Raw genomic sequence first — 44,145 nt, forward strand, 5'->3', positions numbered from 1 at the left:
GAAATTCTGCCGCAGCTGTTCGTATTCCGGCGGGAAGGGGGTGTCGATGGGCTGCGAGAAGTCGCCCTCCGCCAGGCACATCAGGCCGTTGCTGAGGTTGTCGACCACCTGCTGCTGCTGGCGCTGCATCTCGGCGCGCTCTTCCTCGGCGGCGCGGGCCAGTTTCAGGTCGTCCTGCATCGACAGGAGCGTCTTGCCGATCTTGCCGATCTCGTCGCGGCGCTGCGCGGCCTCGACCTCGGTGTCGAGATTGCCACCGGCGACCGCTTCCATGTTGTCGCAGATGCGGTTGATCGGCTTGGTGATCGAACGCGCGAACAGCCAGCCCAGGAGGGACATGCCGGCGGCGAAGATGGCAGAGACCAATAGCAGCTTGTTGCGCTTGGCCACGGCCGGGGCCATCAGCTCTTGCCAATCCAGTTCGGCAACGATCGCCCAATCTGCAAATGCCAGCGGCAGCGGTTCGGAATAGGCCAGCACCGACTGACCGTTCAGACCTTCGACCTCCGGCAGCACGTGAATTTTACCGTCAAAGGCTTCGCGCATCTGCATGGTGTCGGGCAGGTCGGACAGAACCTGATAACCGCCTGCAAAGCGGGAAGAGGACCGCGCCTTTCCGTCCGCCCCTGCCAGGTAGACCTGGGTGGTTTCGCCCATGCCCTGTTCATTGTTGACGATGGCGCTCAGCAGGTCCACCGGGATCTGCACCGCTAGCACCCCCACGGTGAGGTTTGCATCATTCACGACCGGTGCGGCGGCAAAGGCCGCGGCTGCGCCGTTGCTGGGCGCATAGGGCTCCATGTCGGCATAGAAGACGTCGCCGCGGTTGCCTGCGACAGCCTTGCGATACACCTTCGCCAGCCCGCTGTCGCTCAGCGGGCCATTCAGCATATTGGTGCCGAAGTCGCTTTCCTTGAACACCGAATAGACCACGTCACCTGCGAGATTGATCAGGAAGGCATCGTAATAGCCCTTGCTTTCGATCAGGGTCCGATAGGCCGGATGAAAGCTTTCATGGTGCATGTGATAGGGGGAGTCGCCGTCGCCTCGGGCCAGCAGATGCTTCTTGCCCGTCGGGTTGGGGTTATTCTCGATATAAGCCTTGCGCAGGATCTCACCCGGGTTCCCCTCGAGGTCGTTCCAGGTCATCGTCAGCCATTCGATCGCGGTCGCGGTCGACGGCACCGCCGCCAGGGTTCGCACATCCGCCTGGATGGCATCAAACAGGGTGGTCACCGAGTATTTTCGGTCCGCTACCATGGATCGGAACTGGTCCTCCGCGCTTTGCTTTACGCTGTTTTGAAAAGAGACCGTACTGATCGTCACAAGAGCAGCGGTCATGGCCAGGCCAAAACCGACAACAAAAAGTGGCAGCCGGTAGGCTAGCTTGAGCGATTGCAACGCTTTCATTCTGTTCTCCAAGATCGAGCGGTTCGGGCCACCGCAGATGTCGTTCGAAACAGACTGGTCGCCAGTTCTTAATTTGCGGCTTACGCAAGTGCGATTTGCGCGGTTTCGGGGCTGTTTGAGCGAGCCTCTGCCGCCCGGAAACGGGGTTTGATCGCGCCCTGGCAACCATCACGTGCAATGCCCTGACAGCGGCACGACCAGCGGTGAACTGATTCGCCGTGCGTCGGATTCGCCGCCCGTTTCGCCACCGTGAGACCCCCATAAAAATTGATCTGATTTCGCGGAATAGATCGCGCGGATTGTCCTTATGAATCCCCGCGAGCGGGCCTCGGGCGGCAATCAAATGTTAAGGCCCGCTGCCTATGACTGGCAGCACAGAAAACGAACTGATCGCCGACAACGGGGGTGCGAATCGCCGAAAATGACAACGGAAACGCAAAAGCATAAATTGGATCTGCCGAACGCCTTTGCAGAGCTCGACCCGCTGGTCTCCTTCCTGCAGGGGGCACGCTCCAAGGCGGTCGAAATCGACTGTAGCGGCGTCGCCCTGATGCCGTCGCGCTGCCTGCAGCTCCTGCTTGGCGCCGAACAGCAGTGGCGCTCCGAGGGCGTCGGTTTCTCGGTCACCAATATCACCGAATCCTGCCGCAAGTCCCTGACGTTGCTGGGATTGGAGCCCAACCGTTTTGAAGACGAGGAAACAGCATGAAAACCAAAGTCCTGGCAATCGACGATTCCCGCACCATTCGGAATCTTCTGGCCGCAACCCTGGAAGAGGCCGGATTTGAATACCACTGCGCTGTCGACGGCCGCGAGGGCGTGGACATGTATTCGGACGTCGATCCTGACGTCGTGATTACTGACATCAACATGCCCAACCTCGACGGTTTCGGCGTGATCGAGGAATTGCGCGGTACCGAGATCAACTCCAAGGTGCCGATCCTGGTGCTGACCACCGAAAGCGCGCCCGAGCTGAAGGCTCGCGCCCGTGGCGCCGGCGCCACGGGCTGGATCACGAAACCGTTTGACGACGCGTCGCTGATCTTCGCCCTGAAGCGCGTAACCGGAGCCGCGGCCTGAGATGTCGGGGTCGATTCAGGATACGTTCTTTGAGGAGTGCGAAGAGCTCCTCGAAGCAACGGATGAGGGGCTGACCGCTATCGAAGGAGGCGATCACAACCCTGAGGTGGTCAATGCGATCTTCCGCGCCGTGCACTCGATCAAGGGTGGCGCCGGGGCCTTTGGCCTGGATGATCTGGTGGCTTTTGCCCACCGGTTCGAGACCGTTTTCGACGAGGTGCGTTCCAACCGACTGGACCTCGATGAAAAGCTGATCCAGCTGCTGCTGCGTTCCAGCGACCATCTGTCGGCGCTGGTCGAGGTGGCCCGCGATGGCGGCCAGGTGGACGAGGCGCACCACGATACCCTGCTGGCGGCATTGGATGAATACATTCCGGAAGAAGAGGAAGACCTGTCCTTCGAGCCGATGGGACTGGGCGGGCCGACGCCGGTCGGCGATCTCGGCGGGTTTGCCGCTGCACCGGTGGTGCCGCAGGAGGAAACCTACCGGATTCGCTTCCATCCCCTGAAGGAGATGTATGGCACCGGCAATGAGCCGTTCTTCCTGTTCCAGGCGCTGCGGGACATGGGTGAGCTGACCGTGACGCTGGACGAGAACGAGCTGCCCGGCTTTGACGCGATGGACGTCAACGACAGCTACCTGGCCTGGGACCTGGTTTTGGTGACCAAAGAGCCGCGCTCGGTCGTGGAAGCGGTCTTCGAGTTTGTCGAAGGTCTGTGCGAGCTCTCCATCGTCGGAGATCACGACGCCGAGGCGGAAGCCAATGCGCTTGCGGCTCTGGACGCAATGTTCAGCGCTCCGCCTGCCGATGGCGCTGCCCTGCCTGACCCGTCGCCCGAAGTGGATAGCGGGACCGCTGCTGCCCCTTTTGAACCGCCGGTCCCCGCACCCGAACCCGAAGCCACACCGGCAAACGCCGTGGAAAAGGCATCGGCCCCGAAAGCCGAGAGCGGCAAACAGGAGCAGCGCGGTGGTCCCAAGCCGACGCTCCGTGTCGAGCTTGAGCGGGTGGACCGGCTGATCAACGCTGTCGGGGAGCTCATCATCAACCATTCGATGCTGGCGCAGCAGATTGCCAATCTGAATGTGGCCGATCTGCGCGATGTCGAGACCGAGCTGGAAGGCTTCAAGAACCTGGCCCGCGACATTCAGGAAGGCGTCATGGCCATCCGTGCGCAGCCGGTGAAGCCGCTGTTCCAGCGCATGGCCCGCATCGTTCGTGAGGCTTCGGCCGCCACCGGCAAGACCTGTAAACTGGTCAACGAGGGCGAAAACACCGAAGTCGACAAGACGGTGATCGAACGGCTGTCCGACCCGCTGACGCATATCCTGCGCAACGCGGTCGACCACGGCATCGAAAAGCCCGAGGACCGCGAGGCGGCGGGCAAGCCCGCCACCGGCGAGATCCGCCTGTCGGCCTCGCACCGGTCGGGGTCGGTCTGCATCGAGATCAAGGACGATGGCGCCGGTGTGAACCGCCCGCGCGTCAAGCAGATCGCGATCGAAAAGGGGCTGATCCCGGAAAACGCCGAACTGACCGACAGCGAAATCGACAACCTGCTGTTCATGCCCGGCTTTTCCACCGCCAAGGAGATCTCGAACCTCTCCGGCCGCGGCGTCGGCATGGATGTGGTGAAGAATGCGGTCACCGGTCTCGGCGGACGCATCAACATCTCCTCCGCGCCCGGCAAGGGCTCGACCTTCACCATCATCCTGCCGCTGACCCTGGCGGTGATGGATGGCATGGTGGTGTCGGTCGCGGACCAGACCATGGTGGTGCCGATCACCTCGATCGTCGAGACCATGCGCGGCAGCGATGACATGATCAACAACCTGGGCGCCGACGGCACCCTCCTGTCGATCCGCGGCAACTTCGTCCCGATCTGCGATGTCGCCGGCGCCCTTGGTCTGTACCGCGAGAGCGAACAGCAGGCTGGCGTCTATCTGCTGGTGGAAACCGAAACCGGCCAACGCTGCGCCCTGGCGGTGGATGACATCCACGACCAGCGCCAGGTGGTCATCAAGAGCCTGGACGGCGTCTGCGGGGAAATTCCCGGTGTCGCCGCCGCAACCATCCTCGGAGACGGCAAGATCGCCATGATCCTGGACCCTGAAAGCATCATTGCGGCCTCGCCCACGGCAGCCGCCTTTGACACCGAGCGGAGACTGAGCAATGCAAGCTGAAGTTAAGCAAACCGACCAGGAAGTGAAACACGCCGAACACAGCGAGTTTGTCAGCTTTACCGTGGCGGGCCAGGCGTTCTGCCTGAAGATCACCCAGATCCGCGAGATCCGCCGCTGGTCGCCGGTGACCATCCTGCCGCATGCGCCCGCCGACGTGCTGGGGGTGATGAACCTGCGCGGCGCGGTGATCCCGATCTACGACCTGTCCGCCCGCTTCGGCTTGCAGCAGACCGAAGCCAGCGAGCGCAACGTGGTGATCGTTGTCTCGGTGCACGGCAAGCCCGTGGGCCTGCTGGCGGAATCGGTGTCCGAGATCATCTCGATCAATCCCGACGATATCCAGGACACGCCGCCGGTCGATAGCCGCAACACGATGGAGTACATCCAGGGCATCATCTCGCATGATGATACCATGGTGCGCATCATCAACCTCGACGCGGTGATCTCGGCTCCGGAGCAGGTACTGCCGTGAGCGCGGAGGGTTCCATCTCCCCTGCGGCCGAAGGGTTTACGCTGTCGGACAAGGACTTCGAAGCGATTGCGCAGTTCGCGCACAAGCACTTCGGTCTGGCGATGGCCAAGAGCAAGAAGCCGCTGGTGTCGTCGCGCCTCGCCCGCAAGCTGCGGCAGCGCAACATCACCAACTTCAAGGACTATCTTGCCAGCCTGGATGGCCCCAACGCCGATCAGGAGCGCAGCGGCTTGCTGTCGCTTCTGACCACGAACGTGACGCACTTCTTCCGGGAGCCGCATCACTTCGAGACCCTGCGCAACGACGTGTTGCCGGGGCTGGTCGAGCGTGCCCGCAATGGCGGACGCGTGCGGATCTGGTCCGCGGGCTGCTCGAACGGGCAGGAACCCTACTCCATCGCCATGACGGTGCTGGAGCAATGTCCCGAAGCGGCCCGTTTGGATTTCAAGATCCTCGGCACGGATATTGACCCGGTGGTGGTGCGTACCGCCCAGGCGGCCAAATACCCCGAGGACGAGCTGGCCCAGATCGACTCCAAATATCGCGCGCTGTTGCCGGCCCGCGATGCCGACGGTCGGTTGCCGGACAGCCTGCGCCAGATGATCACCTTCGGGGTGCTGAACCTGATCGAGCCCTTCCCGTTCCGCGGCAAGTTCGATGTGATCTTCTGCCGGAACGTGGCGATCTATTTCGACAACCCGACCCAGCAAAAAGTCTGGAGCGCCTTTCAAAATGTCCTCAACCCGGGCGGTTACCTCTTCATCGGTCACTCCGAGCGCATGTCAGGCCCGGCAGCGCAGCACCTGAAGACGGCCGGGATCACAACCTACCTAAACTCACCCGCAGGCAGGACAAACTGACCGCGGCTGCAAGCAGAGCAGAAGGAAAGATAAATGAGCTTGAAAGACTCACTTCGCGTCATGGTGGTGGATGATATGTCGACCAGCCGGGGGATCATCACGCAGAGCCTCGACGAGATCGGCATCAAGAACTACATGGTCGAAAATTCCGGCCAGGGCGCCTATCAGAAGCTGGTTCAGACACCGGTCCACATGGTGCTGTCGGACTACAACATGCCGGGCATGGACGGCCTGGGCCTGCTGAAGGCCCTGCGCAGCCACCAGGTGACCCAGCGGGTCGGTTTCATCCTGGTGACCGGCAAGCCGACGCCTGAGATGATCCAGGTCGGTAAACAGCTTGGCCTGAACAACATCATCCGCAAGCCGTTCACGGTGGCGACGATGAAGCAGGCCATCGAACAGGTCGTCGGGCGGCTGTAAAGATGGAGCGTCCCGGCAAAGCCCTGAGCGAACTTTGCGCCGCCTCGGCGTGGGAAATGGAACAGCTGGGGCGCCAGATGCAGGCCTTGGAAGACGTTGTTCTGGACATTCTGGAACGGGGCACCGCCCCAACCAGCCAGGAACTTCGATCCTTGCAGGATTTCGATCTGGTGATTCAGACCTTGGCCGGGCTCTCAGGGTTCTACAAACGCGTGCAGGCGCAGGTGGATGACGCCGGCCCTGCCGATCTGCCCGCCGCCGCCGCTGGCGTCACGCTGGAGAAACTCCGCGATCGACTGCGTGCGGCCAGCGAAATGGCCAATACCTGAGCATCGCGGTCCCGCCCCGGTTCGCCGGGGAGGGACAAGTCCTGCCGCTCGGCGGCAGCGCGTCACTTAGCACATAGCTCACAGCAGTGATGCTGCCTGCGGTACCAGATGCGACCGAGCGAAGTGACCATATTTTCCTTTGGCAGACACCGCCAGACGCCGGACCGCGTGCCGCCGGACAAGCAACCGTTCCCGGAACCTATTGCCGCCAGAGGTCTGCTGAAGCGCGCAGTCCCCACACGCTGCCGCAACGGATAGCCGCGCTTGCCGCGATCCGACCAGCGGGAACCACTTTGGGCGTCCGCGACTTATCTCCTTGCACCTGCAGCCCACTGTGACCCAAGGTGGCGAAAGCGCGCAGAGGAGAGGATGGCATCATGACGCAAGCCCGGCGCCGCGTGGCGATTGTCGGCTTCGGGCCGCGTGGACTTGGCGCGCTTGAGGCGCTGGTGCGACATGCGTTGGTCACCGGAACTTCGGTCGCTATCGATGTGTTTGATCCCTCCCGTTGGCCGGGGGCCGGCCCCAGCTTCAGCCCCGACGAGAGCGAGATCTGCCTGCTGAACCTGCCCCTGCGCAGCATCTCATTGCCACCCCCGCCACCGTGCTCGGGGGTGCAGCAGGATTTTTCGACCTGGCTGAAAGACCGCCTGCAAGACGGCGCGCAGGATGGGGACGCCTATCTGCCGCGCGCGCTGCTCGGCACCTATTTGCATGAGCGGTACAAAGCCCTTTGGGCACAGTTGCCAGAAGCCGTGTCAGTGGAACATCACCAGGCGCGGGTCAACGCGGCGCATCAGGATCAGACCGGCTGGCGGCTGCAGTGCGCGGACCACTCCCACGGCCCTTATGAACATGTGCTGATGTCGCTTGGTCAGCCACAGACAAACCCGGATCCGCAGCTCGAACGCTGGCGCAGACATGCGCATCGCCATGGCTTGCCGCTGTGCGCGGCCTACCCCGGCCATGCGTTGATCGAAGCGGCCGACGCATGGGCCGGGCGTATCGTCGGCATTCGCGGACTCGCCCTGTCGTCGCTCGATGTGATCCGCATGCTGACGCTGGGTCTGGGCGGTCGGTTTGAAGGCAAACGCTACATTGCCTCGGGACGGGAGCCTGCCCGGATCATCCCCTTTTCGCTGGATGGACAACCGCCAGCGCCGAAACCACTGAATGCCGCGCTGGATGCACGGTTTGACCCGCTGCCGGACGAAGATGCGGCCTTTGAGGCGGCTCTGCACGCAGCGCTTTCGGGGGCCGCAGATGCAGGGCCATCCGCGCTTTTCGGGGCCCTTGGCGCTGCCGTGGCTCGTGTGATCCATTCTGTCGGCGGGGCAGTGGAGCAGGACGACATCCAAGACTGGCTGCAACAGGAAGTGGCAACCGCGGGCAGCCAGGAACAGCTCGCGACGTCCGATGCGTTGCGCTGTGGCATCCGGCAGGCGGAGGGGCAGGATCTGCCGACGATCGGCTACACGGTCGGGCAGCTGTGGCGCAAATGGCAACCGCTGCTCCGCTGTGTCTATGACAGCAGGCCGATCCCCCCGAACACCGCCCGCACCTTTACCGCGTTTGACGAGGGGCTGAAGCGGTATTCCTACGGGGCCCCGATCGAGACGGCGCGCCAGCTGCTGACGCTGATCGAAACCGGACTGGTAGACCCGCGGGCCGCAGACGATCCGGACATCAGGCTGCGCCCGGAAGGCTGGGAGATACAGGCCGAGGACACGGCTGTGATCGCGGATGTCATGATCGACAGCGTGTTGCCGTCCCCGGCACTTGGCCAAGTGACGGAACCGCTGGTATCGGGCCTGCTGGAGACAAGGGTTCTCTCGGCTCCCGATGACGGATTGGGCGCACGTTGCGGAGCGGATGCGGTTCTGGTCCGTGAAGACGGCACCCCGGTACAGGGGCTCGGGCTGGCCGGAAGACTGTCGAACGGCAGCAGCATCGCCAGCGACTCGATCCACGACTGCTTTGGCGACATCGGGGATCGCTGGGCTGCTACGGTGTTGCAACCGACATGACGCGCCATTGCTACAAGGCGTTCACCGTCAGCCCCGCGACACCTCTGAGCCAGCGAAAGAACTGCACCGAACGCCGCTTGGCTTGCTGCCCTTCAGAGATTTCCAGCCAGTAGCCATTTGGCCCAACCACGGTTGTCGGGGAAATCTGGACAAGGCTGCCCGCGCTGAGCTCGTATTCGATCATGTTCCGGTCGACCACGGCGACACCGACAGAGTTCTTGGCGGCCTGAATGGCAAGCTCCAGCGTCGCAAATTCCATGGACGTGCCGCTGGGAAGATCCGGGTTGTCCGGTTCAAGCGCTTGCCAGTCCTCCCACAGGGGAAACCGCACCCCCTTGTCAAAAACATGCAAAAGGCAGCTTGCCCGCATCGCTTCACGGTCTTCAAAGAGCGCGGGTGAGCAGACCGCGATGTGCTGCTCAACCAGCAGTTGCACATGTTCCGATCCCGCCGTGGGATGGGCGCCGAAATGGACGACGCAGTCCATACGGATATCCGGCCGTGCCACGGTGTGAATCGCCAGTTCGACACCCGGAAACCGTTGTGGATAGGAGGACAGGCGCCGCGTCAGCCAGCGGGACGCCAAGGTCGGCGGGGCGAGCAAGTTGATCTTCTGTCGCTTCAGAGAGCCGGCAGCTTCGCCCACGGCGTCTTCGAGCAGGCCGAAGGTTTCATACACCCTCTCATGCAGGGCCCGGCCCTCGTCCGTCAGGGAAATACTGTTGCCGACCCGATCAAACAGCTTGAGGTCCAGCGCGTCCTCCAACGCCTTGATCTGCCGGCTGACGGCGCTTTGGGTGACACCCAGCTGCTGGGCCGCTCCCGTTACGCTGAGGCAATTGCCGACAACTGAAAACGCCCGGAGCGAAGTGAGACTTGGAAGTGATTTCATGGGGTCTATGCGCAGGCCGTTGTAATAGGTTGTTTCTGACCTAAGGGTTTTTGGCGCCAAGGTCATTACAAAAAGGAATGACCATTCCTTTTTGTAATTTGCCTGAATCCCTGAATTTCCCCAAAGACACGCCATGGCAGCTCGACATGAGGGAGGCGTGGGGCCAGTGGATCATTTCAGGACAGAGCATGATACGCTTGGCGCGGTCTTCGTCCCCGCGGCTGCCTGCTATGGGGCGCAAACACAGCGATCTGTTGGGATATTCCCCGTTTCTGGCGCACAAAAGCTGTCGGCATATCCGCAGCTGATCGAAGCGATGCTGCACGTCAAACGCGCGGCGGCGCGCACCAACGTGGCCATCGGCGCGTTGCCGAAAGACGCCGAAGCGGCGATCAGCGCGGCCATTGACCATCTGCTGTCCCGCCCCTTCGAGTCCGATTTTCCCATACATTCATTTCATGGGGGTGGCGGCATTGGCATCAACATGAACGTCAATGAGGTGCTCGCCAATCTGGCAAATCACCGCGGGTTTGGTGCGCCGCTTGGCAGTTATGCGCCGCTGCACCCGAACGACCACATCAACCTCAACCATTCCACCAGCGACTGCCTGTCGACGGCATGCCATATCGCGGCGCGTGCCGCATGGGCCGGGCTGGAGGCAGAGCTGTGCGGGCTGGTGGATGATCTGGAGCGGTTCGCGGACCGGTCGGGGGATCAGCCCAAGCTGGCGCGCACCTGTCTGCAGGATGCAGTGGATATTCGCGCGGCTGATTATTTTGGCGGGGTTGCACACAACCTGCGGCAGCTGACACAGCGCGCCCAATCCGATGCGAGCGAGCTGGCGGCGGTAAACCTGGGCGGCAACATCATCGGCCGCACCGATGACTGCGATCCGGGCTTCTTCGCCCAGATCATGGACCAGTTGAACGCGGTTCTGGAGCAAGCCGGGCTGGAGCATGATCTTCGCCGCGCCGACAATCTCTTTGCCGCTTCGCAAGCCCATGATCCGCTGCAGGCTCTGGCCTCGTCGCTGGAACTAATCGCCCGGACGCTTGTCCGTTTCGGCGGCGATCTGCGCCTGATGGCGTCGGGGCCGCATGCAGGCTTTGGCGAGATCCGCTTGCCGGAGAAACAGCCCGGCTCATCGGCCATTCCCGGCAAGATCAACCCGACGATCCCGGAATACACCATGCAATGCGCAATGATGGCCTGTGGCCGCGCGGCGACCGTGCGCATGACCCAGGATCACGGCGAGCTGGACTACAACCCCTGGCAGATGCTGGTGGTGATCGCCCTGCTCGACATGCTCGCGCTGTTGCAGGGCGGTGTCGCCTCGCTGCGCCGCAACTGCGTGCAGGGGCTGGAACTGAACATCCAGCGCAACACGGAAAATGCGCAGGGCCTGGGGCCGAGCCTCATGCAGCTCAAACGTAAATTTGGCTACAGCCGTGCCTCGGCCGTGGCGAAACAGGCCGCGGGCGATGTGTCCATCGTGCGCGCAGCTCTCTCCGAAATAGAGGAAGTACAATGACACTCGATGCAGATCTGAGCTGGGCCAAAACTTGGCTGAAGGCGGAAAAGAAGCAGTATATCGACGGCCAGTGGGTGACCGGCGCCGGTCAGACCTGGGACGTGAAAAATCCCGCCACAGGCGAAACGCTGAGCACCATTGCGCTGGCCGATGCGGGCCAGGCGGATGCCGCCGCCGCCGCTGCCCACCGCTGCCACCAAAGTGATGTCTGGAGCCGCAAGACCACCCGCAAACAGCGCGCCGACGTGCTCAACGCCATTGCGCGACTGATCCGGGAGAACACGCAGAAACTGGCCATTCTGGAAAGCCTGCCGAATGGCAAACTGCTCTCCGAAGCCATGGTGGACGATATCCCGACTTGCGCCGAGATCTTCGAATACTACGCTGGCTGGACCGACAAGTTCTACGGTGAGGTCTCCCCGGTCGAAGACGGCTTCCTGAACTTCACCAACAAGGAGCCGGTCGGCGTCTGCGCCCTGATCGCGCCGTGGAACTTCCCGCTCTACCAGGCGAGCCTGAAAATCGCCCCGGCGCTGGCCATGGGCAACACGGTGGTGATGAAGCCCTCCGAATACACGCCGCTGGCCACGCAATTCCTGTTCGAGCTGATCGACCGCGAGCTGGACCTGCCTGCCGGGCTGCTGAACCTGCTGGTCTGTGACGGGCCGGTGGCCAACCACCTGACGGTCAGCCGAGACGTCCACAAGGTTTCCTTCACCGGGAGCACCAACGTGGGCCGTCAGATCGTGCAGAACTCGGGCCAGTCGAACCTCAAGGCGGTGACGCTGGAGCTGGGCGGCAAGTCGCCGTGCATCTTCTTTGACGACACGCCGGATCTGGATGCTGCTATCGACCGCGCCTTTACCGTTATGTTCTCGCACAAGGGCGAGAAATGCTCCGAGCCGACCCGCTTCCTGATCCAGAAAGGCAGCTATGACTATGTCATGAGCCGCCTGATCGAGAAGGCCGAGGCGGTGCGCTGTGGCGACCCGCTCTCGCCAGATGCGCAGCAAGGCCCGCAGTGCAACCCGGCGCAGTTCAAGCGGATCATGGACTACATCGAGATCGGCAAGGGCGAAGCTGAACTCGTCGCCGGCGGCTACGCGGATCAGCAGGGTGACAATGCCAACGGCCTGTTCATCCGTCCGACGATCTTCGCGAATGTGCCGGGCTCCGCGCGCATCGCCCAGGAGGAAATCTTCGGGCCGGTTCTGTCCTGCACACCGTTCGACACCGCCGAAGACGCGCTGAAACTGGCCAATGACACCACCTATGGTCTGGCCGCCGGCGTCTACACCGGCAACATCAATGTCGCTCACCGGATGGCCGACCGTCTGGATGCGGGCATGATCTTTGTGAACCGCTATGGCTGCTACGGCCTGTCCAGCCCGTTTGGCGGTTTCAAGGAAAGCGGCTGGGGCAAGGAAATGGCCATCCACTCGCTCAGCTCCTACACCAAAACCAAAGGGATCTGGATCGCCTACGGGTGATCCTCCCCTATCCTCTTCACCATCCATTCATTCACTAGGAAAGACTGTCGAATGAAATACACACGCCTTGGAAACTCCGGCCTGCGCGTCTCTCGGCTGTGCCTTGGTACGATGAACATGGGATCCAAAGACTGGAAGCCCTGGATCTTTGACGAAAGTGAAAGCGAGCCGCTGATCGGCCATGCGCTGGACAACGGCATCAACTTCATCGATCTGGCCGACTTCTACTCGGCTGGCGAAGGCGAAGCCGTGGTCGGCAACATCCTGCGCCGCCTGGCGCGCCGGGATGAGCTGATCCTGACCACCAAGCTGGGTTACCAGATCGGTCAGGACGTGAATTCCTACGGCACCTCGCGCAAGCATATCCTGGACGCGATCAATGGTTCGTTGCAGCGTCTGAAGATGGACTACATCGACATCTACATGCTGCATTACTTCGACACCGAAACCCCGGTCGAAGAAACCATGGAAGCGCTGAACGACGTCGTGCGCAGCGGCAAGGCGCGGTATATCGGCGTGTCGACCATGTACACTTGGCAATTCGCCAAGATCCTGAATGTCTGCGAACGGCATGGCTGGTCCAAGCCGATCAACATGCAGCTTCAGCTCAACTGCGCCTACCGCGAGGAAGAGCGCGAGATGATCCCCTTCTGCATGGACCAGGGTATTGGGGTGTCCGCGTTCAGTCCGCTGGCCCGGGGCATCCTGGCCAATGAGCCGCACTCGCTGCGCAACAAGACCGATTTCTTCACCGCGCAGATGTACAATGACCAGGCCTCTTACGACATTGCCTGTTCCGTGCAGCGCGTGGCGGAGGCCAAGGGCATCACCGCGCCGCAGGTGGCGCAGGCCTGGGTTCTGCGCAAGCCTGAAATCTCGTCGATGCTGGTTGGCGCGGACAGTGTTGCACAGCTCGACACCGCATTTGCGGCGCTTGAAACCGAGCTCGATGCAGAAGATCTGCACGAGATCGAACGCAACTATACGCCCTGTGACCTGATCAACGATTACACCGCGGAAAAGCGCACCCCGCGCACCCCGCGCGCTGCCATCGGCAAATATGCAGATCAGACCTCGGAACAACACGACCTGAGCATCCCGAATTCGGAGATCGGCCAATACGTGGACCAGGCCGCGAACATAGCTTGATCAACGGCCCGCGCACCGATGGTGCGCGGGCATTTTTGCATGCAATCAGACCTTAGAAAGGGGATCACGTCATGAATTCTCATCACAGAGATGTCCGAAAGATCGATCCCAGCCGCGGCGCAACGCTGGGCGACAACACGCCCAATGACAATGACCGGGTCGAGATCGGCCCGACCCAGCTGGCCTTCCGCGAATGGGAAGCCGCCGGGCTGCAGCTGCCCGACCTGCAGGCCATGCGCAAGTTCCGCTGGGAGCGGCTGACGCGTTTCATCAACGATCGCGGCTACGGCGGTATCCTGCTGTTCGACCCGCTGAACATCCGGTACATCACCGACAGCACCAACATGCAGCTGTGGAACACCCACAACCCCTTCCGGGCGGTGCTGCTGTGCGCCGATGGCTACCTCGTCATCTGGGATTACAAGCAGTCGCCGTTCCTCAGCGAGTTCAACCCGCTGGTGCGGGAACAGCGCGCCGGAGCGGATCTCTTCTACTTCGACCGGGGTGACAAGATCGATGTGGCGGCGGACAAGTTCTCGAACGAAGTCCGCATCCTTCTGCAGGAACACGCAGGTGGCAACAAACGCCTGGCGGTCGACAAGGTCATGCTGCACGGGCTGCACGCGCTGCAGGCGCAAGGGCTTGAAATCATGCCAGGCGAGGAAGTCACCGAGAAGTGCCGCGCGGTCAAGGGGCCGGACGAGATCCTGGCCATGCGCTGCGCCCATCACGCCTGCGAACAGGCGGTGGCAATCATGGAACAGGCCGCGCGCGAAGGTGTGCCGCAGGGCAACATGAGCGAAGATGACATCTGGGCGGTCCTGCACGCCGAGAACATCCGTCGCGGCGGCGAGTGGATCGAGACCCGGCTGCTCACCTCTGGCCCGCGGACCAACCCGTGGTTCCAGGAATGCGGTCCCCGGATCGTCCAGAACAACGAGATCGTCAGTTTCGATACCGACCTGGTCGGCGCCTACGGCATCTGCATCGACATTTCACGCAGCTGGTGGATCGGCGATCAACCGCCCCGCCCCGACATGGTCTACGCCATGCAGCACGGATACGAGCATATCCAGGCCAACATGGAACTGCTGAAACCCGGCGCGAATATCGAAGACATCAGCCGCGCCTGCCACAAACTGGATGATCAGTTCCAGGCGCAGAAATACGGCTGCATGATGCACGGTGTCGGACTGTGCGATGAATGGCCGCTGGTCGCCTATCCGGATCAGATGGTCGAAGGCGCCTTCGACTACGAGCTGGAGCCGGGAATGGTGCTGTGTGTTGAGGCACTGGTCAGCCCCGAGGGCGGCGATTTCTCCATCAAGCTCGAAGATCAGGTGCTGATCACCGAGGACGGTTACGAAAACCTGACCCGCTACCCCTTCGATGAGCGCCTGATGGGCCAAACCACCTGAGCTGACATTCCAGCTCACCAATTTCTCGTCAACAGCCCCCAAGGCCGGGGGCTGCTGGCGGACTTGTTTCACCAACCAGGGAGGAAAGCGTGAAACCACCTTTAGACCAATTGGAGATTCCAGTTTCAGAGAGCGGCTTTTACGCCGGCTTCTCTAAAAACGTGGCCGTCGGAGCCAAGCTGCTCGTTTCGGCGCTGATCGTCTGGGCCGTGGCCTTCCCCGAAAGCGCATCGACCGCTCTGGGCTCGTTCAACACGCTCATTCTTGGCGTGTTCAATTACTGGTACATCTACGCCGTCGCGTTTTTCCTCATCCTCTGCCTGATTCTGGCGATCTTGCCTGTCTCCGGCCGCTTGCGGTTGGGCCGCGATGATGAAAAGCCGGAGTTCTCTAATTTTTCCTGGTTCTCCATGATGTTCAGTGCGGGGATCGGGATCGGCATGCTGACCTTCGCCACCGCAGAACCGATCTATCATTTCCAGAACAACCCCAACGTGATCCTCGGTGAAGTGGTCGGCATGTCGGCCGAGACGGTGCGATCGGCCTATGTCTGGTCCTTCGCGCACTGGGGCCTGTCGGCCTGGGGCGCCTATGCGATCGCCGGGTTGGCCTTTGCCTATTTCTCTTACCGGCGCAATCTACCGTTGACGGTGCGCACGGCGTTGATCCCGCTGTTCGGAAAATCGCTGTCCGGGCCGCTGGGTCACGTGGTGGACATCGTATCGGTGGTTGCCATCGTTCTGGGGATCGCGCAGACGCTTGGGTTCGGCGTGGAGCAATTCGTGGCCGGTCTTGCACGCATTGGTGTCGGCGACTGGCTGCTGGTTGACGATGGCAACGGCGGCCAGAAGGCTTCCTTTGCCGCGATCCTGTTCGCCCTTCTGGTCATCGTCGGTGCTTCCACGGCGTCCGCCCTGTCCGGCGTTGGACGCGGGATCAAGTGGCTGTCGAACCTGAACATGGGCCTGAGCTTCTTCCTGCTGGCCTTCTTCCTGGTGTTCGGATCGACGCTGTTCGCTCTTGAGGTGTTCTTTATCGGCATCTGGGACTACTTGCGCGCCCTGCCCGGGATCAGCTTTACCGTATGGTCCGATGACGGCACCGAACAGGGCGCCGCGCTGGCCGGATGGCAAGGCGGCTGGACCGTGTTCTACTGGGCTTGGTGGATCGCGGTGACGCCATTCGTCGGCCTGTTCCTCGCCCGGATCTCGCGGGGGCGCACGGTGCGCGAATTCATCCTCGGCGCTATGATCATTCCGTCGATCATGTGCTTCATCTGGTTCGCATTCATCGGCGGCACCGCCATTGATCTGGAACTCAACGGCGCGGCGGATAACGCGATCCTCGGCGTCGGGATTTCGGATCAGCTCTATGCCACGCTTTCGGTCTTGCTCAGCGACGGGTTGACCTGGGTGTTTTCTGTCGTCGTGGTGATCCTGCTGCTGACCTACCTGGTGACGTCGGCAGACTCGGCCGTGTTGATCATCAACACCATCAATGCAGCCGGAGACGATGGCCCCAAGGCACGCCCCCATATCATCTTCTGGGGATTTGCGCTGGCATTGGTCGTCGGAGCCTTGCTCGTCGTCGGCGGTCTCAAGGCCATTCAGACCGCGATGGTCATCGCCGCATTGCCGTTCAGCTTCGCGATGGTGCTGATGGGCTTTGCCCTGATCAAGGCAATCATCAACGACAGCCGCCGGAGCATGGCCGGAATCGCGTCGACCGTGGAAGACGACGAACCCTTCCCGGCCGAATAAAACTGCTTCAAAAGACCCGAGCGCCCGCAGGCAATTCCCGCGGGCGCTCTTTCAGAAATCCGTTCCTGGCTGGTCCACGGCCTAGTTGGCCGGAACCACAAGCAGGGGGACAGGCGTGTCTTTCCGGGGGCTGTCATCAGGGGTGGCATTCGTCGCGGTTGCCCGCCCTGCCGGGGTAATTCGCACCCCGACCAGCATCTCTTCCGGCGCTGATCCGGCTGGGATCGACACCCGGAGGAATACCGGTGCATCAGCAACCCAGCCAGCATAGGACGCGCGCTCCATGAGGCTCGCACTGGCGACCACTTGCCCCCCAAAGCGCCGCACCAGTTCAATCGTGGCCGGGATGCGGCGGCCGTCCTCCGTGGCACCGATAATGTCGACCCTATCCCCGGCCTGCGGCGGCGGATCGATCCGGTAGCCATCGGCCAGATCGTCGCCCCCGAGGGAGATCAACCAGAACCCCTCGCGTCCGCCGTCGGGGCCGCCCGCGATGGGCTGGGTAATCGCCACCGGCTCGGCCGCGGCGTAGTCGCCGTCATTGACCGGCGCGGCGGCGGCGGGCAGTGCGGCTGCCACCAGTAATCCTGCTACCAACCGCTTCATTGTGCTTCGCCTTTCAGACTCAGGGCAAAACGGATCTTCGCGATCTGGTAGCTATGTTCCGCGAGGGCCAGAAAGGTCGTCTGGCCAAGGTGCTGCTGCTCACAGGTGCCAATGACGGTCAACGAGTCCCGCATGACCTCAAGCGCGTTGGCCTGCGCTTTCCCCAGGTTCTCGAAAAAAGTGCGCTTGGCCGGTTCGATATCGCGGATCTGCTGCAGCGCATAGGCGGCCTTTCCTGCCGGATGCTGCGCCGCCGCCCCTTCGGCAAGGGTGTGGAGGATCTTCGCCTTGCGCAGGGTGCGCGCCAGCAGCCTTTCGTTGTTGACCAGCACCTCAAACGCGCGGTTCGCCCGGTCGGCGGCGCCATCGGTGCAGGTCATGCAGGCCTGATGGGTCAGGCATTGTGAGCCAAGCGTCATGTCCTCCGGTTCCGGCGGCGCGGCATCATCGCTCCACTGATCCGGCATCTGCTGCCCGGCATCCCAGGCGTTCATGAAATCGGTGACCTGATCAAAGGTGTTCGCGCCGGGATCAAGGAAACCCGACGCCGCAAAGACATCGGTGAGCTTGGTCGCCTGGGCGGCAGCCGGGATGGTCAGGGCGGCGGCGCAGATCAGCGCACAACGGCGTATGGCGTTCATTCTATCAGGACCTCTCTGATCTTCGGACCGTCATCGGTAGAGATGAGGGAGAACAGCAGGCTCCGCCCATTTCCCCGGTCATCGGCATAGTGCACCCTGACGCGGTCCGATCCTTCCGCCGCAATTGTCCGGCGGCTTGCGTCTCCCCCCAGCGCCGATAGCAGAAGGGGCAGGTTCATGGTCTGCGCTGCAGCCTTTCGACCGTCGCGGCTGTCGGCAAAATGGCGGGTGAACGTGCCGGGATCAGCAAGCAGGTCGGCCTGTGATGGCGCCCCGGGACCGGTGATCGCATCAAGCAGCGAAGCAACGAGAGAAAGGCCGCTACTGGTCTCGACCTCAAGGCTGACCGCCGCCGGGGCTGTCCCGTCCTGGCGGCGCGCCAGGGACGTAAGCTGCCATCCGTGCCGCTTGTCCCTTTCGAGGGTGGCATCGAAGATCTCCACCGCCGTGTAGGTTCGCCGCACGGTGGTGACGGTCAGTGCCCCGGAGGGCTGTTCGGGGTCAAGCCGGAAATCCGTGATCCGGACGTCAACCTCGCGCTCCCGCGCCAAGGCGGTCCACAGGCCCGCGCCCTGCAGCGGCGCAGCCATGCAATCCGCTCGCTGCTCGCGCGGGCAGTCGACTGCGCGCCGCCAATATCCTCCTCCCCCCGCAACCCAGCGCGACTGCAGCGCTTGCGCGAGCCAGCTGTCCCGCGGCAGGTGGGCATGCCGTTCGACCGCGATCTTCAGCTCGGAAAGATAGGCCACGAGAACATCATCCGGCGCGGCATCGATCGGCAAGGCACGCCGCCGCGTCGGTGCCACCTCGCGGATTTTCCATTCCCCTCCAAGCCACAGGAAATCCAGCGTCACGGGCCACTTCACATCGGGCAGCGCGGCATAGGAAACCGCCGCCGTCACCCGCGCGGCTTCACCCGCCAGCTGTACGTCCGAAATCTGCGCGGCTTCGGCGCCGTGAATGGCAAAGTGACCTATCAGAGGACCAATGCCGGGCTGCGCCTGCGGTGCCACCCACCTCGGATCTCTGGCGAGCAGCTTCGGGACCTCCTGCGCACCTGCCGTGCTCTCCGCCGCGGACTGAACCCGCGCCGCATCTATCACCTCGGACAGATAGGACGCGGCGAGCTGCGGCAATGGCGCAGTATCCTGTGCCGCCGTCTGGCCAGCCAAAGTCAGGATCAGGCCCGTCAGGGCTGTCACGCGCTTACTCATCTGACACCCGAATGGTATAGGCCCCCAGTTCCGGCCGCAGTTTCGGCGCCCGGTTCTCGACCACGATCCGGACCGCGCCGGTCGCCTCGAACTGAACCGGGCCATTGTTGCCGCGCCCGATCCGCTTGCCGCTGGCCGCGTCATAGACCGTCAGGCGGTACTTCGGCGCCCCCTCGCGGTAGGAGTGAGAGGCCGTCATCGGCCCGAGGGCCTCTGGCTCATAGTGCCAGACATCCTTCGTGTCTTCGTATCCGAAATGTCCGTCGGCAGTCCCGTTCGGGCCGATGCGGGCGACGTCCTCGCCGTCAGCCACAACACCAGCGTCTCCGGGGCCGCCATCACCGAAAGGCACGATGCTAACCTCGAACAAGCTTTCTGGCGGCAGTCGGCGATAGGCGTCCCCCAGCCCAAAGACCACCCCACCACCGGTCGTGTCCACAAACGTTGTCTCCACCGGGGTTCCCGGAATGCCCACCTCGCGCGCGGATTGCGCGGCGGTAGGACGACCATCCGGGTAGCGGGTTTCGATGGTCAGCGCGGCCGGTGCCGCGCCGGACTCCCTTGGCCCATCGGCGGTGTCGACATATTGCCAGGACTGGAGCAACCCGCGGATCACCGCGCGATGTCCTTCTTGCATGGAGGTGCGATAATATCGGAACTCGCCGGGCTCCAGCAGCTCACCTACGGTGTAAATACCGGGCGGGATCTCGGTGGCGGTCTCCGGCGTCAAGCCGCCCTGCACCGGGTTCGTGCAGCTTGGGGCGATGCGCTCGGTCTTCTCGATGACCACCGAAACCAGCTCCTTGAGCGCACGCCGCAAGCCCGGTCCGTCCTTTGCGTCCAGATAGGCGGTACCGCCTGCCTCTGCCACGGCCTGCAATTCCCGGCGCTGGTCCGGGTCCAGGTCGTAGCCCACGACATAGGTGTTCACGCCAATCCCCGCGTCCGCCAGCGCCGCGGCCTCACTCACCGGGTCGCCGCCGCAAGTCTCCTCTCCGTCCGAGATCAACACCGCAACCCGGCGGCTGGCCTCGACAGTTTGCAAGCGCTCGCCTGCCGCGCGCAGCGAGGCTGCCAGCGGGGTGTAGCCATAGGGCCGCAGCCCTTCGGAGACGCGGGCGATCCGCCGCCCGTTGTTGGGGCCAAAGGGTACGATTTCCGCGGTGTTGGGGCAGCTTGCTTCCGGCGTTTTGGGCAGGCTGTCATCAAAGCCATAGGCCCGCAGGGAGGCCACCGCATTCACACCATCCAACGCCTGCACCGCCTCGCCGAGGGCGTCTTTGGCGATCGCCATCTTGCTACGCCCCCCCTGACGTCCCGCCATCGAGCCGCTGGCGTCCAGCACGAAGGCGATGGCAACGGGGTCGTCCCGAGCAACCGGCGTGTCGCTGGCGACCCCATTTGCGTAGTCAAGCAGATTGCGCGACAGCGCGTCGAAGGCCGGACATTGGTCGATCCCCGTATCAATGCGCGTGAGGCTGCCCCCTGCTCCGGGGGCACGGAGCCGGAGCGCAGCAACATCGATACCCACATCGGCCCCTTCCGTTGCATCGGGCAGCGGAATGTTTCGCGGGGGCCGAGATCCGATGCGGCTGTCATCACCGCCTTGGGCCAGCGGCAACACCTCGTCGATCATCGGTCCGCCCGGCTCGACCCCGCCGTCGGGACCGGACCAGAGGTGAAATTCACCGCCCGAAGCCAAGGCCAGCTCCGACAGTTCGTGAAGATCCTTCGCTGCGCCAATCGCGACGACGTCGATCCGGACGCTGTCCGGGGCGGTCTCGGCGATCCACAGCGGGTCATCGTCGCAGCTTGACAGCGTGTCGGCAAAATAGATCACCCGCCCGCCGCCAAGCGCCGCGAGGTCAGCCACCGCTTGCCGCAGCGCGACGGCAGGTGCGGTCTGGTGCCCCTCGGCTGACAGCCGTTTCGTATAACGTTCAAGGGTGTCCGGGCCAAATTCCTGCCCGAAGGGCACGATGATCTCGTGCGTCGCACAGTCGGTCGCGGCGTTACCGGCGGTGCCGGATGAGGCCAAGCGCAGCGAGACGTCTGTTCTGCCTGACAGGGACGACGCATGCGCCATCAGCGCGTTGGACAACAGCCCGACTTTCGGGGCCTCGGAAAACGCCCATTTCCCCGGTCGCCCTTCCTGATCGTACAGGATCACCACCGGTTCATCCGCAGTGATCTCGAACGCGAACGCCGCAGGGGCAGCCAGACTGCCGAGGCAAAGCCCCGCACAAGCGGACATAAACCGTCTCGGAAGGCGAAAATGGGAAACGATCCAAACCATGAGAACAATTCCTAGCCACGTTCTTGGCAAGATTGTGGCCCGGGCACGGCAAGTTCAGCGGGGATGCGGCCAATTTTATCGGCTCGCACTGTCGCTCTGCGCGCTGACTGTCGCGCGCTGAACCACCGATGGCAACTGCGACGCCCCTCACGATGCATGGCTGCGCTGGTATCTCCCTAGCAACTGTGCGATCTCGCCCAGATGCTGGTGGATGCTCGCTTGGGCACGGGTAGAGGCGCCCCGATGCAACACTGCGAAGGACCAATCTGGTTCGGTATCTGGTGAAATGCGCCAGACCACACTGGACCTGTGGAATGCAGTCAACCTGCTGTAAGGAGATGAATTTAATGAAGGCCGAAGATATTCTGCCACGCAGTGAACGACGCCGCATCGGATTGATTGCGGGGTCCGGGCCCGAAGCCGGGGTTGACCTGTGGCAGAAGGTGATCGAGGAAACCAAGGCGCTGTTGGGCGAGCGTTATACCGGCGATCTCGACGGACCGCGCGTGCGGATCATTTCATCGCCCGTGCTGGGATTGTCGATGGAGCTCGAGGCCAACGACCTCGCGGTCTGGCCCGAGCTGGAACGGGTGTTCGACGACCTTGCGGCGCAAAGCGACGTCATCGGCATCGCCTGCAACACGCTGAATTACTACGAGCGCCAGATCAAGGCCACGCCGCGCGCCGCCCAGCTGATCTCGGTTGGCGACGTGGTCGAGGACTATCTGAAGCGCCGGGGCCTGACCTCGGTCGCGCTGCTCGGGGCGGCACCGGTGACCAAGATGGACCGCTGGTCTGCCTATCACCGGCTTGCCGAGGCCTTCGAGGTCGAGACGCCAAAAGATCCCGGCCAGCTGCACCAGATCATCTATGACGTCAAACGCCTTGGTGGCACTGATCCCGCCGTGGCGGCGCAGTTCCAAGAGCTGATCGGCACGCTGGAAAGCGAAACCGTGCTGCTGGCCTGCACCGAACTGCCGCTCATTCCCTGTGACGGGACGGGCAAGGACCTGGTGGATGTCACCCGGCTTTTGGCGCGCGGCCTCGTTGACCGCGCGGTGCTGGCGCAGAACTAGGGCGCGCCTCGTTCAGCCCGGCGTCGCCATCAACAGATGCGATGCCGGGCTGCTGTGGCCGGAAATCATCCGCTCCACCGCGTCGGGCACCTCTGAGCTGCCCGGATCAAACAGCCCGCACAGCGCCAGTGACCGGCGCAGATCGATACGCCTGCCCAAAAACTCCATCGCGATCCGCGTGGCCGCCGGGGCGCGGGTGGCATGGGCCGAGACCCCCGACATGATACCGCCGAGGTAGCGGATGCGGTTGGTATAGCTGGGGTAGAGGATAATCTGGATCGCCTCGTTGCGGGTCAGCGTCTCCAGCGCGGTGATGAACAGCCGGTCCCCGAGCATGTAGCAGCTACCCTGATACTTGCAGGTAAAGCCGCCATGGCCCCGCCGCCCGATCACCTCCAGCGTCTTGATGTTCATGCTGTAAGGGGTGCGGTAGATCTTGGTCAGGCCCTTCAGGATCTTTCCCGGGTTCGACATCGAGTTGTAATAGGTGAAGTAGAACCCCGCATAGGCTTCGAGCTGGGGAATGGACGCCTGCAGGATACCCTCGGCTTCATTGCGCAGCTGGTTGCGTTCGATTTCCGCCCCGCCGCTCTGCGGTTTCAGCCGGATCAGCTCCTTGAACTGCGCATGCGGCATCAGCAGCTCGGCCTCTTCGACACCGAAGAAATCGCAGATCTTGCGCATCAGCCGCAGCGAAGGCTGGGTCTGGCCGCTAAGGTAACGGTTGAACTGCGAACGGTTCGCCCCGAGCTTGCGACACACCTCGGCGATCGAGGGGTAATAGCTGCACAGCAGGCGCAGGTTTTCCGGAAGTTCTCTCGACAATCGCCCGCCTGCCTAGCCGGTTTGTTTGAAGCGTTGCGGCAAATTGTACTGCAAAAGCCCTGCTTTGCAAATGGCGCCCGGCCCCGGACATGGAACAGGCCGCAGCATCGCGCCGCGGCCTGTTCGGGAGGTATTCATGCTGCGCTTTAAGGCGCGGCAGCTGTCACGACGCCGGAACCTTCCACGCTTCGCGGTCGATATCAAGGTCGGCAAAGTCGTCGGGGTTCAGCACCGGACGCTCGACCCCGGCTTTCAGCTGGCGGCGGAAGTCGCGCAGGAGGCGCATCGCCACCGGGAACAGCATCATGATTGCCAGCAGGTTGACCAACGCAAGGATGCCCATCATCGGATCAGAGAAGAAGAACACCGCGGTGGCGCCCGGCGCCGTGGCACCCAGGAAGACGATGCCGATGATGGCGATCCGCAGCACCAGGATACCCGCCGGGTTCTTGGTCAGCACTGTCATCGCGTTTTCGCCGAGGTAGTAGTTGTAGATGATCGACGAGAAGGCGAACAGCAGGATGGCGCCGGTGAGGAAGTACTGCGCCCATTCGCCAAGATGCGAAACCATGCTTTGCTGGGTCAGCGCGACACCGTCGATACCTTCGGCCCCGGGCACGTAGACATCGCCCAGCAGGATGACGAAAGCGGTGCAGGAGCAGATGACGATGGTGTCGATGAAGACCGAGAAGGACTGCGTGATGCCCTGGCTGATCGGGTGGCGCACCTCGGCTGTCGCTGCAACGTTGGGCGCCGAGCCCAAGCCCGCTTCGTTCGAGAACAGGCCGCGGCGCAGACCCTGCGCGATTGCCGCGCCCATGCCGCCGCCGACAGCTTCCTGCAGGCCGAAGGCATTGGTCACGATGTCATATAGCACGCCCGGCAGGCTGGTGATGTTGATGACAATCACCACCAGCGCCATCAGCAGATAGCCAATTGCCATGATCGGGACCACCACATCGGAGGCCTTGGCAATGCGGTGGATGCCGCCGAAGATGATGACGCCGGAAATGACTGCAAGGCAGATCCCGGTCCACAGCCGGTCAATACCGAGGCTGTCCTGAACCGCGCCCGCGACGGTGTTGCCCTGGAAGGCGTTGAAGCCGAGGCCGAAAGCCGCGATCAGGCAGACCGCGTAGACCACCGCCAGCCAGCGGTACTCCTGGCCGAGACCATGGATGATGGCCCGGGCGGGGCCGCCACGGTAGGTCTTTTCGCCAGTCTTGCGCTTGAACAGCTGCGCAAGCGAGCATTCGACGAGGCTGGTCGCCATGCCCACCAGCGCAATTGCCCACATCCAGAACACCGCGCCCGGCCCACCAAGCGTGATGGCCACAGCGACCCCGGCGATATTGCCGCCGCCGACGCGTCCGCCGACCGAAACCAGCAGCGCCTCACGCGCGGAGATACGGCTGGAGTCGTCGGTATTGTTCTTGTTCGAAAGCACCCGGAACATGCGTCCGAAGAACTCCACCTGGACAAAGCCGGTTGCGATTGTGATGAAGCAGCCGAAGATCACCAGGATCGGGATCAGCGACCAGCCCCATGTCAGGTCTCCGATCTTGCCGAAGATTAACTCCAGAAATTCCATGATACTTGTCCCTCAGTTGTGCGGATTCTCCGCAATTGATGCACAGACGCTAGGCGGATGCCCGGCCTGGCCTTGATTTGCCCCACACCGGTCGAGCGGACCGGCGCCGTATCAGCGTCAGGTAGCGGGGGCAGGGTTTGTTTCAACTCAGTCCGGAGTGCCGAGCATTTCACCGCATTGGTTGCTGCCGAGGAAGTCGCGGCGACTGTCAAAGTCACCGGACAGACTCAGCGCGAACTGCATCTTGGCAAAGGCCATTTCCGGGCTCATGTCACGCCCGTCGACCACGCCGGTATCCTGCAGCACCTTGCCCGCGGCATAGGTGCCCAGCCGCATGCCGCCTTCGGGGCACTGGCTGACCGCCAGCACCGGCACGCCGCGGTCATGGGCCGCCTGCAGCGCCCTGCGCATCGCGGGCGTGTCGGGGGCGGTGCCGGACCCGTAGCATCGCAGTACCAGCCCGTCGCAGGCCGCCGCCGCATGCGCAAACAATTCCGCGCAGCAGCCGGGGGCGACCGAAAGGATGCCGACCTTATGGGCGCGCACGTCGTTCAATGCGGATTGGCGTGACGGCAGCAGCGGCGGCACGTCGCTGGGCGCGGCCTCAAAGGCGTCAAAGGCCGTGGAATGGGATTTGCGCACCCGTGCGCCATGCAGAAGCTGCCCACCGAACTGCACCCACACCCCCGGCGGCGCCGTCCGCGCCGCCGACAGCGCCGCGGTCAGGTTGTCCAGCCCGTCGCTGCCCGCAACCGTCAGCGGCAGCATCGCGCCGGTCACGATCACCGGTTTGCGCAGGCCCGCCAGCGACAGGCACAGCGCCGCGGCGGTATAGGCGAGCGTATCGGTTCCGTGGGTGACCACAAAGGCATCATGTACCTCTGCTGCCTGATGGATGCTGCGCGCCACCCGCCGCCAGTCGTCCGGCGTGGCCTGCGCGGAATCGATCAACGGATCCAGCCGCAGCACCTCAACTGGCCCTTCGGCCTGTCCGCTTGCAGTCAGGTCGGCCACCGCATCCTCGACGATGCCGATCCGGGGCGCAAAGCCGTGTTCGGTCTGCTCCATGCCAATGGTGCCGCCGGTGTGGATCAAGAGGATGGACATCATGCTGCCTTGGGTCTGCTGCGGCGCCCCGGGCGCCTGTTGCGGCACTATTGCCCCGGAAAAGACGGGAGGAACCAGATGCTGCAGCGTCTCCGGCAGTTGCAGGTTTTGCCTAAAAGAGCGTCAACCAGCACCATCTCTTGACGATGAATTCCTGTTCGGCCTGCGCGAGGGTCAAGTCCGGATCAAAGAATGGAAGCAGCCCTGCGTCAGTCAGCGCTCCCTGCGCAGCCTGCGCCATCGCCCTTCGGCGCCGAAACCTGTCCTCCCGATAGACCTGAGACTGGCCATGCTCTACCAATCAAGCCAGACCACTGCGCTGGCGCAGATCTTCTGCAGCGTGACCCGATTGCGTTTATCAAGGGGGCTTGGATGGCCGACACATGTATCTTCTGCCAGATTGCCAACGCCGAATTGCCCGCGCACAAGCTCTTCGAGGACGATCTGGTGATTGCGTTTCTCGATCTCCATCCGATCCGTGAAGGGCATGCGCTGATCATTCCCAAGCAGCACTGTCCCTGGTTCGAAGATTTGCCAGAACTCACCGCGGCGCGGATCATGGCCGTCGGACAACGGCTGGCGCGGGCGATGAAACGGGAATGGGAGGTCGAGCGGGTTTCGTTTTTCTACACCGGTATCCATGTGCCGCACGCGCATGCCCATGTGGTGCCGATGTTTCACCGCCACGATGTGTCTTCGGCACGGTATCTCGAAGAGGGGATCGAAGCATTTTCCCTGCCCCCGAACCCCGGTGACACCGCGCTCGCCCAAACGGCGGACCGCATCCGCGCGCAACTGTCGGAAGTTGGCTGACCGGATGTGCCCGCCGGAGGATTGGCGGTCGTGCGTAGCCTCGGCAACAGTTGGCAACAGGGTGCCGGTCTGGTGTCCGATACCAGGTGCCTTGCGCCCGCTTCTTGCAACAAGTTTTCGTCCCTGCAGGTCACAGAGTGTCTGCGAAACGGCGTAAGGCTGGCTGCGCCGATGTCGGCGCAGCCCTGAAGGTTCAGTCGGTTTACTTGTCGAAGTGGATGACCGTGCGGATGCTCTTGCCTTCGTGCATCAAATCAAACGCCGTGTTGATGTCATCAAGACCCATGGTGTGGGTGATGAAATCATTCAGCTGGAATTCACCCTGCAGGTAACGTTCGACGTAGTCGGGCAGCTCCGACCGGCCCTTGACACCGCCAAAGGCCGATCCGCGCCAAACCCGGCCGGTGACCAGCTGGAATGGACGGGTGGAAATCTCCTGACCGGCACCAGCGACACCAATCACCACGGATTCGCCCCAGCCTTTGTGGCAGCATTCCAGCGCCGAGCGCATGACGTTCACATTGCCGATGCATTCAAAGGAATAGTCGACGCCACCGTCCGTCAACTCGACGATCACATCCTGGATCGGCTTGTCATAGTCGTTGGGATTGATGAAATCGGTCGCGCCCAGCTTGCGGGCGAGGTCGAATTTGCTTTCATTGATGTCGATCACGATGATCCGGCTGGCCTTGGCCATCGTTGCGCCAATCACCGCCGACAGGCCGATGCCACCCATGCCAAAGATCGCCACGGTCGCGCCTTCTTCGACCTTGGCGGTGTTCATCACCGCCCCCATGCCGGTGGTCACGCCGCAGCCCAGCAGGCAGACCTCCTCCAGCGGCGCTGCGGGGTTCACCTTGGCGAGCGATATTTCCGGCAGCACGGTGTATTCCGAGAAAGTCGAACAGCCCATGTAGTGGAAAATCGGCTCACCATCCTTGTAAAAGCGGGTGGTACCGTCCGGCATCAGACCCTTGCCCTGGGTCTCGCGGATCTTCTGGCACAGGTTGGTCTTGCCAGACTTGCAGAATTTGCACTCGCCGCATTCCGGCGTGTAGAGCGGGATGACGTGGTCGCCGACGGCAACGCTGGTCACGCCTTCGCCGATGGATTCAACAATGCCGCCGCCTTCGTGGCCGAGCACGGCGGGAAAGATGCCTTCCGGGTCGTCACCCGACAAGGTGAAGGCGTCGGTGTGGCAGACGCCAGTTGCGATGATGCGCACGCGGACCTCTCCGGCCTGCGGCGGCATCACGTCGATTTCTTCAATGGAGAGCGGCTGTTTCGGGCCCCAGGCAACGGCAGCCTTGGATTTGATGATGTCGGTCATAGGGGTTCGCCTTGCAATTGGAACGATTGGTTTCCCGGCTTGCCGCCGGGTTCGGTTGCGATGGCGGCGATGTAATCTATTTCGCCAGGAGGTTAATTGTCTCGTTTTGCAAATGACTATTACAGTATGGTAATAGTGTGCGCAGGCATATGGCACAGGTTGTGAAAGGAACCGGGATGTTCAGCTGGGAAGGGGTCACTGAATTCGTGGCGGTGGCCGAGGCCGGCAGCTTCACCGCAGCCGCGGACCGGTTGGGGATCTCCACCGCGCAGGTCAGCCGTCAGGTCGGCGCGCTGGAAGCCCGGCTGGCGGTCAAGCTGTTCTACCGCACGACACGCAAGGTATCGATCACCGAGACCGGGCAGATCTACTACAACCACTGTCGACAGGTGCTTGACGGGCTGGCCGAGGCCGAGCGCGCGGTCACCGACTTGCACCAGACCCCGAGGGGCCGCCTCAAGCTGACCGCGCCGGTGACCTACGGGGAAAATCGGATCGCACCGTTGATCAACGACTTTGCCGTCCAATACCCCGATCTGGAAGTGAACCTGACACTGACCAACCGAAGGCTCGATCTGGTGGCCGAGCGCTTTGACCTGGCGATCCGTCTCGGGGAGCTTGAAGACAGCACGATGATGGCCAAACGGCTGGCGTCGCGCGCGCATTACGTCTGCGCCTCACCCGGCTATTTCTCACGGCGGGGCACGCCCCAAACGCTGTCCGAGCTGGACCAGCACAACTGCCTCCAGGGAACGCTGGATTTCTGGCGCTTTCACGAGCAAGGCAAACCCCGCCACATCCGTGTCACTGGCAGCCTCCGCTGCAACAGCGGCTGGGCGCTGGTCGATGCGGCGCTGAAGGGGATCGGTATCATCCAGTTGCCGGACTACTACGTGCAAGACCGGATCAAGGCGGCCGAATTGGTCCCGGTGCTGGAACGATACCGCGCTCCCGATGACGGCATATGGGCGATCTACCCTCACAACCGTCACCTGTCGCCAAAAGTTCGGCTGTTGCTGGATCACCTCAGCCAGGGATTAAGCTCCTGAGCCGAAGCAGTCTTCACGGTTGGCAGACGGCGCCAGAAGGCCCCATACGCGCCCCGGTCTTTTCAGAACCGTCGCTGGCTTCAACCATCCGGACCTCGCGAAGATGCACGCCAAGGAGGATCAGACTAGGCCAGAGCATGTAAGCTTCGATTTCGATGTTTTCGCCGAAGGAGAGCAGCACCATGGTCATGAGGATGCCCAGCGGCAGACGGCCACGCGCGTGCTTTGCCGCATCCGTCATGACAAATGCGATGTGCCAGACCAGAGGCACCAGAAAGGCTGCAAAGCCGACAACGCCCTTCACGAACAGCAATCCGAACCAGGTGTGGTGGCTGCCGATAGGCATGTATTCCACCGCATGGGAGCCCGGCTGGACTGTGCCATGGCCAAACCAGAAGGCATCGGTCTGCCAGCGCTCGCTGGCGATGCGCTGAAGCGTTTCGCGGACCCGGGTACTGTCGGCGCGGGCGCCCTTGAACGCGGCCACGGCATCTGTTGCCAGCGCCGCCAAGGTTCCGCCGGTGATCGCCAAGGATGCGGTCAGCGCTGCCGTCACATGCCAGGCCCAGCCACGCAGGATCAGCGGCAGCATGCGCGGGGCCACGGTACAGGCCACCAGCCCCACCAGCCCCATGCGCGACTTGGACGCGAGGATCATCAATATGCCTGCCGCGACGCCCGCCAGCATCCATTTGCGGTTCTTCTCCTCCAGCGCAAACAACACCATGATGACGCCCAAGAGAGCCGCAAAGGGCGACCAGGGCGCGTAGAATTGCCAGCGCGGTGTCCAGCTGGCCGGGTCATAGGTGAAGAGGTAAACGCTGAAATACTCCGGCCCCGGTCCGCCAACCGCCTTCAGCGGTGAGGTGAATATGCGTTCCGGCAGCCCAAGGTAAGGCGCTGCCAGCAGAAGCGGCGCCAGTGCCAGCGTCCAGGCTCCGATCACGCATTGCCCCCGGATCAGGACCTCGCGGCGGACCGGCAGCACTGCGCCGACCAGCGGGAACAGTGCCAGCAGCGCCCAGCCCTTGGCCCAGCCGATCGAGGACTTGATGGTCTTCTTGAGGCCAAGCCCCCAATCGAGATGCCCGATCCACAGTGCAACCAGCATGACCGCCATGCCGATGATCCAGGCCCAGACCAGCACCGGAACCGGACCGGCTGCACGCAGGTCGGACCGAAACGCCGGGCCGAGGTACAATGCCAGCACAGCCAGCGCACCCAGGACCCAGGCCAGAACCGGGCCGACAACGTAGAGCGCGCCAACAGCGTAGAAGGGCCAGGTCAGCGCCATGGTGCGGTAGATCATCCGCTCTGCCGGGTTCTGCGGGGTCATGCTGCGGCCGCCTCGGGTGTGGCCAGCAGACGGCCGATCACCGCGGACCGGATCCAGCCCAGCACCAGCGCGATCAGCAGCATGAAGGTCGCTGCCGCCCCGGCGGCAATGGCGAGCTTGCGGTCGGGCGACGACGGGCGCTCGGGAAGCGACGGGTTTTCAAGCACCTGAACCAGCGGGTAGGAGGCGTAGACATCCGATTTCGTCGATTGGGCACGCGCGATGGCCGAGGCAAACACTGCTTCGGCAACGGAAAAGTCGCGTTGCAGATCCTTCAGCCGCGCCGCGCTGGCGGAAAGCTGCTGCAGGCGCTCCCGCTCCGTCATCAGCCGCTGTACCAGGGTCTGATGCTGCCGGGCGGTGCCGAGGCGCTCTGCATCCATGCGCACAAGCTCGGCCAGCAGTTCCGCGCGCGCGCCGTCCGGAGCCAGATCGAGCAAGGCCAGCTTCTGTCGACCAATACCGGTGACGGCCACGGCCCGTGCCATCGCGCCGCGTTCAGCCGCGGCCTGGGCGGCGCGCGCGGTTTGAACTTTCGGGTGCCCCTCTCCATAGGAGGCGCGGGCCTCGGCCAGTTTTGCCGCATGGGCACCGCTTTCCTCGATCAGCGCGAGGAAATCAGCATCGGCATAGAGCTTCAGGGTCGCAGCCGCCGCGGCGGCAGGAATGCCGAGCGTCCGTTCGAGTGCGGCGACGCTTTGCGTTTTTTCCCCGAGAACGCCGGATAGATCCTCGACCCGGCCCTCCAGTTCACGGGTATCTTCGACCATCGCGTCAAATTCATCGCCTGACAGCAGCCCCGAGGACATCTGCAGTTTCTCGATGTCGAACCGCGTGAGTGCCACGGAACGCTGGTAGTCCTCGATGGCGGCCAGACCGCTGTCCTCGCGGGTGGCCTGTTCATCCTTGCGCAGCGCGTCCAGCTCATCAAAGAAGGCCTGCAGCAGGGCATCCGCGCGCTGCTGCGCATTTTCGGCGCTGGGGCCCGTCATTTCGACGTGAATGAGACTGGTCTGATCCACCAGCCGGATCCGCGGCTTGCCGAAATCCCGGCGGTTCAGTCCCATGGCCTCGGCAGCCGCCGCAAGGATGCGGTCGGCGCCGATCAGGCGCTTGTAGGTTTCGGTGGGGCTGACGGAGTTGCTGGCAAAGGCGGAATTGGCGTAGGAGGACGCCTGGCCGATGCCGTTGAGGTTCATCGAGGCCGAAGCTCCGGATCCGGGAAGGATCAGCGAGGCATGAGATTTGAAGGCAAGCGGTGCGGTCCGAAGATAGCCGTTGATCGGCGCCCAGATCAGCGCCAGCCCCAGCAGGAAGAATGCAAGGTATCGGCGCAGGCGGCTGGTGTCGCCAAGCCGTCCACCGACGATGATGCGCCGCAGGGACAGGCGGCGCCAGAACCGGCGCGGCGCTTCAAGTTTTCCGGCAATTTTCTGCAGCATGTCAGTCTCCTTCAATCGGAGACTACCGCGGCGGCGCGTCCACTGCGCCTGCGCGCCCGGCTAACCCGCTGCACATCCGTAGTCGCCGCTACCCAATGGAGTAGGACCACTGCTGCCGACGCGGAGGAAACGCCCTCTGTTCCGCTCGGCTTGGCAGGCCTTCGGGTATTTTCCGATCCGGGCGGGTAACTTTGAAAGCCGCAAGGCAAGCCGGGGATACCAAAGAGGCCCGAACCTGTCCGCCCGCTCGGTTGAGAGGCGCCAGCATCTGCAACAGCCTGAGAGCAACCAACGACAGCTCAAGGACTTAGCAGATGACACTTGCATATTCTTCCTCGAAGTTCGGTGCGGGCCTGGCAGTCAAATCCCGCCGCCTGCAGACGGTTTACCTCCCCGCGCTCGGCCTCGAATTGGTTGACGCCAGCGCAAGCAAGGCTGCGGCCAAACTGCTGTCACCGGGGCGGCGGCGGGTGTTTTTCATGAATGCGCATTGCTGCAACATCCACCGCCGCAATCCGCACTATGCAGAGGCGGTTGCCGGGGCGGATCTCCTGCTGCCCGACGGCATCGGCGTAGAGCTGGCGGCAAAGTTTACCGGCCACGCGCTGACGGCAAATCTGAATGGAACCGACTTCGTGCCGCAGCTGTTGCAGCGGGCGGCGGCCATGGGCAAATCGGTCTACCTGTTCGGCGGGCGGCCCGGTGTTGCGGATGCCGCGGCGGCACGGCTGCTCCGTGATATCCCGGGTCTGTGCATCGCTGGCACCCGCGACGGGTACAAGGGCGCGCAGGACAGCGGTGCGGCAATTGCCGCAATCAACGCGAGCGGCGCCGACATCGTGCTGGTCGCGCTTGGCGTCCCGATGCAGGAGCTGTGGCTGCACCGCAATGCCGATCGCCTGCAGGCCGATCTGACCCTTGGCGTCGGCGCGCTGTTCGACTTCCTGTCCGGCTCCGTTGCGCGGGCTCCGAAGGTCGTCAGGGCCGCCCGCATGGAATGGGTCTGGCGGCTGGCGATGGAACCGCGCCGGATGGCCCGCCGCTACCTGGCCGGCAATGCCAGCTTTCTGGCCCATGCCGGTTTGACCGCACTGCGGCGCAAGCAGCTGACCAACCTGCAGCAGCGCTGTCTCGACATCACGGTATCGGTGCTGGCGCTGCTGATGCTGACGCCGCTGCTGTTGGCGGCTGCGCTGGCGGTCAGGGCGGACAGCCGGGGCCCTGCGCTTTTCAAACAGACGCGGGTGGGGCTGAACGGCAGGACGTTCACCATGTTCAAGTTCCGCTCGATGACGGCAGACGCCGAAACCCGGCGCGCAGAAGTCCTGCACGCCTCGGACCGGGACGGCCTCTGCTTCAAATCCCGCCAGGATCCGCGGATCACCCGTGTGGGACGCTGGTTGCGCCGCACTTCGATTGATGAGCTGCCGCAGCTTTTCAACGTGCTGCGCGGCGAGATGTCCATCGTCGGCCCGCGCCCGGCCCTGCCGAGCGAGGTTGCAGACTACCCGCCCCGCGCCCTCGGCCGCCTGGCAGTCAAACCGGGCATCACCGGTGTGTGGCAAGTGTCCGGCCGGGCCTCTGTCGGCTTCAAGGAAATGATCGAGATGGACCTCGGCTACATCAAGGCCCGCTCGCTCCGGCTGAACCTGCAGCTGATCCTCAGAACCTTTGGCGCGGTTGTGTCCGGCCGCGGCGCCTACTGATCCCCAAACACAGGAGACAAGCTATGACACATATCCGCAAAGCCGTATTCCCGGTTGCCGGCATGGGAACCCGCTTTCTGCCCGCCACCAAATCCATCCCCAAGGAAATGCTGCCGCTGGTGGACCGCCCGCTGATCCAATACGCGGTGGACGAGGCGCGGGAGGCCGGGATCGAAGAGTTCATCTTTGTCACCGCCGCAGGCAAGGGCGCACTGGAGGACTACTTCGACACCGCCGCCGCCCTTGAAAACACGCTGGAGGCACGGGGCAAGACCGACGCACTGGAGGCCATCGCACGGACGCGCCTGCCCGAAGGCGCTCTGTCTTTTGTGCGCCAAAGCAATCCCTTGGGTCTGGGGCATGCGGTGGGGCTGGCTGCGCGCCTGGTCGGAGACGAACCCTTCGCGGTGCTGCTGCCGGATGATGTGATCCGCGCGCCGCGCGGCGCGCTGAGCCAGATGGTGACAGCCCATGCGCTGAACCGGGGTCACATGGTGGCCACGATGAAGGTGGCGCGCGAACAGACCTCCTCCTACGGCATCCTTGATGTTGCGCGAGAGACCGGAAAGCTCACCCGCGCCCGTTCGATGGTTGAAAAACCAGATCCTGCACAGGCACCATCCACGCATGCCGTCGCCGGTCGCTACATTCTGGAGCCTTCGATTTTTGCGGCCCTGGCTGCAATTGAGCCCGGCGCGGGCGGAGAGCTGCAGCTGACCGATGCCATGAACGCCGATCTTCCCGCCGCGGGGGTTACGGGCTTCCGCTTCGATGGCGAACGGTTCGATTGCGGCAGCGTGCAGGGGTTTGTGCAGGCGACTGCGGCCTTTGCGCTGGATCGCGCGGAACTGGCCCATGACCTGTCTGACTTTCTTGCCGCACGGGTTGCTCCGGTTCCCCAGGCAGCCTGATCGCGGGGCCGATGCATAAACTTTGGGGGATCCGTCTGAGCTGCTCGCGCTTCAACCGCAGCGGTGCTGAACGACACCGCGAATGATGGGCTGCCCCCGCCCCGCTCCACCAAGCCAGGTATCGCTAACCCGATCCGGGCCGAACCAGCCTCAGTACTTGAAGGCGCCGATCAGGCGGCCGAGTTCCCCGATGTTGGTGATGGTGCTGTCATAGCAGGCGATGGCGTCTCCAGGCAGGAGGAAGGGGTCATAATCGTCCCGGTCTGCCCGCCGCAGCAAGTCTTCGATGTTCCGCTCGATGACGACCGACACCTGGGTGACCGGATTGCGGGAAAACAGAACTGAAGAGCGATGAGCGCTGGTGGCCCGGGCGCCACCGACGCAGTTGGTATCCACCACGGCCTGCAGATAGCGCGTACCATACGGAAACTCGCGCACCTCGCGCCCGATGGCAGAGATCGCATTGCCGGTCGCAGGTTGGGTCAGGTTCGACAGAAACAAAGTCACGCCCGGCGGGCTGATGGGACTGGGCCGCATCAGATCTTCCTGGAAACATCCGCGGCTGGGCACGTTCACTTCGTCGCCGGTCAGCAACATGATATCGACGGCATTCTGGCCTTCGAAGACCCCGCGCATATCCAGCCGGTAGACGCTGCTGCCACGCCGCACCTCAATCGCGGAAACATCGGCGTCAGGGCGCACGCCGCCTGCCGCACGCAAGGCGGCGGACAGGTTGCGCGCCTCGGTCGAGGCCCCCAAGGCGCCCTGCCGGCGCGAGTCCACCTGGTCGCCGGGCACTCCGCCGATTTCCACCGCCTTGGGTTCAAAAACGGCGCCTGAAACCCCCACCGTGACCGAGGCGAAATCAGCCGCCCGGACCGACAAGCGCGGGCGTTCCGCGTAGAAATCTTCGGCGAGCAGCTTTGCGGCGATGTCATCCTCGATCTGGGCTGCGGTACGGCCCTGCGCACGGACCGGCGGCAGAAAGGGCAGTTTGAGCGTGCCGTCCCGGGATATCACGTAATCGCCGTTGAAGGTCTCATCCTCACCGACGCGCACGTTGACCAGATCATTGCGGGTAAAGCGTTCCCCGGCCAGCGCCGCCTGCGCCGTGCCGGCGCCTTTGCCACCCGTGCCACCACCGGGCGGCCGACAGCGGGCCTCGTTCATGGCGCGGGACTGCAGAAATCCTGCCGCGTTGCGGGACACATGCGGTTCGCGGTATTGCGCCTGATACCCGTCGCCAGAGGCAATGGGCTCCAGATTGTCGGGCGGATCGATCTGCGCGCAGCTGCTCAAAGACAAGACCGCCAGAATTGCCGTTCCATTTTTGAGGGGCTTCATCATTCAACTGCTCGCCGGATCACTGCGGTTGTACCGGTGATACGGAATTCGGTCACAGCGGTCGAGAGGGTGTTGATATCGCGGCGCTATCCGTTCGGATATGGCGCAGTTCTGTTGCACCATTGCCCTGTCCCGGGGCGCGAGGGACAGCCGGAGCGGACGTCGGTAACACTTGATCCAACAGCCCCCATGGACAGGTCCCGATGCCCCGCACCCTAGAAATCCCCTCTTTCGCAAAGAACCTCTTTGCCTACGGCGCGTCCGAGGCTGCGGCCAAGGCTTCGCGGTTGCTGGTGGTGATCGCGGTGGCGCGCACACTTGATTTGGACCAGATCGGCATTGCCGCGGCTGCGCTGGCAGCGGCCGATATCGTCAAATCGCTGACGGAAAACGGTGTCATCCAAAAGATCATCGCGGCCCCGGCGGCGCAGCTGCAGCAGACCTGCGCCACCGCGCACCGCATTTTCTGGGTCTGGTGCCTCGGGTTGTTCCTGCTTCAGTCGCTGGCGGGGCTGGTGCTGTATGCCAGCGGCGGCAGCGCGATGCTGCTGGCGCTGATCCTCATTCTGGCCGGCGAATACCTGTTCATGCCCGCAGGCCTGGTGCAGGCGGGTCTTGCCATGCGGGCCGGTAAGCTGCGCCAGACGGCGGCCATTTCGGGCATGCAGATCGTGGCGTCGAACCTGATGTCGGTGGTGCTGGCGCTGATTTGGCCCTCCGCGCTGGTGCTGGTACTGCCGCGCCTGCTGACGGCACCGGTCTGGCTGGTTGCCATGCGCCGCCTGCATCCCTGGCGCCCGGACCCCTCCCAAGGCTATGCGCCGCTGCGCCCGTTCCTGTCCTATGGCTGGGCAGTGCTGGGCGTCGAGCTGGTCAAGGCGCTGCGCCTGCAGGCGGACAAGGTCATCGTCGGCGCGCTGATGGGAGCCGAAACGCTCGGCCTCTATTTCATGGCCTTCAACGCCGGGCTCAGCCTGTCCAACTCCTTCACGGTGGCCTTCTCGACCGTATTGTTTCCGCATCTCTGCGCCAGCGCTGACAAGCTGCAAGCACTGCGCCAAAGCGTGCTGCTGGCGATCGGGATCATTGCCCCGGCCGTCATTGCGCAGTCGCTGCTGGCCCCGCTCTACGTCCCGGTTCTGTTCGGTGACGGCTGGGCAGGCATCGAGGGCGTGGTGTCCATCCTATGCCTGGTCGCAATTCCGACCACCCTGTGGTCCGCCACCGCCGGCTGGCTGCGCGCAAACGGCAGACCCGGCCAGGAATTCCGGGTCACGCTTGCCACCACCGGCGCGCTGATCCTGAACACCTGCCTGCTCGCCCCCTACGGGCTGACAGCCGTTGCCATCGGCTATGCCACAGTCGCCGCGCTGATGATGACCCTGGCATCGCTGCCGACCCTTTCCATGGCCTTCCGCCACCGCACCGCAGAGGTTTGAGACATGCCCCATTTCTCCATCGTCATTCCCAGCTTCAACGCCGCTGCCACGATCCGGGACACCTTGGCCGGGCTTCAGGCGCAATCCTGCGCCGATTGGGAGGCAATCGTGGTCGATGACGGCTCCACCGATGCGACCCGCACACTGGTCCGCGCCGCCGCCGCCACTGATGCCCGGATCCAGCTGGTGCAAAACCCCGGCAAGGGCCCCAGTGCCGCCCGCAACTTCGGCGCGATGGCGCACGCCCGCGGCGCGGTGATCGCGTTCTGCGATGCGGATGACATCTGGCATCCGGGGAAACTTGCGCAGCTGCGCGCGATCTTCCGGCAAGGCGCCGTTGATGGGGCCTATGGCCAGATCGGATTCTTCCGCGCCAGCCCGGCAGACGCCAGCGTGTTTTCGACAGTGCCCCCGCAAGATCTGAGCATCGCCATGCTGCTAGGGGAAAACCCGGTTTGCACCATGTCCAACTTTGCCGTGCGTCGCCGTGTCTTCACGGCCAGCGGCGGCTTCGACGAGGCCATGGTCCATAACGAGGATCTCGAGTGGCTGATCCGCCTGGTCGGCGGTGGTGCCCGGGTGACGGGAGCCAACAGCCTGCACACCTACTACCGCACCTCTGTCGGCGGTTTGTCCACGGACCTTGATGCGATGCGGGCGGGCCGCCAGCAGGCGATCGCAACCGCCGCAGGCTTTGGCGTGGTTCCAAGCGCCGCCTCTCATGCCATTCACCACCGGTATCTGGCCCGCCGTTCGCTGCGCCTCAATGCAGGGCGGACCTATGCGCTCAAGCAAACGATTCTTGGCATTCTGCGAAGCCCCCGCGGCTTCTTCTCTCCGTTCCGCAGGGGTGGGCTGACCTTGGCCGGGGCCGTTCTGGCGCCGTTCCTGCCGGGACCTTTGCGCCGCACCCTGTTCTCCCGTTAACTCCCGGAGCTTTTAAATCATGCTGTTCACATCGATTATCGTTCCCGCTTTCAACGCCGAGAAGACCCTCGCTGAAACGCTAACCTCCCTGCAGGCGCAGACCTGCGCAGAGTTCGAGGTCATCGTGGTCGATGATGGCTCCACGGATGCGACCGCCGCGGTGGCGGCTCGTTTCTGCAACGATCCGCGTTTTCGCGTGGTGCACCAGAAAAACCGCGGCCTGGCCGGCGCGCGCAACACGGGCATTGCCTGCGCCCAGGGCGGCGTGGTGGCCTTTTGCGATGCGGATGATCTGTGGGAGCCGGAAAAGCTGGCCGGCCACCTCGGCCATCTGGCGGCCTGCCCCCAGGTGGGGATCAGCTATGCCGGATCGGCCTTCATGTCGGAGGATGGCGCGCTGACAGGTCAGGCGCAGCGGCCAAGGCTGCAGAACATCGATGCCAAGCACATCTTCAAACGCAACCCGATCGGCAACGGCTCCGCCGCTGTGATCCGGCGGGCAGTTCTGGACGAGATTGCCTTTCGCCCCCAATCCGAGACTGAGCGCGACTGGTTTTTCGACGAGACCTTCCGCCAGTCCGAGGACATCGAATGCTGGCTGCGCATTGCCCTGACCACCAACTGGGCGTTTGAGGGGATCCCGGGCCTGCTGACACGCTACCGGGTTCACTCCGGCGGACTGTCCGCCGCGACCGACCGCCAGCTCGCCGCGTGGGAGCGGATGGTGCGCAAGCTCGCCCCAATCAACCCGCAATTCTTCGCGCAACAGGAGAAAGCCGCGCGGGTCTACCAGCTACGCTATCTCAACCGCCGGGCCATCAGCGGTCTGGACAGCCGGCGTTCTGTGCAACTTGCCAAGGCGTGGCTGGCCTGCTCCCTCCGCCCCCTTTGGGAGGAGCCGCTAAAATCACTGACAACGCTCGCGGCCACCGCGCTGCTCGCCCTCACCGGGCCGAGGGTCTTGCGCCGAACCATGGACCTGGCCGCCCGGCGCAGCCGGACGGAGGTCCCATCATGAAGGCTGTTCGCGTCACGCACCTGGTTGATGACACCACCGCAGGCGGTGTGATGCGGGTGATCGACCACATGATGACGGCTCCCGACCTGACCCGCGACGCCGATCACAGCCTGCTGGAGATAAAGCGGAACAGCCTGTCGGCAGGGCATCTGAAGGCAGATGTGGTCATCTCGCATCTGGCGATCAGCTGGCGTCTCATGCCGGTGCTGGCGGCTCTGCGTACCTTGAACCCCAGGGCCCGGTTCATTCACGTCGAACACAGCTACACCCGCAGTTTCACGGCTCTGAATGTCCGGCGGAAACGTCGCTTCGGCGCGCTCCTCAGAGCGTCCTATGCCATGTTCCATGATATCGTTGCCGTCAGCACCGCTCAGGGCGAGTGGCTGAGGACCGAGGGCTTCGTGCGGCCTGCCGCCCTGCATGTCATTCCGTCCTGTGTTGATCTGTCCGCGTTCCGCGCGCTTGCGCCGCCAGAGGGCCCAGTCGGGACCATCGGCGCCATCGGACGGCTGGAGCCGCAGAAGGGTTTCGACGTGCTGATCAAGGCCTTCCGCGCCACCCGAAACCCTGCCGTTGCCCTTCACATCCATGGTCAAGGTGGCGAAGAAACCCTGCTCCGCGAACTTGCCGCCGGTGATCCGCGCATTCATTTCAAAGGCTTTGCCGCCGACCCGGTGGCCGCGATGGCCGGCCTCGACGCCGTGGTGATGCCGTCGCGATGGGAAGCCTACGGGCTGGTGGCCATTGAAACCCTGGTGGCGGGCCGCAGGCTGCTTGTCAACAACGTCGATGGGCTGACGGACCACGTGCCCCAAGGCGCCACATTGATTGACGCCGCGACCACCACTCGCTGGCAGAGCGCACTCGAGGACCTGACAGCAGCTCCACCTCGCGCGAGACAGGTGGGGTCGGTCTACAGCTACGAAAGGCAGTTTGCCGATCGATGGAATGTTCTGTGCCTGTCTTGTCGCAGCGCTACGCAGCACCTCGCGCCGGTGTAACCACCGACCTGCTCGGCGGAAACGGACAAGTCTGGCGGATTGCCCTGCCCCTTCCAGACGGCATTCAGCTTAGTGCTCACACCCCGGCTCTGCTGCACAAATCCCATCTGAGATTCAGCTCATGAATCCAGCGTGATAGCTGGGATGCATGAGCAGACCTCCCCCCCTGACCTAAAGGACCAGAAAATGGTCGGCCTACAATGAAGCGCTCAAGCGCCGCGGCTCGCTAACGATCTGGTTTAACCCCAAGATGAGCTGGGCTGCCGCGCTGACAGGCAAGCATGGACGCCAAAAGGCCCAGGCCGTCAACATCCCCTACCGTGGCGCGAAGGGCCCGCTGCACCTGTTAATCGATAGCACCGGGATCAAGGTGGAGGGCGAAGGCGAGTGGCACGCCCGCAAGCATGCTAGTCCCAAGCGGCGCGTCTGGCGCAAGATCCACTTGGGGATTGATGAGGAAACCCTGGAGGTTCGGGCCGTAGAGATCACAGGGAACCATATCGGCCCCTCTCGGCAGATTTCTTTCAGAAATCGCCTGCCGGGCTATGGATGCGCTGGTGTCAGCCGACCTGCCCAACCAGATTCTGGCGTACGAGCAGATCAGCAGCGTCACTGCCGACGGTGCCTACGACACCCGAAATTGCCACGATGCAATCGCTGACCGCAGAGCCCACGCCCTTCGTCAGGGGAAGGCTCCCGCGGACCCTTTCCGGGCCTTCCTCACTCCCGCCGCGCAAGAACGTCAAACCTTGGAAGACCGTCATCGTCGGCGCGTCGCACGAAACGAAGATGCACTGTGTGAAACGGCTGGGGCAGCGCCTCATGGCACGGGGCTTCGACCGACAGGTCGCCGAGCTTCCGGTCCATACCGCCGTTTTGATCGGCTACACCGCGCTCGGCATCCCTGTCACAGAGCCCGTGGGATGAGTCTGTCCAGGGCCTGGGGAACCCCGGCCATTAGCCAATTTGTGCAACAGAGCCGCTATTGAACCACTCAACTAATTCAGCGTTGCGTATTCCATCAACTAGCTGTTACGCCAATGGCCCTGGCGGTGCAAAGGCCTTAGGCTCAGATGGGGTATTCGGCTTGCGCCCCACTTCCAGCCTCGGTCTCCGGTAGGTGCTGCGCCTCGAGCTGATGATAATACGTGGTCTGTGTGAAGCAGCCACAAGCATCAGGGAAGGAGACGCAGCATGAAGCATTATGCCGGATTGGATGTATCAGTAAAAGAAACGGCCATTTGTGTGGTCGATGACGACGGCCAAGTCTGCTCAGAAATGAAGATTGCGAGCCACCCCGAGGACCTCTCTCTAGCCTTGAGCGGCATCGGGGTCCATTTCGAGCGGGTTGGGTTAGAAGCCGGTCCGCTGTCGCAATGGCTGTTCGAAGGGCTGGCGCGCGCGGGGCTTCCGGTGATTTGTATCGAGACACGCCACGCGAAGGCCTTCCTCAAGGCGCAGGTGAACAAGACCGACCGCAATGATGCGCGTGGGATCGCGCAGATGATGCGGGTCAACCTATACCGCCCGGTGCATGTGAGGACCCGGGAAAGCCAGCAGCGCCGAGCTCTGCTGCGAGCCCGGAAGCTCTTGCAGGAGAAGGCGATTGCTGTTGAGAATGATATACGTGGCCTGCTGCGCAACTTCGGGCTTAAGGTCGGCATCGTCGGCAGAGGGCAGTTCGAAGCCCGCGCCCTGGAACTCATCGCGGAACTGCCAGAACTGGAGAAGGTGATCAGCGTCTTACTCGCGGCAAGGCGCAAGCTCCGTGAGGGCTTCGCCAAACTGCACCGCGAGGTTGTGGAAATCGCGACGGGAGACGCCGTTTGCATGCGCCTGATGACAGTCCCAGGAGTTGGGGCGGTGACTTCGCTTGCCTTCGTCAGCACCATTGATATCCCGGCGCGCTTTCGAAGGTCGCGAGCGGTTGGCCCGGTCTTGGGGCTGACACCGGTTCTAAATCAGTCCGGGGAAAGTCAACGTGTGGGCCGGGTGTCCTTGTGTGGCGACGGAATGATGCGAGCCGTGCTGTACGAGGCCGCACAATCCATGCTGACCAGGGTGAAGAAGTGGTCATGGCTAAAAGCTTGGGCCATGGGAGTCGCGAAACGTAGTGGCTTCAAGAAGGCCGTCGTGGCTTTGGCACGGCGCCTCTCGGTGATCATGCACAGGATGTGGGTCGATGGCAGCGAGTTCCGTTGGTCACGGGAGGGAGCTATCGCAATGTGACCGACCCGGAAAGGAGTTCGAGTTCCACTGTAGGTGGGAAGGCGTCCTTCGCGGGACGATGGGTGAGGCGAGTTCGCAATGGGTCCAGTTCCGGCAGTATCATGGCTGTCAGGCCGCGAGTCAGATTGGACCGCTTCACTCTTCTGATCCCATGATGGGAGGGCCAGCGTGCCGATCCCGAAGAGAAGCGAGGGCCCGCGAAAGACCTGAAGTCCCGCCGCAATTGACTGCTCGAAGGCGCTTGACCAAGGGACGCCGAATAGAGAAGGACCCATTGATTTCTGTTCCGCTGCGTGATTCACCGCGCCAAAACGAGCGGTGAACATGTCTGATTTTTGGGCTGACGGATGCACAGATGGCGCGTCTTGAGCCGTATTTCCCCAAGTCTCACGGCAAGCCTCGCGTCGATGATCGGCGTGTCTTGAGCGGGATTATCTTTATCAATCGTAATGGCTTGCGCTGGCGCGATGCGCCCAGGGAGTACGGTCCGCACAAGACCTTGTACAACCGTTGGAAGCGGTGGAGCGATAGAGGTATCTTTGCCCGGATGATGGCCAGACTGGCCGCCGAGCATGGCGAGGAGAAGACCGTGATGATCGACGCAACCTATCTCAAGGCTCACCGCACAGCGACCAGCATGGCCGCGAAAAAGGGGGGGCTGGTCGCCTGATTGGTCGCACCAAGGGCGGCATGAACTCCAAGTGACGTGCCCCCCACTGGTCCCTCGTTCATGACGAGAGTCTGCGAGTTTGATTTTGGTAGTCGTCGGTTTCGGGCTTGGCAAGCGCGCCGGGCGCGGAGCCCTCAAAAAGCTCAAGCGCCTGCCGCGCTTGCCGGGGTGTTTTATTCTCCAGCGAAGAGTGCGGCCTGACGTTGTTGTAATCGTATCGCCACAGCGCCAGCTTGCGGCGGGCATTGTCCAGGGTATCGAACATCTCTTCATTGAGAAGCTCGTCCCGCAGGCTGCCGTTGAATGTCTCTATGAAGGCATTCTGCTGCGGTTTTCCGGGGTCGATGTAATGCCAATCCACGCCGTTCCTATCGGCCCATTTCAGGATCGCCCGGCTGGTGAATTCCGTGCCGTAGCACGTCGGGAAGATTGGCCGCTGAGAGGTTATGGCCACGCGCGCAGCCCTCAAACCGCGCAGCGGGTGGCCATAACCGGGTCTCAGGTCTCAACAGTGGTTTTGCGTAGACCACACCGCTGAGGAGACCGGCTAT

The 44,145-nt window shown here is 63.1% G+C and carries 36 protein-coding genes and 3 pseudogenes; 25 read left to right on the forward strand and 14 right to left on the reverse strand.

Going from position 1 to position 44,145, the window contains the following annotated elements:
- Positions 1-1,410: sensor histidine kinase (locus AB9K35_RS18320; RefSeq protein WP_369928321.1), on the reverse strand; the 1,410-nt coding region annotated here is incomplete at its 3' end.
- A gap of 421 nt (positions 1,411-1,831) precedes the next feature.
- Here AB9K35_RS18320 and AB9K35_RS18325 point away from each other — a divergent pair.
- The 8 genes from AB9K35_RS18325 (at position 1,832) to AB9K35_RS18360 (ending at position 8,783) form a co-directional block, all read left to right on the forward strand.
- Positions 1,832-2,119, forward strand: coding sequence for an STAS domain-containing protein (locus tag AB9K35_RS18325; protein WP_222456019.1), 288 nt, complete (start codon positions 1,832-1,834; stop codon positions 2,117-2,119).
- Positions 2,116-2,490 carry a response regulator gene (locus AB9K35_RS18330; RefSeq protein WP_222456020.1) on the forward strand — a complete coding sequence of 125 codons (375 nt, stop codon included), beginning with the start codon at positions 2,116-2,118 and terminating at the stop codon, positions 2,488-2,490. Before AB9K35_RS18325 ends, AB9K35_RS18330 begins: the two co-directional genes overlap by 4 nt.
- Position 2,491: 1 nt before the next feature.
- The gene (locus AB9K35_RS18335) at positions 2,492-4,675 is read left to right on the forward strand and encodes a chemotaxis protein CheA (RefSeq protein ID WP_369928324.1); all 2,184 of its coding nucleotides are present in this window, start codon (positions 2,492-2,494) and stop codon (positions 4,673-4,675) included.
- Positions 4,665-5,147 carry a chemotaxis protein CheW gene (locus AB9K35_RS18340; protein ID WP_039135497.1) on the forward strand — a complete coding sequence of 161 codons (483 nt, stop codon included), beginning with the start codon at positions 4,665-4,667 and terminating at the stop codon, positions 5,145-5,147. Before AB9K35_RS18335 ends, AB9K35_RS18340 begins: the two co-directional genes overlap by 11 nt.
- Positions 5,144-6,007, forward strand: coding sequence for a protein-glutamate O-methyltransferase CheR (locus AB9K35_RS18345; protein WP_369928325.1), 864 nt, complete (start codon positions 5,144-5,146; stop codon positions 6,005-6,007). Before AB9K35_RS18340 ends, AB9K35_RS18345 begins: the two co-directional genes overlap by 4 nt.
- Positions 6,008-6,040: 33 nt before the next feature.
- Positions 6,041-6,427 carry a response regulator gene (locus AB9K35_RS18350; protein ID WP_222456023.1) on the forward strand — a complete coding sequence of 129 codons (387 nt, stop codon included), beginning with the start codon at positions 6,041-6,043 and terminating at the stop codon, positions 6,425-6,427.
- A gap of 2 nt (positions 6,428-6,429) precedes the next feature.
- On the forward strand, positions 6,430-6,756 hold the full coding sequence (locus tag AB9K35_RS18355) for a hypothetical protein (RefSeq protein WP_222456024.1): 327 nt from the start codon (positions 6,430-6,432) through the stop codon (positions 6,754-6,756).
- A gap of 377 nt (positions 6,757-7,133) precedes the next feature.
- A complete protein-coding gene (locus AB9K35_RS18360) occupies positions 7,134-8,783 on the forward strand; it encodes an FAD/NAD(P)-binding protein (protein WP_369928327.1) in 1,650 nt (549 codons plus the stop codon).
- A gap of 10 nt (positions 8,784-8,793) precedes the next feature.
- Here the strand turns inward: AB9K35_RS18360 and AB9K35_RS18365 are convergent, their stop codons facing one another.
- Positions 8,794-9,675: a LysR family transcriptional regulator gene (locus AB9K35_RS18365; RefSeq protein ID WP_369928329.1), complete on the reverse strand. Its 882-nt coding sequence runs from the start codon at positions 9,673-9,675 to the stop codon at positions 8,794-8,796.
- Between the two features lie 133 nt (positions 9,676-9,808).
- On the opposite strand from AB9K35_RS18365, the gene AB9K35_RS18370 reads away from it, so the two are divergent.
- From AB9K35_RS18370 to AB9K35_RS18390, 5 genes are all read left to right on the forward strand, one after another.
- Entirely contained in the window at positions 9,809-11,206 is a 1,398-nt protein-coding gene (locus AB9K35_RS18370) for a lyase family protein (RefSeq protein WP_369928331.1), read from the forward strand.
- Positions 11,203-12,696, forward strand: a complete 1,494-nt coding sequence (locus AB9K35_RS18375) for an aldehyde dehydrogenase (RefSeq protein ID WP_369928333.1) — start codon at positions 11,203-11,205, stop codon at positions 12,694-12,696. Before AB9K35_RS18370 ends, AB9K35_RS18375 begins: the two co-directional genes overlap by 4 nt.
- A gap of 51 nt (positions 12,697-12,747) precedes the next feature.
- Positions 12,748-13,845 carry an aldo/keto reductase gene (locus AB9K35_RS18380; RefSeq protein ID WP_369928334.1) on the forward strand — a complete coding sequence of 366 codons (1,098 nt, stop codon included), beginning with the start codon at positions 12,748-12,750 and terminating at the stop codon, positions 13,843-13,845.
- Between the two features lie 71 nt (positions 13,846-13,916).
- Positions 13,917-15,263 (forward strand): dimethylsulfonioproprionate lyase DddP, encoded by a 1,347-nt coding sequence (dddP, locus tag AB9K35_RS18385; protein ID WP_222456030.1) that lies wholly within the window; start codon positions 13,917-13,919, stop codon positions 15,261-15,263.
- 89 nt (positions 15,264-15,352) lie between these two features.
- Positions 15,353-17,023 (forward strand): BCCT family transporter, encoded by a 1,671-nt coding sequence (locus AB9K35_RS18390; protein ID WP_369928338.1) that lies wholly within the window; start codon positions 15,353-15,355, stop codon positions 17,021-17,023.
- Between the two features lie 81 nt (positions 17,024-17,104).
- Here the strand turns inward: AB9K35_RS18390 and AB9K35_RS18395 are convergent, their stop codons facing one another.
- From AB9K35_RS18395 to AB9K35_RS18410, 4 genes are read right to left on the reverse strand one after another with little or no spacing between them, the layout of a single operon-like run.
- On the reverse strand, positions 17,105-17,629 hold the full coding sequence (locus AB9K35_RS18395; protein WP_369928340.1) for a hypothetical protein: 525 nt from the start codon (positions 17,627-17,629) through the stop codon (positions 17,105-17,107).
- Complete coding sequence (locus AB9K35_RS18400; RefSeq protein WP_222456033.1) at positions 17,626-18,270, reverse strand: hypothetical protein; 645 nt, start codon at positions 18,268-18,270, stop codon at positions 17,626-17,628. The genes AB9K35_RS18395 and AB9K35_RS18400 overlap by 4 nt, the downstream gene beginning before the upstream one ends.
- A complete protein-coding gene (locus tag AB9K35_RS18405; protein ID WP_369928342.1) occupies positions 18,267-19,472 on the reverse strand; it encodes a hypothetical protein in 1,206 nt (401 codons plus the stop codon). The genes AB9K35_RS18400 and AB9K35_RS18405 overlap by 4 nt, the downstream gene beginning before the upstream one ends.
- A 4-nt stretch (positions 19,473-19,476) precedes the next feature.
- Positions 19,477-21,738, reverse strand: a complete 2,262-nt coding sequence (locus AB9K35_RS18410; RefSeq protein ID WP_369928344.1) for a VWA domain-containing protein — start codon at positions 21,736-21,738, stop codon at positions 19,477-19,479.
- A 389-nt stretch (positions 21,739-22,127) separates the two neighbouring features.
- Between AB9K35_RS18410 and AB9K35_RS18415 the strand changes: the two genes are divergently transcribed.
- Positions 22,128-22,856 (forward strand): aspartate/glutamate racemase family protein, encoded by a 729-nt coding sequence (locus tag AB9K35_RS18415; RefSeq protein ID WP_369928346.1) that lies wholly within the window; start codon positions 22,128-22,130, stop codon positions 22,854-22,856.
- Positions 22,857-22,868: 12 nt separating this feature from the next.
- On the opposite strand, the gene AB9K35_RS18420 is transcribed toward AB9K35_RS18415, so the two are convergent.
- The 3 genes from AB9K35_RS18420 to AB9K35_RS18430 form a co-directional block, all read right to left on the reverse strand.
- Positions 22,869-23,681: a helix-turn-helix domain-containing protein gene (locus tag AB9K35_RS18420; RefSeq protein ID WP_369928348.1), complete on the reverse strand. Its 813-nt coding sequence runs from the start codon at positions 23,679-23,681 to the stop codon at positions 22,869-22,871.
- Between the two features lie 163 nt (positions 23,682-23,844).
- Positions 23,845-25,272, reverse strand: coding sequence for an alanine/glycine:cation symporter family protein (locus AB9K35_RS18425; protein WP_222456038.1), 1,428 nt, complete (start codon positions 25,270-25,272; stop codon positions 23,845-23,847).
- Between the two features lie 147 nt (positions 25,273-25,419).
- On the reverse strand, positions 25,420-26,379 hold the full coding sequence (locus AB9K35_RS18430) for an asparaginase (protein ID WP_369928350.1): 960 nt from the start codon (positions 26,377-26,379) through the stop codon (positions 25,420-25,422).
- Between the two features lie 372 nt (positions 26,380-26,751).
- On the opposite strand from AB9K35_RS18430, the gene AB9K35_RS18435 reads away from it, so the two are divergent.
- Positions 26,752-27,192, forward strand: coding sequence for an HIT family protein (locus AB9K35_RS18435; protein ID WP_369928352.1), 441 nt, complete (start codon positions 26,752-26,754; stop codon positions 27,190-27,192).
- A 202-nt stretch (positions 27,193-27,394) separates the two neighbouring features.
- Here the strand turns inward: AB9K35_RS18435 and AB9K35_RS18440 are convergent, their stop codons facing one another.
- On the reverse strand, positions 27,395-28,513 hold the full coding sequence (locus AB9K35_RS18440; protein WP_369928374.1) for an S-(hydroxymethyl)glutathione dehydrogenase/class III alcohol dehydrogenase: 1,119 nt from the start codon (positions 28,511-28,513) through the stop codon (positions 27,395-27,397).
- Between the two features lie 185 nt (positions 28,514-28,698).
- On the opposite strand from AB9K35_RS18440, the gene AB9K35_RS18445 reads away from it, so the two are divergent.
- Positions 28,699-29,571 (forward strand): LysR family transcriptional regulator, encoded by an 873-nt coding sequence (locus AB9K35_RS18445; RefSeq protein ID WP_369928354.1) that lies wholly within the window; start codon positions 28,699-28,701, stop codon positions 29,569-29,571.
- Positions 29,572-29,584: 13 nt separating this feature from the next.
- On the opposite strand, the gene AB9K35_RS18450 is transcribed toward AB9K35_RS18445, so the two are convergent.
- Positions 29,585-30,907, reverse strand: a complete 1,323-nt coding sequence (locus tag AB9K35_RS18450; protein WP_369928355.1) for an O-antigen ligase family protein — start codon at positions 30,905-30,907, stop codon at positions 29,585-29,587.
- Complete coding sequence (locus AB9K35_RS18455) at positions 30,904-32,349, reverse strand: hypothetical protein (RefSeq protein ID WP_369928357.1); 1,446 nt, start codon at positions 32,347-32,349, stop codon at positions 30,904-30,906. Before AB9K35_RS18455 ends, AB9K35_RS18450 begins: the two co-directional genes overlap by 4 nt.
- A 314-nt stretch (positions 32,350-32,663) precedes the next feature.
- On the opposite strand from AB9K35_RS18455, the gene AB9K35_RS18460 reads away from it, so the two are divergent.
- Both AB9K35_RS18460 and AB9K35_RS18465 read left to right on the forward strand, forming a co-directional pair.
- Positions 32,664-34,055, forward strand: a complete 1,392-nt coding sequence (locus AB9K35_RS18460; protein WP_369928359.1) for a WecB/TagA/CpsF family glycosyltransferase — start codon at positions 32,664-32,666, stop codon at positions 34,053-34,055.
- A gap of 23 nt (positions 34,056-34,078) precedes the next feature.
- Positions 34,079-34,966, forward strand: coding sequence for a UTP--glucose-1-phosphate uridylyltransferase (locus AB9K35_RS18465; protein WP_369928361.1), 888 nt, complete (start codon positions 34,079-34,081; stop codon positions 34,964-34,966).
- A 150-nt stretch (positions 34,967-35,116) separates the two neighbouring features.
- Here the strand turns inward: AB9K35_RS18465 and AB9K35_RS18470 are convergent, their stop codons facing one another.
- Complete coding sequence (locus AB9K35_RS18470) at positions 35,117-36,313, reverse strand: polysaccharide biosynthesis/export family protein (RefSeq protein WP_369928363.1); 1,197 nt, start codon at positions 36,311-36,313, stop codon at positions 35,117-35,119.
- A gap of 200 nt (positions 36,314-36,513) precedes the next feature.
- On the opposite strand from AB9K35_RS18470, the gene AB9K35_RS18475 reads away from it, so the two are divergent.
- The 7 genes and pseudogenes from AB9K35_RS18475 to AB9K35_RS18505 all read left to right on the forward strand — a co-directional run.
- Positions 36,514-37,749: an oligosaccharide flippase family protein gene (locus tag AB9K35_RS18475; protein WP_369928365.1), complete on the forward strand. Its 1,236-nt coding sequence runs from the start codon at positions 36,514-36,516 to the stop codon at positions 37,747-37,749.
- A 3-nt stretch (positions 37,750-37,752) separates the two neighbouring features.
- Complete coding sequence (locus AB9K35_RS18480) at positions 37,753-38,676, forward strand: glycosyltransferase family 2 protein (RefSeq protein WP_369928367.1); 924 nt, start codon at positions 37,753-37,755, stop codon at positions 38,674-38,676.
- Positions 38,677-38,695: 19 nt separating this feature from the next.
- The gene (locus tag AB9K35_RS18485) at positions 38,696-39,694 is read left to right on the forward strand and encodes a glycosyltransferase family 2 protein (protein WP_369928369.1); all 999 of its coding nucleotides are present in this window, start codon (positions 38,696-38,698) and stop codon (positions 39,692-39,694) included.
- Positions 39,691-40,695 (forward strand): glycosyltransferase, encoded by a 1,005-nt coding sequence (locus tag AB9K35_RS18490; protein ID WP_369928371.1) that lies wholly within the window; start codon positions 39,691-39,693, stop codon positions 40,693-40,695. The genes AB9K35_RS18485 and AB9K35_RS18490 overlap by 4 nt, the downstream gene beginning before the upstream one ends.
- A 148-nt stretch (positions 40,696-40,843) precedes the next feature.
- A pseudogene (locus AB9K35_RS18495) lies at positions 40,844-41,622 on the forward strand (transposase).
- A 267-nt stretch (positions 41,623-41,889) separates the two neighbouring features.
- Positions 41,890-42,924 (forward strand): IS110 family transposase, encoded by a 1,035-nt coding sequence (locus AB9K35_RS18500; RefSeq protein ID WP_369928373.1) that lies wholly within the window; start codon positions 41,890-41,892, stop codon positions 42,922-42,924.
- Between the two features lie 355 nt (positions 42,925-43,279).
- Positions 43,280-43,626, forward strand: a pseudogene (locus tag AB9K35_RS18505) (IS5 family transposase); the annotation flags it as partial.
- A gap of 26 nt (positions 43,627-43,652) precedes the next feature.
- Here the strand turns inward: AB9K35_RS18505 and AB9K35_RS18510 are convergent.
- Positions 43,653-44,006, reverse strand: a pseudogene (locus tag AB9K35_RS18510) (integrase core domain-containing protein); the annotation flags it as partial.
- Between the last annotated feature and the right edge of the window lie 139 nt (positions 44,007-44,145).

This window comes from Leisingera sp. XS_AS12 (genome assembly GCF_041224635.1).
In the GTDB taxonomy this organism is placed as follows: domain Bacteria; phylum Pseudomonadota; class Alphaproteobacteria; order Rhodobacterales; family Rhodobacteraceae; genus Leisingera.

Excerpts from the sequence above, each read along its gene's own strand:
- AB9K35_RS18325 (WP_222456019.1), top strand. The coding sequence starts at position 1,832 with ATGACAACGGAAACGCAAAAGCATAAATTGGATCTGCCGAACGCCTTT.
- AB9K35_RS18330 (WP_222456020.1), top strand. The coding sequence starts at position 2,116 with ATGAAAACCAAAGTCCTGGCAATCGACGATTCCCGCACCATTCGGAAT.
- AB9K35_RS18335 (WP_369928324.1), top strand. The coding sequence starts at position 2,492 with ATGTCGGGGTCGATTCAGGATACGTTCTTTGAGGAGTGCGAAGAGCTC.
- AB9K35_RS18340 (WP_039135497.1), top strand. The coding sequence starts at position 4,665 with ATGCAAGCTGAAGTTAAGCAAACCGACCAGGAAGTGAAACACGCCGAA.
- AB9K35_RS18350 (WP_222456023.1), top strand. The coding sequence starts at position 6,041 with ATGAGCTTGAAAGACTCACTTCGCGTCATGGTGGTGGATGATATGTCG.
- AB9K35_RS18355 (WP_222456024.1), top strand. The coding sequence starts at position 6,430 with ATGGAGCGTCCCGGCAAAGCCCTGAGCGAACTTTGCGCCGCCTCGGCG.
- AB9K35_RS18360 (WP_369928327.1), top strand. The coding sequence starts at position 7,134 with ATGACGCAAGCCCGGCGCCGCGTGGCGATTGTCGGCTTCGGGCCGCGT.
- AB9K35_RS18365 (WP_369928329.1), bottom strand. The coding sequence starts at position 9,675 with ATGAAATCACTTCCAAGTCTCACTTCGCTCCGGGCGTTTTCAGTTGTC.
- AB9K35_RS18370 (WP_369928331.1), top strand. The coding sequence starts at position 9,809 with ATGGCAGCTCGACATGAGGGAGGCGTGGGGCCAGTGGATCATTTCAGG.
- AB9K35_RS18375 (WP_369928333.1), top strand. The coding sequence starts at position 11,203 with ATGACACTCGATGCAGATCTGAGCTGGGCCAAAACTTGGCTGAAGGCG.
- AB9K35_RS18380 (WP_369928334.1), top strand. The coding sequence starts at position 12,748 with ATGAAATACACACGCCTTGGAAACTCCGGCCTGCGCGTCTCTCGGCTG.
- dddP (WP_222456030.1), top strand. The coding sequence starts at position 13,917 with ATGAATTCTCATCACAGAGATGTCCGAAAGATCGATCCCAGCCGCGGC.
- AB9K35_RS18395 (WP_369928340.1), bottom strand. The coding sequence starts at position 17,629 with ATGAAGCGGTTGGTAGCAGGATTACTGGTGGCAGCCGCACTGCCCGCC.
- AB9K35_RS18400 (WP_222456033.1), bottom strand. The coding sequence starts at position 18,270 with ATGAACGCCATACGCCGTTGTGCGCTGATCTGCGCCGCCGCCCTGACC.
- AB9K35_RS18410 (WP_369928344.1), bottom strand. The coding sequence starts at position 21,738 with ATGTCCGCTTGTGCGGGGCTTTGCCTCGGCAGTCTGGCTGCCCCTGCG.
- AB9K35_RS18415 (WP_369928346.1), top strand. The coding sequence starts at position 22,128 with ATGAAGGCCGAAGATATTCTGCCACGCAGTGAACGACGCCGCATCGGA.
- AB9K35_RS18425 (WP_222456038.1), bottom strand. The coding sequence starts at position 25,272 with ATGGAATTTCTGGAGTTAATCTTCGGCAAGATCGGAGACCTGACATGG.
- AB9K35_RS18430 (WP_369928350.1), bottom strand. The coding sequence starts at position 26,379 with ATGTCCATCCTCTTGATCCACACCGGCGGCACCATTGGCATGGAGCAG.
- AB9K35_RS18435 (WP_369928352.1), top strand. The coding sequence starts at position 26,752 with ATGGCCGACACATGTATCTTCTGCCAGATTGCCAACGCCGAATTGCCC.
- AB9K35_RS18445 (WP_369928354.1), top strand. The coding sequence starts at position 28,699 with ATGTTCAGCTGGGAAGGGGTCACTGAATTCGTGGCGGTGGCCGAGGCC.
- AB9K35_RS18450 (WP_369928355.1), bottom strand. The coding sequence starts at position 30,907 with ATGACCCCGCAGAACCCGGCAGAGCGGATGATCTACCGCACCATGGCG.
- AB9K35_RS18455 (WP_369928357.1), bottom strand. The coding sequence starts at position 32,349 with ATGCTGCAGAAAATTGCCGGAAAACTTGAAGCGCCGCGCCGGTTCTGG.
- AB9K35_RS18460 (WP_369928359.1), top strand. The coding sequence starts at position 32,664 with ATGACACTTGCATATTCTTCCTCGAAGTTCGGTGCGGGCCTGGCAGTC.
- AB9K35_RS18465 (WP_369928361.1), top strand. The coding sequence starts at position 34,079 with ATGACACATATCCGCAAAGCCGTATTCCCGGTTGCCGGCATGGGAACC.
- AB9K35_RS18470 (WP_369928363.1), bottom strand. The coding sequence starts at position 36,313 with ATGATGAAGCCCCTCAAAAATGGAACGGCAATTCTGGCGGTCTTGTCT.
- AB9K35_RS18475 (WP_369928365.1), top strand. The coding sequence starts at position 36,514 with ATGCCCCGCACCCTAGAAATCCCCTCTTTCGCAAAGAACCTCTTTGCC.
- AB9K35_RS18480 (WP_369928367.1), top strand. The coding sequence starts at position 37,753 with ATGCCCCATTTCTCCATCGTCATTCCCAGCTTCAACGCCGCTGCCACG.
- AB9K35_RS18485 (WP_369928369.1), top strand. The coding sequence starts at position 38,696 with ATGCTGTTCACATCGATTATCGTTCCCGCTTTCAACGCCGAGAAGACC.
- AB9K35_RS18490 (WP_369928371.1), top strand. The coding sequence starts at position 39,691 with ATGAAGGCTGTTCGCGTCACGCACCTGGTTGATGACACCACCGCAGGC.
- AB9K35_RS18500 (WP_369928373.1), top strand. The coding sequence starts at position 41,890 with ATGAAGCATTATGCCGGATTGGATGTATCAGTAAAAGAAACGGCCATT.